This is a genomic window from Geodermatophilus sp. SYSU D00815, assembly GCF_054050035.1.
In genome coordinates, this window is the sequence record NZ_JBJGYO010000012.1 from 1 (window position 1) to 55,387 (window position 55,387).

Genomic DNA, 55,387 nt, shown 5'->3' on the forward strand with positions numbered 1-55,387 from the left:
ACCCCCGCCCCGCCGCCCCCAGCCCCCCCCGCCCCGCCGGCCCGGCCCCCCCCCCCCCCCCCCCCCCCCGCCCCCGGCGCCCCCCCCCCCCCCCCCCCCCCCCCCCCCCCCCCCCCCCCCGCGGGTCGTGCGGACGAGGTCACTCGCCGCCTTCGCCGCCGGGGAGCGCCTCGGACACGGCGTTGAACAGGCCGTCCAGCTGGCCGCCGAGGATCAGCACGGTGCCGACGATGACGGCGGCGATCAGGCCGACCATGAGGCCGTACTCGACGGCGGTCGCGCCCTTCTCCTCGCGCCGGAGGCGGTCCGAGGCGAACGAGACGAGGGTGGCGAGGGTGGCGAACGGGTTCATGACGGGGTTGCTCCAGGGGGTGAGCGCCGGCCGGGTCGGGTCGGGGGTGACCCGCCGTCGTGGCGTGGAGCGACTGTCGGATGCCGGATGCGCCGAACTGAAGCTTTGTCAGCCCGGCGACGGACGGGTACCACGCGACGGGTTTACGGTCTTCACCCTTGGTGACGCGGTGTAGTCGACCTGCGACACGCCGTCGTAACCGCGCTGCCTTCAGCTCGAGACGGAGACCCAGACGGTGACCGCCAGGGCACCGGCGAGCATGGCCGGGCCGAACGGCAGCTCACCGCGCGGGCCCACGCGCCCCGTGGCGAGCAGGACGAGGGCCAGCGCCGCCTGCACGAGGAAGCCGGCGGCCGCGCCGAGCACGACAGCGCCCCAGCCCAGCCACCCCAGGGGGAGGCCCAGCAGGGCGGCGAGCTTGACGTCGCCCATCCCCATGCCGCCCGGGGACACCAGCGCGAGGGCCAGGAAGACGGCGAACAGGGCCGCGGCGCCCAGGACCGCGCGCAGCAGCCGCGGCCACTCACCGCCGAGGGCGGCGGCAGCGGTCAGCAGGACCAGGCAGCCGGCGAGCGCCGGGACGACGACGCGGTCGGGCAGCAGCCGGTGGCGCAGGTCGACGACGGCGAGGAGCACACCCACCGCGGCCACGGCGAGGAAGGCGGGCGTCGACCAGCTCGGCCCGAGGGCCGCGGCGAGCAGGCCGAGCAGCCCGCCGGTGCCGAGCTCCAGCAGCGGCGGGCGCACCGCGGGCCGTCCGAGCGGGCGCTCCCGCCACGGGAACGCGCCGGCGGCCCGGTTGGCGAGGGCGCCGACGCCCATCCCCAGGACCGCGGTGACCAGCGCGAACACCGGCCCACCCTGGCACGGCCGGGACCTCGCGCCGCCGGACGCGCGGGCGCCCGTCACCAGCAGGAGGGAGGCCGCGCACGTGCCGCGGGGGCGTCCGGGCCGTACCGTTCGCCCCACAGCGGTCAGCCGCGGCCGCGGGAGGGCGGGCGAGCATGAGCGTCGAGGTCGACCTGAACGGCTCGGGCGAGACCGCGTTCGCCGACCGGGACCTCCCGACGGGCCGGTACTACTACCACGTGGGCGCCGGCGGCGAGCTGATCATCCTCGTCGACGAGCAGGGCGAGGGCCGGGTCGAGCTGGTGTACGGCCCGTCGGCCTGGCACTGCGTGCGCGGCGACGTCTGGCGCAAGGGCATGCTGCTGCAGGGCTGACCGCGCTACTCCCGGTAGAAGTCTGCGAGCGCGGGCGCGAGGACGTCCGGCGGAACCTCGTGGAAGCCGCCGGGCAGCCGCACCCACCGGCCGTCGGGCACGGCGGCGGCGACCTCCTCGACGGTCCGCGACATCCACGGGACGGCGGTGCCCTCGCTCGTCACGCCGAGCACGGGCACGGCCACCCGGGCCAGGACGTCGACCGGGAGCGCGTGGTCGTCGCCGCCGAGGGCGTGCGCGTCGTAGCGCAGCGTGGGCGCCATGGCCTCCAGGCCCTGCCACATCGGCGTGCCCTTGAACGAGGCCACCAGCTCGGCGGGCAGGCCGACCACCTGCGTCTGGAAGTACTCGACCAGCCCGCTGCGGTCGCCGCGGTCGACGTAGCCCTGCAGGGTGCCGAGGTAGTCCGGCGGCGCGGGCGGCGCGCCGTCGATGCGGTAGGGCGGCTCGAGCACGGAGACCCGCGCGACCCGCGCCCCGGCCGCGACGGCCCGCAGCAGCAGCGCCCCGCCGGAGGAGACGCCGTGCGCGTGCACGGGCGCGTCCGGCGAGACGGCCTCGACGACGGCGGCGAGGTCCTCGAACTCGCGCTCGAGCGCGTACGGCTCGGTGTCGCCGCTGTCGCCGCGGCCACGCCGGTCGTAGGTGACGCCGGTGAGGCCCTCCCCGGCCAGCGCCTCGGCCAGCGCGGCCCAGGTGCCCCGGTCGTTGAAGGCCCCGCCGACGACCACCACCGGGGGGCCCTCGCCCCACGCCTCGTAGGCGATCGTCGTCCCGTCGGCCGATGTCGTCTTCTGCATGCTGGGGAGACCGGCCGCGCGGGGAGAACTCATCGGTCAGTCGGTGCCGGACTCCATGGCGGCGCTGTCCAGCGTCTCGTCGGCCGGCTGGGCCTCGGCCTGCGGGTTGGCGGCGATCAGCTCGGCGCCGCCGGCGACCAGGCCCGGCTCCAGCTCGCCGAACAGGTAGGCCCGGCCGGGCTCGACGCCGGCCCGCGCCGCGTACTGCTCGAGCTTGGCGCGGGAGTCGGCGATGTCGAGGTTGCGCATGGTCAGCTGCCCGATCCGGTCGACCGGCCCGAAGGCGGCGTGCTCGACGCGCTCCATCGACAGCTTGTCGGGGTGGTAGGACAGCGCTGGCCCGCGGGTGTCGAGGACCGAGTAGTCCTCGCCGCGGCGCAGCCGCAGCGTCACCTCGCCGGTGACCAGGGAGGCCACCCAGCGCTGGATCGACTCGCGCAGCATGAGCGACTGCGGGTCGAGCCAGCGCCCCTCGTAGAGCAGCCGGCCCAGGCGGCGGCCCTCGGTGTGGTAGTTGGCGATGGTGTCCTCGTTGTGGACGGCGTTGAGCAGGCGCTCGTAGCCGATCCACAGCAGCGCCATCCCCGGCGCCTCGTAGATGCCGCGGGACTTGGCCTCGATGATCCGGTTCTCGATCTGGTCGGACATGCCCAGGCCGTGCCGCCCGCCGATGGCGTTCACCTCGCGGACGAGCTCCACCGGGTCCTCCAGGCGGACGCCGTTGACGGCGACCGGCCGGCCCGCCTCGAAGCGGAGCGTGACGTCCTCGGGCTCGACGGCGACGGCGGGGTCCCAGAACCGGACGCCCATGATCGGCTCGACCGTCTCGAGCGCGACGTCGAGGTGCTCGAGCGTCTTGGCCTCGTGGGTGGCGCCCCAGATGTTGGCGTCGGTGGAGTACGCCTTCTCCTTGCTGTCCCGGTAGGGCAGGTCGTGCTCCACCAGCCACTGGCTCATCTCGGCGCGGCCGCCGAGCTCGCGGACGAAGTCGGCGTCGAGCCAGGGCTTGTAGATGCGCAGGCCCGGGTTGGCCAGCAGGCCGTACCGGTAGAAGCGCTCGATGTCGTTGCCCTTGAAGGTGGACCCGTCGCCCCAGATGTGCACGTCGTCGGCCTGCATTGCGCGCACCAGCATCGTGCCGGTGACGGCGCGGCCGAGCGGGGTGGTGTTGAAGTAGACGCGGCCGGCCGAGCGGATGTGGAACGCGCCGCAGGCCAGCGCCGCCAGGCCCTCCTCGACCAGCTCACGGCGGCAGTCGACCGCGCGGGCGATCTCGGCGCCGTACTGCAGGGCCCGGTCGGGGACGCCGGAGATGTCGGTCTCGTCGTACTGCCCCAGGTCGGCGGTGTAGGTGCACGGGACGGCGCCCTTGGCGCGCATCCAGGCCACCGCGACCGAGGTGTCGAGGCCGCCGGAGAAGGCGATGCCGACGCGCTCGCCGACCGGGAGGGCGGTCAGGACCTTGCTCACTCGTGCTCCGTCTCTGGGTCGGCGGGATCACGAGGATGGTGTCATCCCGCCGCTCGGCCTCAGCCCTCGCCCGGGGCCGGCCACTGCAGCCGCGCCTCGAGCAGGGCCTCGAGCGTGACCGACTCGCCGTCGCGGGCGCCCTTCCCCACCTGCAGCGGCGGAGGGGTGGGCTCGACCGGGACGGTGCGCCAGCGGCCGAAGCGCACCGGCGGCACGACGAGCTGGTAGTAGCGGCCGTCCGGGTCCACGCCCACCGACCGGTCGCGGTTCAGGTACCACCCGGTGACACCCGTGCGGTAGCGCCCGTGCCCCGACCACGGCCGAGCCGTCAGCTCCTCCGTCGCCAGCCGCGCCTGCCTGGCCCGCTGCACGAACCGGTCGACCAGGACCTGCGCCTTCGCCGACTCCTGCTCGTCGCGGCGCCGCTGCGCCTCGATGTGGAAGTCCGCGAGCTCGCCCCGCGCCGCCCGCCGCCGCGCCGCGTCCTCGTCCATCGGCACCCCGCCTCGTGCGCCGGCCTGCTGGAGATCCCCTCGACAGCGTCCCGCACCTCAGGCGGCGGCGACAGCCGGCGCCGACGACGGACGAGTCGGCCTGTACGCCGGGTTCTGTCCTCGGGCGCCTCGCGGCCTCCCGATGGGCGGTCATCCATCTAGGCCTGCCGTTGCCGGCAGGCTCGAGCGGTCCACCCGCAGGCTCGGGCGGGCAGCCCTCGAACGCCTGCGCAGGACGGCGGACCGATCAGATCCGCCCGCCGTCCCTCTCGACCTTGCTCCGGGTGGGGTTTACCGAGCCGCACCGGTCACCCGGTGCGCGGTGGTCTCTTACACCGCCGTTTCACCCTTACCAGCCGCCCTGCCGAAGCAGCGCCGCTGGCGGTCTGTTCTCTGTGGCACTGTCCCGCGGGTCACCCCGGGTCGCCGTTAACGACCACCCTGCCCTGTGGAGCCCGGACGTTCCTCGGCGACGGGGTCTCCCCCGCCGACGCGACCGCCCGGCCGACTCGTCCGTCGTGGTGACCAGTCTAGTGGCGGGTCAGAACGGCGGCGGATCCGTGGTGGCCACCAGGCCGGACGGCGTGGTGGCCACCAGGCCGGACGGCGTGGTGACGGTGAGGGTGCCGTCCTCGTCGAGCTCGTGGGTGAGGCCGGGCGCCTGGTGCTTGCCGCGGTGGTCGCCGGCGCAGAACCCGACCAGGTTGGAGACGTCGGGGGGCCGTCGGGCCACCGGATCCGGTGGTCCAGCTCGCCCTTCGCCACGGGTCGTCGGCAACCGGGGAACCGGCAGCGCCGGTCGCGGGCACGCACGGAGCGGTCGAGCGCTGCCCCGGGCCGGTAGCCGTCGGTCGGGGGCGGCGCGCCGATCGGTTCCCCGGCCGCGGCCGCGCGCGTCGACCAGCGCGATCCGGGGCGGCGTGAGCAGCCCTTCCCCGCGGTTGCGCATCAGCAGGTCGCCCAGCGCTGCCCGGTCGGCGACCCAGTCCAGCACTTCCGCCTCGACCTCGGCCCGCACCCGGTGGTCGGCGATCGGCGCGACGTGGTCGAGCATCGGCCACCGGTGCGCCCCGGTGAGCACGCCGGCCCTCGAGCGCTGCCAGCGTGCCCGGGAGCCGCTCGACCAGCGTCAGCGACTCGGACAGCAGCGCGTCGGCCCGGGTCCTCGTGCAGGTGAGCCCGATCGACAGCTCCAGCGTCGCCCACCCGCTCACCGGCTCGAGCTCCCGGTCGGCCGACGCGGAGCGAGGCCGCGAACTCCGCCAGGGCCCGCGTCCGCAGCGCGACCTGCCGGGCGGTCTCCCGGTCGGCCGCCTGCACCGCACCCGGCGGACCGGCCGCGAGCCCGGTCTGCGGCGCGTACGGCGGAGCCCGTTCCACGGATCGATCATGGGTTCGAACGCTTCGCCGCGGTAAGCCCTGTCGACGGCGAACGCCCTGCTCAGCGGCCCGGCGCCTTCACCCCCAGTAGAGGGTGAAGCCCACCCGCCGCGAGCCGTCCTCGGTCAGCGTCGCCATGTCGATCTGCTGCCGCGCCTGCTCCTCGACCGGGACGTCGGAGAGCACCTCCAGGTACCGCCGGTGCTCGCTCAGCGACGCCACCGCCGGCTCCACCCCGTCGGTCACGTCGACCTGGTGCGGCGCCTCGACGCCGAAGGCCTGGACGGCGATGTACTGGACGCCCCGCCACGGCTCCTCGGGCAGGTCGGGGAAGATCCACTCGTTCGCGGCGTCGGCGACCGCGTCGAGGACCGCCCGGTTGAGCGCGCGGTGGTCGGCGGAGTTCAGCGCGGCGGGCGAGACGCCCGGCGGCGTCCAGGTGTCCCCGCCGTACATGGCGACGACCAGCTCCGGCCGGTGCCGGCGGATCGCGCCGGCGAGGTCCCGGCGCAGGGGCGGGCCGTACTCCAGGACGCCGTCGCGGTGGTCGAGGAACTCGACCTCGGTCACCCCGACGACGGCGGCCGAGCGCCGCTCCTCCTCCTCGCGCAGCGGGCCGGCCTCCGTGGGCGGCATCCCCGCGATCCCCGCCTCCCCGCGGGTGGCGAGCAGGTAGTGGACCTCCTTGCCGGCCTTGGTCCACACGGCCACGGCGGCGGCCGCGCCGTACTCGATGTCGTCGGGGTGGGCGGCGACGACGAGAGCGCGCTGCCAGTCGTCGGGCATCGGGGCTGGGGGCATGGCCCGCAGTCTGCCGCGCCGGTCGAGCCCGCCGGGTGGTCGGCCGCGCGCGAGGGCGCCCCGTAGGCTCGGCGGCCGTGTCGGCCCTCGACCTGGTCATCGCCGCGGCCGTCGCGTTCGTCGCCGGCGGCGTCAACTCCATCGCCGGCGGCGGCTCCCTCATCCTCTTCCCCACCCTGGTCACGCTCGGGCTGGGCACCGTCGAGGCCAACGTGACCAACTCGGTGGCCCAGTGGCCCGGCTACCTGGGCGGGGTCGCCGGCTTCCGCGCCGAGTACGCCGGCCAGCGCAGCCGCCTGGTCCGCTTCGGCCTGGTCGCCGTCCTGGGCGGGATCGCCGGGTGCGTGCTGCTGCTGACCACGCCGACCGAGGCGTTCGACCTCGTCGTCCCCGTGCTGGTCCTGCTGGCCAGCCTGCTCCTCGCCGTCCAGCCGCTGCTCAACCGGTCGCTGCGGCGGGCCGAGGAGGTCGGCCGCACCCGCGACCCGGCCTGGCTCTACGTCGCCCTCTTCCTCGCCACCGCCTACGGCGGCTACTTCGGCGGCGCGCTCGGGGTGATCCTCGTCGGCGTCCTCGGGTTGGCGCTGCACCGGCTGAAGCTGGCCAACGCGCTGAAGTCCGCCCTGTCGGCGGTCACCGCCACCGTCACCGTCGTCATCTTCGGCCTCTTCGGCCCGGTGCACTGGGGCGTGGTCGCGGTCGCCGCCCCGGCGAGCCTGCTCGGCGGCTTCCTGGGTGCGCGCCTGGCCAGCAGGATCCCCTCCACGCCGCTGCGCGTGCTCATCGTCGGGTTCGGGGTCGCCGTCTCGGTGTACCTGTTCCTCCGCGCCGCCTGACCGCGCCGCCTGACCGCGGCGACGGGCCGCAGGGCCCTCCTACTCGCCGCCGCGGCCGGGCTCGCCGATGGCGATCATCGCCTCGACGGCGGCCCGCGCCCGCGCCGCGGTCTCGGGGTCGACGTCGACGGCGCCCTCACCGGTGCGCAGCGTGTGCAGCAGCTTGGCCGGCGTGATCATCTTCATGTAGCGGCAGGCGGCGCGGTCGTTCATCGGGATGAAGGCGGTGCCGGCGTTGAGCGACCGCAGCTGGTGCAGGATGCCCACCTCGGTGGCCACCAGCACCTCGCGCGACGACGTCCGGGCCGCCTCCTCGACCATGCCGCCGGTCGACAGCACCCGGGTGCGGTCGGCCGGCAGGTCGCCGTGGCTGACCAGGTCCAGCACCGAGGTGGTGCAGCCGCACTCGGGGTGCACCAGGATCTCGGCGTCGGGGTGCGCGGCCACCTGGGCGCGCACGTCGGACGGGCTGATCCCGGCGTGCACGTGGCACTCCCCCGCCCACACGTGGATGTTCTGCCGCCCGGTCACCCGCTTGACGTGCGCGCCGAGGAACTGGTCGGGGCAGAAGAGGATCTCGCGGTCCTCCGGAATGGACCGGACGACGTCGGCGGCGTTGGACGACGTGCAGCAGATGTCGGTCTCGGCCTTCACCGCGGCCGTCGTGTTGACGTAGCTGACGACGACGGCGCCGGGGTGGTCGGCCTTCCACTCGCGCAGCTGCTCGGCGGTGATCGAGTCGGCCAGCGAGCAGCCGGCCGCGTGGTCGGGCAGCAGCACGGTCTTGCCGGGCGAGAGGATCTTCGCCGTCTCGGCCATGAAGTGGACGCCGCAGAAGACGATCTCGCGCGCGTCGGTCTGGGCGGCGACCCGGGACAGGTAGAGGGAGTCGCCGGTGAAGTGGGCGACGTCCTGGATCTCGGGGACCTGGTAGTTGTGCGCGAGGATCACCGCCCCGCGCTCCTCGGCCAGGCTGCGCACCTCGCGCGCCCAGCTGCGGTACTCCTCGGGCGACAAGGTCCGCTCGTCCCCGGCGACGGCGGGGGTGGCGGGCGCGATGGTCGCGGTCACGCGGGCTCCAGGAGGTCTCGTGCGGGCCTTCGACGGGGAGAACGCCCGCGCCGGCCGGTCATCTTCCCGCAACCGCGCGGCGGCCCGTCGGCCACGTCGGGGGCGGGCCCTAGGATCCCCCTGTCCCCCGGAACGTTCAACCCTCAAGGAACCGACATGCGCCGCCTCGCCCCGCTCACCGCGCTCGCCGCCGCCGCCCTGCTGGCGACCGCCTGCGCCCCGCAGGAGTCGTCGGGCGACAGCTCGGCGACCTCGGGCTCGGCCGCCGGCGGCGCCTGCACCCCCGAGGAGCTCGAGACCCGGGAGCCCGGGACGCTCACCATCGCCACCGACCAGCCCGCCTACGAGCCGTGGATGGTCGACGACACCCCCGAGAACGGCGAGGGCTTCGAGTCCGCCGTCGCCTACGCCGTCGCCGGGGAGCTGGGCTACTCCGAGGACGAGGTCACCTGGGTCCGGGTGCCGTTCAACGCCGCCATCCAGCCCGGCGCCCGGCCGTTCGACTTCGACATCAACCAGTTCTCCATCACCGAGGAGCGCAAGCAGGCGGTCGACTTCTCCTCGCCGTACTACACGGTCAGCCAGGCGGTCATCACCACGGCCGGCTCGGCGGCCGACGGCGCCACCAGCCTCGAGGAGCTGCGCGGCCTGCGGCTGGGCGCCCAGGTGGCCACGACCAGCCTCGACGTCCTCACCGAGGTGATCGCGCCCGAGGCCGCCCCGGTGGTGTTCAACACCAACGACGACGCCAAGCTCGCGCTGCAGAACGGTCAGGTCGACGCGATCGTCGTGGACCTGCCCACGGCCTTCTTCATCACCGCGGCCGAGCTGGAGAACGGCGTGATCGTCGGCCAGATCGAGGACTCCGGCGAGGGCGGCGACCAGTTCGGCCTGCTGCTGGAGAAGGGCAGCCCGCTCACCGACTGCGTCAGCCAGGCGGTCGACGCCCTCCGCGAGGACGGCACGCTGGCCGACCTCGAGCAGCAGTGGCTGTCCGACGTCGCCGACGCGCCCGTCCTGAACTGATGCCCGGCGCCCTCCCGGCGCCCAGCGAGCTCGAGCTCTCCCGCCGGGCCTGGCGTGCGCGCCGGGCCCGGCGGTCGACGCTGATCGCCCTGCTGTCCACCCTGCTGTTCGCGGCGGTGGCGTACCTCGCCGTCACCCGCGCGCCCGGCTGGCCGCGGGTGCAGGCGACCTTCTTCTCCTGGTCGATGGCGGTCGAGGCGTTCCCCGAGATCCTCGAGGGGCTGTGGCTCAACCTGCAGGTGCTGGTCGTGGGCGGCCTCCTCGTGGTCCTGCTCGGCCTGCTGATCGCGACCGTGCGCACGCTGCGCGGGCCGGCGTTCGCCCCGCTGCGGATCGTCGCCACCGGCTACGTCGACCTGTTCCGCGGCATGCCGCTGATCATCGTGCTGTACCTGGTCGGCTTCGGGTTCCCCGCGCTCGGGCTGCAAGGGGTGCCGACGTCGCCGTTCGTGCTCGGGACGGCGGCCATCGTGCTGGTTTACTCCGCCTACGTGGCCGAGGTCTTCCGCGCCGGCATCGAGTCGGTGCACCCCAGCCAGCGCGCCGCCGCGCGGTCGCTCGGCCTCACCCACCGGCAGACCATGCGGCTGGTCGTCCTGCCCCAGGCGCTGCGCACCGTCACCCCGGCGCTGCTCAACGACTTCGTCGCGCTGCAGAAGGACGTCGGGCTGATCTCGGTGCTCGGCGCGATCGACGCGGTCCGCTCGGCGCAGATCATCGTCGGGCAGACGTTCAACTTCACCCCGTACGTGGTGGCGGGGCTGCTGTTCGTGCTGCTCGCTGTCCCCTCGGCGCGGCTGGCGGACCACGTGACCGCCCGCGCCCGCCGCCGCCAGCAGTCGGGGTCGTTGCTGTGACCGTCCTCGAGCTCGTGAACGTGGTGAAGGCGTTCGGCGACAACGTGGTGCTGCGCGGCGTCGACCTGTCGGTCGACGAGCACCGGGTGGTCGCGCTGATCGGCGGCTCCGGCTCGGGCAAGTCCACCCTGCTGCGCTGCGCCAGCCTCTTGGAGACCGTCGACGACGGGCAGGTCTTCCTCGACGGCGAGGACGTCACCGACCCGCGGGTGGACGCCGACCGGGTGCGCCGGCGGATGGGCGTGGTCTTCCAGGCCTACAACCTCTTCCCGCACCTGTCGGTGCTGGACAACGTGACCCTGGCCCCCACCGTCGTGCACGGCCGGCCGAGGGCCGAGGCGCGCGCGGAGGCGGTCGCGCTGCTGGAGCGCATCGGCCTGGCCGACAAGGCCGCCGAGTTCCCCGACCGGCTCTCCGGCGGGCAGCAGCAGCGGGTGGCGATCGTCCGCGCCCTCGCCGTCCGCCCGCGGGTGCTGCTGCTCGACGAGATCACCAGCGCGCTCGACCCCGAGCTGGTCGGCGAGGTGCTGGCCGTCGTGCGCGAGGTGGCGGCGCAGGGCATGACGATCGTGATGGCGACGCACGAGATGGGCTTCGCCCGGCAGGTGGCCGACACGGTCGCCTTCCTCGACGGCGGCGTGCTGCTGGAGTCCGGCCCGCCGGCGCAGGTGCTCGGCGAGCCGGAGCACCCCCGCACCCGGCAGTTCCTGTCGCGGGTCATCGACGCGGGCCGCTTGTAGGGCTCTCCGTACCGAAAGCCCGCCCGGCGGCGGGCGGCTACGACCGCAGGTGGCTGGTGTCGTTGACCAGGCGCACCGACGTCCGCCCGTCGGAGGACCACGCGACCGTCGACAGCGAGGCCGCCTCGAGGAAGACGCGGTGCACGACCTCGTCGCCGGCGCCGAGCCCGGCGGCGAGCAGGAGCTTGATCGGTGTCACGTGGCTGACCACGAGCACGGTCTCCCCCGCGTGCCGCTCGAGGAGCCGGGCGCGGGCGCGGGCCACCCGGGCGCTGACGTCGGCGACCGACTCCCCGCCGGGCGCCCGGACGTCGGTGGCGCCGTAGAACCGCCGCAGGGCCAGCGGGTTGCGGGCCCGGGCCTCGTCGCCGGTCAGCCCCTCCCACTCGCCGAAGTCGAGCTCGCGCAGGTCCCGATCGACGTCGACGGGAAGGCCCAGCACCTCGGCGGCGGCCTCCGCGGTCTCCCGGCACCGCTGCAGCGGCGAGGAGACGATCGCGTCGATCCCCCGGTCGGCCAGGTGCCGCGCCGCCGCTCGCGCCTCGGCGCGCCCGAGCTCCGACAGCGGCAGGTCGCTGCTGCCGCTGAACCGGCGCTCCGGCGTGTGCTCGGTCTGCCCGTGCCGCAGCAGGTGGGTGACCGTGGTGACCACCGGCCGCGGCTCGGGCGCGGGCTGGACGTCGTCCTCGAGCGTGACGGGCTCGGCTGCCGCGTCACGGTGGACGGGCCGGCCGTCCATGGCGCTGTTGGCCAGGGCGTCGGCCGCGCTGTTCTGCGCGCGCGGCACCCAGGTGTAGCGGACGCCGCCCAGCTGCCGGGCGATCTGCTGGGCCTGCAGCGCCAGCTTCTGCATGTCGGGGTGCTTGATCTTCCAGCGCCCGCTCATCTGCTCGACGACGAGCTTGGAGTCCATGCGGACCTCGACCTGGGCTGAAGGGTCCAGGTCGAGCGCGGCCTGCAGCCCCGCCACCAGCCCGCCGTACTCGGCGACGTTGTTGGTCGCCACGCCCACGGAGGCCGCCCGCTCGGCGAGCACCCGGCCGGTGTCGCCGTCGCGGACCAGCGCGCCGTAGCCGGCCGGGCCGGGGTTGCCGCGCGAGCCGCCGTCCGCCTCGACGACGAGCGTGCGGCTCACTCCCGACCCACCAGGATGGCCATCTCGGTGGTCACAGGCCGGACTCGCCGGTCCGGACCAGGATCCGGCCGCAGTTGTCGCAGCGCACGACCTCGTGCGGGTCGGCGGCGCGGACGGCGGCGAGCTCCTTGCCGAACAGCTCGATCCGGCAGCCCTGGCACTGCCGGGCCTTGAGCAGGGCCGCGCCGGTGGTGCCGGTCTGGGTGCGGATGCGGTCGTACAGCGACAGCAGCGGCGCGGGGATGCCGCCGGCCACCTCGGCGCGGGCGGCCTCGTGCCGGGCGGTGGCCTCGGCGATGTCGGCCAGCGCGGTGTCGCGCAGCTGCTCGGCCTGCTGCAGCTCGGCGCGGGCCTTCTCCACGCCGTCGCGGGCGGTGGCCAGCGCGGCGTCGGCCGCCTCCTGGCGCTCCATGAGCTCGAGCTCCTGGTCCTCCAGGTCGCCCTGCCGGCGCGCCAGCGACTCCAGCTCGTGCTGCAGGGCGGTGACCTCCCGGGCCGGCAGCCCACCGGCCTCCAGCCGCTGCTGGTCGCGCGCCGCCCGCTGGCGGACGACGTCGACGTCGCCCTCCAGCCGTCCCACCTCGCGCGCCAGGTCGCGGGCCTCGGTCTCGGCGCGCACGAGCTGCGCCGCCAGCTCGCGCTCGGCCTCGGCCGCCGCCTCGGCCGCCGCCGCCTCGGGCAGCGTGCGCCGCCGGTGGGCCAGCTGGGTGAGCGCGACGTCCTCGTCGGCGAGGGTCAGCAGCTTCTGCTGGTCGAAGTGGTCGGCCTTCACGCCGCCCAACCTATCCGGGCCCCGCCTCCTGCCCGACGTGCTGCCCGACGTGCTGCCCGACGTGGCCGGTCCACGGGTCGGTGCGCAGGGTCGACGCCCGCACCTCCACCCGCCCGCCGAGGTCGGTGGCCAGCGCGTCCGCAGCCACCGGCACCCAGGGCCACTCCGTGGCGAAGTGCGCGGCGTCGCAGAGCGCGGCGCCCCCGGCGGCCAGGGCCTCCGAGGTCGCGTGGTGCTTGAGGTCGCTGGTCAGCAGCACGTCGGCACCGGCGGCCGTGGCGGCCGCGTGCAGCGAACCGCCGCTGCCGCCGCAGACCGCGACGGTGCGCACCGGCCGGTCGGGGTCGCCGGCCACGCGGACACCGCCCGCGGTCGCGGGCAGCAGCGCGGCCGCCCGCTCGGCGAACTGCCGCAGGGTCAGCTCGCGGTCGAGCCGCCCCACCCGCCCCAGCCCCTGCCGGCTGCCCGGCGCGACCGGCTCCAGCGGCACGCAGCCGGTGAGGCCGAGCGCGGCGGCGAGGGCGTCGTTGACGCCGACGTCGGCGGCGCGGTCGGCGTTGGTGTGCGCCACGTACAGGGCCGCCCCGGCGCGGACCAGGCGGTGCACCACCCGGCCCTTCGGGTCGTCGGCGGGCACGCCGTGGACGGCGGTGAGCAGCAGCGGGTGGTGGGTGACGAGCAGCTGGGCGCCGAACCCCAGCGCCTCGTCGACCACCGCCTGGACGGGGTCGACGGCGACCAGCACGCGGGACACCGGCTCCGCGGGGTCGCCGCAGACCAGGCCGACGGCGTCCCAGCTCTCGGCCAGCGCCGGGTCGTAGCGGGCTTCCAGGGCGGCGATCACCTCGCCGAGGGTTGCGCTCACCCGGCGGACCCTAGGCGAGCGCCCGCACCGCCGGCGCCAGCCGCCGGACCGCCTCGGCGAGCCGGTCCGGCGGGAGGGCGGCGTAGCCGAGCAGCAGGCCCGGCGGCCCGGGGCGCACCCGGTGCCAGGACAGCGGCTGGACGGCGACGCCGTCGTGCGCGGCCCGCCCGGCCAGCGCGGCGTCGGAGAACTCCCGACCCGGCCAGGTGAGCGTCAGGTGCAGGCCGGCGGCCACCCCGTGGACGACGGCGCCGCGCAGGTCCGCGCCGAGCTCGCGGCGCAGCGCGGCGAGCAGCGCGTCGCGCCGGGCGCGCTGGCGGGTGCGCACGGCGCGCAGGTGCCGGTCGAGCTCGCCGGTGGCCAGCAGCCGGGCGAGCACGAGCTGCGGCAGCACCGGGCTGCCCAGGTCGGTGGCGTGCCGGGCGGCGACGAGGTCGGCGCGCAGCCCGGGCGGGGCGAGCAGCCAGCCCAGCCGCAGCCCCGGGGCCAGGGTCTTGGAGGTGCTGCCGGTGTGCGCGACCCACTGCGGGCCGGAGGCGTGCAGCGCCGGCACCGGCGGGCGGCCGTAGCGGTGCTCGGCGTCGTAGTCGTCCTCCACCACCAGCCCGCCGTCGGCCGCCCAGGCGAGCAGCGCGCGGCGCCGGGCCGCGGACAGGACGACGCCGGTCGGGAACTGGTGGGCGGGGGTGACCACGACCGCCGCTTCGCCCGTGGCCGCCAGCGCGGCGACGTCGAGGCCCTCGCCGTCGACCGGGACCGCGGTGGCCGCCAGCCCCCAGTACGCCAGCTGGTCGCGCGCGCCGCGCGAGCCCGGGTCCTCCACGGCGATCGAGCGGGCGCCGCGGGCGTGCAGCACGCCGGCCAGGAGCGCCAGCGACTGCGCGACGCCGCCCACGACCAGGACGTCGTCGGCGTGCGCGCGGATCCCGCGCACGCGGGCCAGCCACCCGGCCAGCTCCGCGCGCAGCTGGGGGTGCCCGCGGGGGTCGCCGTACCGGAGGTCGGCGGCGCCGGCCTCGCGCAGCGCCGCGCGCTCCGCCCGCAGCCACGCCGCCCGCGGGAACGCCGCGAGGTCCGGCAGGCCGGGCGAGAGGTCGAACTCCGCCCCGGCCGGCGGCGGCAGGGCCGGTGGGCCGCCCGCCGGTGGCGCGGGCCGCGGCGGGGCCGACGGCGGCGCGGTGGGTGGACCGGCCGGGTGGGGCGGGCCGGCGCGGGTGACCACGGTGCCGGCGCCCGGGCGGCCGCCGACCAGGCCCTCGTCGGCCAGCCGCCGGTAGGCCTCGACCACCACGCCGCGGGAGACGCCGAGGTCGCCGGCGAGCGTCCGCGTCGCGGGCAGCCGGGCGCCGGCGGCCAGCCGGCCCTCGGTCACCGCGGCCCGCACCGCGTCGACGAGCCAGTCGGTGAGCGCTCCGCGGGGTGCGGCCGCCGGGTCGAGGGAGAGGAAGTCCGCGCCGGCACCCGCCATTGGTCCACTCCTCCGCGTCCCGATTGGACCTCTACACCGGTCCAATCCGCCCCCTAGCGTGCCAGCCGTGACCTCCTCCCCCCTCGCCGTCCTCTCCGGCGCCGCGGGCATGACCGCCGTGGGCGGCAGCGTGGCCGTCTCCGGGCTGCTCGCCGGTGGACCGGTGCTGACCGGGCAGGCGCTGCGCTACGCGGCCGCCTGCCTGCTGCTGCTGGCGGTCGTGCGGCTCTCCGGCCGGCGGGTGCTGCGGCCCTCCGGGGCGGAGTGGCTGTGGCTGGCCGCCGTGGCCGGAGCGGGGCTGGTGGTGTTCAACCTGGCCCTGGTCGCCGGCTCGCGGCACGCCGAGCCCGCGGTGCTCGGCGTCGCGGTGGCCTGCGTCCCCCTGCTGCTGGCGCTGGCGGGGCCGCTGGCCGAGGGCCGCCGGCCGGCGCGGCGGGTCCTGGCGGCCGCGGTCACCGTCACCGCCGGGGCGGCGCTCGTGGAGGGCATGGGGCGCACCGACGGCGCCGGGCTCGCGTGGGCCGCCGTCGTCCTGGCCTGCGAGGCGGGGTTCACCCTGCTCGCGCTGCCGGTGCTGCGCCGGCACGGGCCGCACGGCGTCTCGGTGCACACCACCTGGCTGGCCGCGGCGGTGTTCGGCGTCCTGGGCCTGGCGCACGAGGGACCGGCGCGGTGGTCCGGCTCGACCGGCAGGAGGTGGCGGCGCTGGTGTACCTGGCCGTCGTGGTCACCGCGCTGGCCTTCGTGCTCTGGTACGGCGCGGTCCGGCGGCTCGGCGCCGGGCGGGCCGGCCTGCTCACCGGCATCGCACCGGTCGCGGCCGCGGGCTCCGGCGTCCTGCTGGGCGGTCCGGCGCCGAGCCCGTCGGTGTGGCTGGGCGTGGGCCTCGTCGCCGCGGGGCTCGCCGTCGGTCTCTCCGGGTCCCGCCGCGGGCGGGATGGGAGGCTCCGGTCGTGGCAGAGAGGGCTCTCCGGGCACCGGCCTGGCTCGAGGAGCTCCTGCGCACCGAGCGCCCGCCCGTCCCCTGGCGTGACGTCGTCCGCTTCGCCGTGACCGTGCCGGCGCCGCTGGCCGTGGCGGTGGTCGTGGCCGGCGGCGTCGACCCGAGCCCCGCGCTCGGGGCGGGCATCTTCGCGACGATGGGCGCGCTGGCCGCGACGCTGGCCCCGCAGGGCGGGCCGCTGCGCGACCGGCTGCGCCGGGTGGGCGCGGCGATCTCCCTCGGCGCCGTCGGGCTGCTCGCCGGGCAGTACGCCACCGGCGGCGGCTGGCAGCCGGTGCTCGTCGTGGCGCTGCTGTCGGCGGTCGCGGGCCTGATCAGCGCGATCAACTCGGCGCTCTCGCTGGGGGCCCTGCAGCTGCTCGTCTACACCGCGCTCGCGTCGGGGCTGGCCACCTCCCTCCCCGCGGCGGCCGAGGTGGGGTTCTTCTTCGCCGGGGCCGCGTGGGCGACGATGACCACGCTCGTCCAGTGGCGCACCGAGCCGCAGGACCCCGACCGGACCGCCGTCGCCGGCGTCTTCACCGCGATCGCCGACCTGCTGGTCGCCAGCGGCACGGAGGGCAGCGACGAGGCCCGCCGCGCGCTGACGACGGCGCTCAACGCCGCCTACGACCGGGTCATCCGCAGCCGCAGCCGCATGCCGGGGCGCACGCGGGAGCTCTCCGAGCTCGCCGGCGTGCTCAACGCCGCCGCCCCGCTCGTGGAGGGCGCGGTGGCGCAGGCCCGCGCCGGGGTGGGCGCCGACCCGCAGGACGTCACCGCGGTGCACGCCCTCGCCGCCGCGGTCACCGGCGACCGCCCGCTGCCGGAGGAGCGCCCGCCCGCGCTCGAGGACGGCCCCGGCGTGCGCCGGGCGGTCCGCCACGGGATCCGGCTGGCGTGGAACGTCGTCGGCGACCCCGAGGAGCGCTCGGAGGTCGCCGTCGTCCCGCCCGATCTCGACTGGCGCAGCCGGCTGCGCGACCTCGCCGACGCCACGGTCGCCAGCCCCGACAGCCGCGGGTTCGCCGTGCGCCTGGTGCTGTGCATGACCATCGCCGAGATCGCCCGCCAGCACCTGCCGCTCGACCGGCCCTACTGGGTGCTGCTCACCGTCGCGATCGTGCTCAAGCCCGACTTCGGGTCGGTGTTCACCCGGGCGGTGCAGCGCGGCCTCGGCACCCTGCTGGGGGTCCTGCTCGGGTCGCTGCTGCTGGCGGTCGTCCCGCGCAGCCCCTGGCTGCTGCTGGCCATGGCGGGGGCCGCGGCGCTCATGCCGTGGGGCCGGGCGGCGAACTTCGGGCTGTTCTCCGTGTTCCAGACCCCGCTGGTCATCCTGCTGCTCGACCTGGCCCAGCCCGGCGGGCCGGGCGTGGTCGGCGCGCGGCTGCTGGACACGCTCGTCGGCTGCGCGATCGTGCTCGTCGTCGGCTACCTGCTGTGGCCGCAGACCTGGCGCGCGCCGCTCGACGAGGCGCTGCGCGACGCGACCGCCGCCCTCGACGGGTTCGTCGAGGCGGCGTTCACCGGCACCCCGACCGAGCGCCGGCGCGCGCGGCGGCGCTGCTACCGGGCGCTGACCGAGCTGCAGACGCAGCTGCAGCGGCGGCTGGCCGAGCCCCCGCCGATCAGCACCCGCGCCGCGGCGTGGTGGCCGGTGATCGTGCAGCTGGAGCGGACGTCGGACGCGGTCACCGAGGCGGTGATCGCCGTCCGGTCCGGCGAGCCCGCCCCCGACCTGGCGCAGGTGGCGGTGCTGCGGCGGGCGATCCGGCAGCTGGAGGACGACGTCCGCGCCCACCGCGTGCCCGACGACGCCGAGATCCTGGCCGAGGGGGTGCTGGCGCCGGTCGCCCGCGAGGTCGACGCCGCCCGCCGGCTGGTGCGCGAGGCGGCGCCCGGCCGCTGAGGATGGGGGCATGGTCGTCCTGCCCCCGCTGTCCGATCCCCCGCCGCCCGGCTCCCGCACGGTCCGCACCGACGACGGCGTCGACCTGCACGTGGAGGTCGAGGGTGAGACCCGCCCGGGCGTGACCGTCGTCCTCGCGCACGGGTTCACCGCCCGCCTGGCCGAGTGGGAGCTGCAGCGGGAGGCGCTGCGCGGGCGGGCCCGGCTGGTGCTGTTCGACCACCGCGGGCACGGCCGGTCGGGCTGGACGCCGCTCACCCGGGCCACCATCGACCGCACCGGCCGCGACCTCGGCCAGGTGCTCGACGCCACCACGCCCGAGGGCCCGGTGGTGCTCGCCGGCCACTCGATGGGCGGCATGAGCGTGATGGCGCTGGCCCGGCAGCGGCCCGAGCTGTTCGGCACCCGGGTCGTGGGCGTGTTCCTGCTGGCGACCTCGGCCGCCGGCCTGGTGGAGAGCGGGCTGGTCGGGTGGGCGGTGAAGGCGCTGCGCGGGCTCGGGTTGCTGCCGCTGTACCTCCGGCTGCTGCAGCTGTGGGCGCCGCTGCTGGAGCGCTTCCGCCGCCGGGGCACGCGGATCGGCCGCTGGTTCACCCGCCGCTACCTCTTCGGCCGGCAGGACGCCGACCCGGCGCACGTGCGCACCGTGCAGCAGCTGCTCGAGGAGACCCCGTTCCCGGTCACCGCCGCCTTCTACGCGACCTTCCTCGACCACGACGAGACGGCGTCCCTCGACGTCCTGGCGCGGGTGCCGGTCACGGTCGTGGCCGCCTCCGACGACCGGCTCACCCCCGCCGCGCACGCCCGCCGGATGGCCGAGCGGCTGGGCGACGCCGCCGAGCTGGTGGTCGTCCCCGGCGCCGGGCACAGCGTCAACCTGACCCGCGCCGCCGTCGTCGACCGGGCCTTCCTCGACCTGCTCGACCGCATCGAGGGGCGGGCGGGCACGGCCGCCTGAGCCCGGTTACCGGCGAGTCGGGGTCGGTTTGCGGCGGTCGCCGCGCGGCCAATACCGTCGGTCCGCCGACCTCTCGACGACGAGTTCCCGCCCCGGCCGGGTGGGGCGGCGAGGAGCTGATCGTGGACCGCATGAGCCCGACCGACGCCGGTTTCTACTACGCGGAGAGCGAGAACACGCCTCTGCACGTGGGGTCGGTGGCCGTCTTCGAGGGCCCGGCACCCTCCTACGGCGACCTGGTGCGCTTGCTGCTGTCGAAGCTGCCCCTCGTGCCGCGCTACCGGCAGCGGGTGCGGGAGGTGCCGCTCAACCTGGGCCGGCCGATGTGGGTCGACGACCCGCACTTCCAGATCCTCTACCACGTGCGGCACACGGCCGTGCCCAAGCCGGGCGGCGACGAGCAGCTGCGCAACCTGGCCGGCCGGGTGCTGGGGCAGCGGCTGGACATGGCCAAGCCCCTGTGGGAGGTGTGGCTGGTGGAGGGCCTGGAGAACGACCGCTGGGCGCTCATCTCCAAGGTCCACCACTGCATGGTCGACGGCATCGCCGGCACCGATCTGATGCAGGTGATCTTCGACCTGGACCCGAACGCCACGCACGGCGAGCCCCGGGAGTGGACGGCGCAGCGCAGCCCCTCGTCGGCCGAGCTGGTGGCCGGGGCGATCTCCGACACGCTCACCCACCCGCTGCGCCAGCTGACCTCGCTGCCGGGGGCGGGCGGGGTCACGCGCTCGGCGAAGGGGCTGCTGGGGTCGGGCCGCACGCTGGCCGGCAGCCTGCCCACGCTGGCCCGGCAGGCGACCACCCCGCTGGCCCGCACGCTCACCGGCCCCATCGGCCCGCACCGGCGCTGGGCCTGGACCGACGCGCGGTTCGAGGAGTTCAAGGGCGTCCGGACGGCGCTGGGCGGCACGGTCAACGACGTCGTCCTCACCGCGATCACCCGCGGCTTCCGCGACCTGCTGCAGGGCCGCGGCGCGCTCTCCGAGAAGGCCGTCGTCCGGTCCATGGTGCCGGTGTCGGTCCGCCGTCCCGGTGAGCGCGGGGCGCTGGACAACCGGATCTCCGCCGTCTTCGTCGACCTCCCGGTGGGTGAGCCCGACGCGGCCGAGCGGCTGGCCCGGATCCGCCGCCAGATGGACGAGTACAAGAAGACGATGCAGGCGGTCGACGCCCGCTCGATCATCGCGATGGGCGACTTCGTCTTCCCGACCCTGCTGGCCATGGGCGTGCGGGCGGCGATGCAGGCCGGCCAGTTCTGGTGCCAGGCGGTGACCACCAACGTGCCGGGCCCGCGGGTGCCGCTGTACGTGCTGGGCAAGCGGATGTGCTCGGCGCACGCCTACGTGCCGATCGCCGGCGGCACCCGGCTCTCGATCGGCATCTTCTCCTACCTGAACACGATGACGTTCGGGATCAACGCCGACTTCGACGCCTTCCCCGACGTCGACGTGCTGGCCACCGGCATCCGCCGGGGCGTCGACGAGCTCACCGAGCTGGCCGCCCGGGCCCCGGCCCAGGCGGCGGCGCAGCAGTGAGCCCCGGCCGCCGGCGGGGCGGGGGGCCGTCCGCGGCCGCCGACCGCGCGCTCACCGTCGCCGTCACCGGGCCGACCGGCACGTTCGGCGCCGGGCTGGTGCCGCTGCTGGAGGAGGAGCCGCGGGTGCGGCGGGTCGTCGGCCTGGCCCGCCGCCCGTTCGACCCGGCCGAGCGCGGCTGGTCGAAGATGGAGTACCGGCGCGGCGACGTCCGCGACCCGGACACCCTGCGCGAGGCGTTCCGCGACGCCGACGTCGTGGTGCACCTGGCGTTCCTCATCACGGGCAACGCCTCGCGGCGGACGACGCGGGCGATCAACGTCGAGGGCACGCTCAACACGTTCCGCGCGGCGGCCGAGGCCGGCGCCCGCCGGTTCGTGTACGCGTCCTCGGTCGCCGCCTACGGGTGGCACCGCGACAACCCGGAGCGCATCTCCGAGGACTGGCCGGTGCGCCCGGCCGACCGGCTGTTCTACGCCCAGGAGAAGGCCGAGCTCGAGGAGCTGCTCGAGGCCGAGGCCGCGAACGCGCCCGACCTGGCGCTCTACCTGCTGCGGCCGCCGGTCGTGCTGGGCCCGAACGTGATCGGTGGCAAGGACGTGCTGCCCGGCCCGCTGGCGCCGCTGGGCCGCCGGCTGCTCTCCCGCCCGCGGCGCCTGCCGGTGCCCGTGCCGGTCGTCGTCCCCGAGTTCGAGCTGCAGTTCGTCCACGAGGACGACGTCGGCCGCGCCCTGCTGCTGTGCGTGCTCGGCGCCGGCCCGCCGGGGGCCTACAACATCGCCGGGGACGGGATCGTCACCGCGGCCGACGTGGCGCGGGAGTTCGGCGCGCTGCCGGTGCCCGTGCCGCCGGGGCCGGCCGAGATCGCCGCCCGGGCGGTGGCCCGGCTGCCGTTCCTGCCGCCGGCCGGCGAGTGGGTCGAGGCGGTCAGCCGACCGGTGATCATGGACACCACCCGGGCCAAGGAGCGGCTCGGCTGGAAGCCGCGCTACACGGGGTTGGAGGCGCTGCGCGCCACGCTCGGCCGCTGACCCCGGTCGGCCAGGAAGGCGAGCACCTCCGCGGCGACCACGTCGGGCACCTGCAGCTGCGGCACGTGGCCGACGTCGGCGAGCTCGACGTAGCGCCAGTGCGGGTGCTGCCCCGCCACCGCGCGGGCCGCGGCGACGGGCACCAGGCGGTCGCGGTCGCCGTGCACCAGCAGGACGGGTGCCGTGATGGCCGCCATGGCGCCCCGGTAGGCCCGCGGGTCGACCAGGACCCTCAGCAGCGAGCGGGCGGCGGCGAGGAAGGCGCGGTCCATCCCCTCGACGTCCTGCCGCTCCTCCAGCAGGGACACCGACCGGTCGACCACCTCGGCCGGGACGTCGTCGGGGTCCACGCCGCAGAGCACCAGCATCTCCCGCACCCGGCGCTGCGGGCTCTGGCGCTGCCGGCGCAGCCGGAGGAACCGCTCGCCGGCGAACGGCAGCGCGTAGAGCGCGAACTGCCCGGCGACGAGGGGGTCGAGCGCCCGGCGGCCACCGGCGAGGGCGGGGTCGAGCAGCACGACGGCCTCGACCGCCCGCGGCGCCGCGGCGGCGGTGAGGATCGAGATCATCCCGCCCATCGAGTTGCCCACCAGCACCACCGGGGTGCCCGCGACCTCGGTGAGGAAGCGGCGCAGGACGGCCACGTTCGCCCGCACCGTCGTCCGCCGGCCGCCGGGCTCGCTGCGGCCGAAGCCGGGCAGGTCGAGAGCCAGCACCCGGCCGTGCGGGGTGAGCAGCGGCGCGAGCAGGTCCCAGTTGAGGTGCGAGCCGCCGAGGCCGTGGACCAGCACGAAGGTCGGGCCGGCGTCGTCCCCGCCGAAGTCCACGAGGTGGACCGGGCCGTCCCAGTCGAGGGTGCGGCTGGTGCCGGGTTGCGCGGCCATCGATCTCCTCTGCACACGTGTCGTCGGTCACACTGGGGCCGGACGACGCCGATGAGTCATGCGTGTGACGCGGACCCCATCTTGGTACAGGGCTGTACCAGGGGCCGGACGACGGGAGGCGACGTGGCACGACGGCAGGACCGGGGCCCGGGGCTCCCGCTGTACCTGACAGAGCCGACCCGCGCCGCCGCCGACCTCGGCCTGTACCTGGCCGCGCGCCCGCTGCTCCCCCGCCTGCCCGGCGGCGACGGGCACCCGGTCCTCGTGCTGCCCGGTCTGCTCGCCGACGACGCCTCCACCCGCATCCTGCGCCGGGTGCTGCGCCGGCTGGGCTACCGCGTGCACGGCTGGCGGCTGGGCCGCAACATCGGCCCGACCGCGGCCTGCGTCGCCGGTCTGCGCGACCGGATGGAGGACCTCTCCGACCGCTACGGCCGGCCGGTGACGCTGATCGGCTGGAGCCTGGGCGGGATCTTCGCCCGCGACCTGGCCCGCCGCTCCCCCGAGTCGGTGCGCCAGGTGATCACCCTGGGCAGCCCGTTCCGGCTGGAGCACAACGGGCAGAGCCGCGCGACCAAGGTGTTCGAGCGCTACGCGCACCTGCACGTCGAGCACCGCACCCTGCCGCTGGAGAGCGAGGCCGAGCCGCTGCCGGTGCCGTCGACGTCGATCTACTCGCACCTCGACGGCATCGTGCACTGGCGCACCTGCCTGGAGCGGCCGGGCGAGCGCTGCGAGAACATCGCGGTGGTGGCCAGCCACCTCGGCCTCGGGCACCACCCCGCCGCCCTCTGGGCGATCGCCGACCGGCTCGCCCAGCCCGAGGGCACGTGGGAGCCGTTCCGGCCGCCGCTGTTCCTGCGGCCGGCCTTCCCGCGCCCGGCCCGGCCCTCCGCCGGCCGGCCGGCCACCGCCCGCGACGCCGCCTAACCCCCCGGCTGCCAGGCGTAGGTGCAGTCGGGCTCGCCCTCCTCGTTGCCGGAGCCGTCGCCGGTGCCCACGAGGCTGAAGCCGGCGGCCTCGTAGAACCGCCGGGCCCGCTCGTTGCGGGCGAAGACGTGCAGCCGCAGCCCCTGTGGGCGGGCGGTCCGGACGGCGTCGAGGAGCGTGCGGCCCACCCCGGTGCCCCAGGCGTCCGGGTCGACGTAGAGCTGCTCGAGCCAGGTGCCGTCGACGGCGGCGAACCCGACCACGGCGCCGGCCCGCTCGGCCACCCACACCTCCTGCCCGGCCAGCACCACGCCGCGCATCCACCCGACCGTCTCGGTCTCCTCGTGCAGGCGCGGCAACCACGGCATGCCGGCCTCGCGTGCGCGGTGGTGGACGCGGGCCAGCGCGGCGGCGTCGGCGGACGATCCCCGGCGCAGGACCGGCGGGAGCGGGTGCACACCGGCACGCTAGCCGGGGACGGGCGGACCGCTCTCGGACGACGGTGGGCGCGGCAGGGTTCGAACCTGCGACCGCTCGCTTGTAAGGCGAGAGCTCTTCCGCTGAGCTACGCGCCCCGCGCGCCCAGGTTAGAGGACCCCCCTGCCCCCTCCGCCGGCACGCTCGCGGCGGGGGCGGGGGGTCCTGCTGTCAGGCGGCGAGCTTCGCGACCGCGTCCTGCCAGCCGGACTGCTCGCGGACGTCGCCGGGGCCGTTCGCCTCGGCGAAGGTGATCGTGCCCTCCGCGTCGAGCAGGAAGGTCGCCCGCAGGGCCATGCCGGCCTTGTCGTTGAAGACGCCGTAGGCCTGCGCGGTCGCGCCGTGCGGCCAGAAGTCCGACAGCAGCCGGAAGTCGAAGCCCTCCTTCTCCCGGAACGCCTTGAGGCTGAAGACGGGGTCGGTGCTGACGGCCAGCACCTGCACGCCCGCGTCGGTGTAGACCGACAGCTCGTCGCGCAGCTGGCACAGCTCACCGGTGCACAGCCCGGAGAAGGCGAACGGGTAGAACACCAGCAGGACCGGGGCGCCCCGGAGGTCGGTCAGGGAGACGACCTGCTTGTCCTGGTCGGGGAGGCTGAACTCGGGCGCGGTGTCGCCGACGGAGAGCGTCATGGGCCCGATCGTGCCGCATGCGGCGCGGAGCGCCGCAGCGAGGGCCCGACGGCGCGGAGCGCCGCAGCGAGGGCCCGACGGCGCGGAGCGCCGCAGCGAGGGCTCAGCGGCGGGTGCGCGCCGTCTTGGGGGTGACCAGGCGGATGCCGGACCAGTCCTTGGCCGCCGAGATGCTGCTGGTCTGCTGCAGGCCCGCGGTGGGCGCCACCTCGGTCACGTCACCGGGCTCGACGTGCCCGGGCCGGCCCGACTTCGGCACGAGCAGCCAGACGACGCCGTCGTCGGCGAGCGAGGTGAGCGCGTCGGTGAGGGCGTCGAAGAGGTCGCCGTCGTCCTCCCGCCACCACAGGACGACGACGTCGGCCACCTCGTCGGTGTCCTCGTCGACCATCTCGCTGCCGGCCGCCTCGACGATGGCGTCGCGCAGGTCCTCGTCGGCGTCCTCGTCCCAGCCGAGCTCCTGCACGACCATGCCCGGCTTGATGCCCAGCCGGGCCGCCATGCCGGCGCTGCCCGAGTCGACGCTCATCCCTGCTGCTCCTCCACGGAACGGTCTGCTGCTGACCGGTTGTCTGCGACATGGTGCACGGTCGGGCGGCCCGCCGCGCGCGGGGATCGGCTCACACCCGCTCGCAGCGGGGGGACGGGACGGCGGCGGGCCCGGCGGCGACGACGGACACGACCGGCGGGAGGGTCACCCGCACGCTGGTCATGTCACCCCTCTCGCTGCTGCCTCGGGCCCGGCCTGCCGGGCACGTTGGGCGGAAGCGTAGGGCATGCGGGCCCGCGCGCAAGCCTTCTGCCGGGCAACACCCGCCTCTGGCACGCCCGGTACGGCCGCGTACCGGGCGTCTCCGGGTGCCGCACGTGACGGCGGAACCCCCGACGTACGACGATGGGGGCATGAGCGCACCGCAGCAGTCGGACGGCGACCCCGCCCGCGACGCAGTAACCCCCCGCGCGGTCATCACCGACGGGCTGCCCAGCCAACTGGTCGACACCGACCCCGACGAGACGCAGGAGTGGGTCGAATCCCTCGACGCCGTCGTCGACCACGCCGGACGCGGCCGCGCCCGCTACCTGATGCTCAAGCTGCTCGAGCGCAGCCGCGAGCAGCAGGTCGGCGTCCCCTCCCTGCGCAGCACCGACTACATCAACACCATCCCGCCGGACCGCGAGCCGTGGTTCCCCGGCGACGAGCACGTCGAGCGGCGGATCCGCGCCTACATCCGCTGGAACGCCGCGATCATGGTGCACCGCGCGCAGCGGCCCGGGATCGCCGTCGGCGGGCACATCTCCTCCTACGCCTCCTCGGCGTCGCTGTACGAGGTGGGCTTCAACCACTTCTTCCGTGGCAAGGACCACCCCGGCGGCGGCGACCAGATCTTCTTCCAGGGCCACGCCTCCCCCGGCATCTACGCCCGCGCCTTCCTCGAGGGCCGGCTGTCCGAGCAGCAGCTCGACGGCTTCCGGCAGGAGGTCAGCCACCCCGGCGGCGGCCTGTCGAGCTACCCGCACCCGCGGCTGATGCCCGACTTCTGGGAGTTCCCCACCGTCTCCATGGGGCTGGGGCCGATCAACGCGATCTACCAGGCGCGGTTCAACCGCTACCTGCACTCGCGCGGCATCAAGGACACCTCCGACCAGCACGTGTGGGCGTTCCTGGGCGACGGCGAGATGGACGAGCCCGAGTCGCTCGGCGCCATCGGCCTGGCCGCCCGCGAGGAGCTGGACAACCTCACGTTCGTCGTCAACTGCAACCTGCAGCGCCTGGACGGGCCGGTGCGCGGCAACGGCAAGGTCATCCAGGAGCTGGAGTCGTTCTTCCGCGGCGCCGGCTGGAACGTGATCAAGGTGATCTGGGGCCGGGAGTGGGACCCGCTGCTGGCCGCCGACCGCGACGGCGCGCTGGTCAACCTGATGAACCAGACGCCCGACGGCGACTACCAGACATACAAGGCCGAGGACGGCGCGTTCGTCCGCGAGCACTTCTTCGGCCGCGACCCGCGGACCCGCAAGATGGTCGAGCACCTCTCCGACAAGGAGATCTGGGACCTCTCCCGCGGCGGGCACGACTACCGCAAGCTCTACGCGGCCTACAAGGCGGCGGCCGAGCACAAGGGCCAGCCGACGGTCATCCTCGCCAAGACCATCAAGGGCTGGACGCTGGGCAGCCACTTCGAGGGCCGCAACTCGACCCACCAGATGAAGAAGCTGACCGCCGAGGACCTCGCCGCCTTCCGCGACCGGCTCTACCTCGACATCCCCGACGAGGCGCTCGACAAGACCCTGCCGCCGTACTACAAGCCGGCCGCCGAGTCCGACGAGATGCAGTACATGCTCGAGCGGCGCCGGCAGCTGGGGGGCTCGGTCCCCCGGCGGCGGACCGACGCCAAGCCGCTCAAGGCGCCGGAGGACAAGGCGCTCGACATCCTGCGCCGGGGCTCCGGCAAGCAGGAGGTGGCGACGACGATGGCGTTCGTCCGCATGCTCAAGGAGATGCTCAAGGACCCCGAGCTCGGCCCGCGGTTCGTGCCGGTCATCCCCGACGAGGCCCGCACGTTCGGCATGGACTCGCTGTTCCCCACGCAGAAGATCTACTCGCCGCACGGCCAGCGCTACACGTCGGTCGACCGTGAGCTGATGCTCGCCTACAAGGAGTCCGAGCAGGGGCAGATCCTGCACGAGGGCATCAACGAGGCCGGCTCGGCGGCGTCGTTCACCGCCGTCGGGACCTCCTACGCCACCCACGGCGAGCACATGATCCCGATCTACATCTTCTACTCGATGTTCGGGTTCCAGCGGACCGGCGACGCGTTCTGGGCGGCCGGCGACCAGATGGCCCGCGGCTTCCTGCTCGGCGCCACCGCCGGGCGGACGACGCTCAACGGCGAGGGGCTGCAGCACGAGGACGGCCACTCCCTGCTGCTGTCGCACACCAACCCCGCGGTGGTGAGCTACGACCCGGCGTTCTCCTACGAGGTCGCGCACATCACCAAGGACGCGCTGCTGCGCATGTACGGCAACGACCCGGGCGGCCCGCTCGGCGGCCACCGCAGCCCCGACGTCTTCTACTACCTGACCGTCTACAACGAGCCGATCTCGCAGCCCGCCGAGCCGGAGAACCTGGACGTGCGGGGCCTGCTGGCCGGCATGTACAAGTACGCCGACGGTCCGCAGGTCGAGAACGGCAAGAAGGCGCAGATCCTCGCCTCCGGCGTCGCGGTGCCGTGGGCGCTGCGGGCGCAGGAGCTGCTGGCGCAGGACTGGGGCGTGTCGGCCGACGTGTGGTCGGTGACGTCGTGGACCGAGCTGCGCCGCGAGGCGGTGGAGGCCGAGGAGCACAACCTCCTGCACCCCGAGGAGGAGGCCCGCGTCCCGTACGTGACCCAGCGGCTGCGGGAGGCCGAGGGACCGGTCGTGGCGGTGTCGGACTGGATGCGCGCCGTCCCCGACCTGATCGCGCCGTACGCGCCGCACGGGATGAAGTCGCTGGGCACCGACGGGTTCGGCCTGTCCGACACCCGCCCGGCGCTGCGCCGGCACTTCCACGTCGACGCCGAGTCGATCGTCGTCCGGACGCTCGCCTCGCTCGCCGACTGGAACTGGCTGGACCGCGACGTCGTCCGCCAGGCGGTGGAGAAGTACCAGGTCCGCGACGTGCAGGCCGCACCCGAGGACCAGCGCTCCGACCCCAGCCCGGCGACCTGAGCCGCGGGCCGACCCTTCCGGGCTGACGTGGTGGCGGGCCGCGGGCCCGCGCGCCCGGCGGCCCCCGGGTCCACGCCCCCCCACCCCCCCCCCCCCCCCCCCCCCCCCCCCCCCCCCCCCCCCCCCCCCCCCCCCCCCCCCCCCCCCCCCCCCCCCCCCCCCCGCCCGTCCGCGGGGTCCACCCGCCGCACCGACCGTCGCGGATCAGCGACGTTGCGCATCGCCACCCCGTGCGTCCCCCGAGCAGGGCACGGCGAACACCCCCCGCACGGGGGCTCCCGGGTCCCGCCGACCGACCTAGCGTCGGCGCCCGTCGACGGCCGCCTGCTTCCCGTGGCGGCCGGGCACGGACCCATGGAGGGGGACACAGCACGATGCGCAGAACCCTGATCGCAGCGGGGTCGTTCGCCCTGCTGCTGGGCACCGCGACCAACGCGGCAGCCCACGAGAGGGCGGACGACGACGGGGGCCGCGACCACCGCGTCGTCGTCGAGGGCCTGGACAACCCCCGGCAGCTGGCGTGGGCGGGCGACACCCTGCTCGTCGCGGAGGGCGGCGACGGCGGGCAGTGCGCGCCCGCCACGACCCCGGAACCGGCACCCCAGCCCGCGCCCGCGCCCGAGCCGGCGCCCGCGCCCACCGGGAGCGGTACCGACGGCACCACGACGACGGGCTCCGACGACGGCACGCCCGACCAGGGCAGCGGCGACGCCACCCCCACGCCCGGCACCGACGACGGCACGCCCGACCAGGGCAGCGGCGACGCCACCCCCACGCCCGGCACCGACGACGGCACGCCCGACCAGGGCAGCGGCGACGCCACCCCCACGCCCGGCACCGACGACGGCACGGCCACGCCCGACCCCGGCACGGGCACCACGACCGCCGCGGCTGCGGAGGTGTGCGTGGGCGACTCAGGTGCGATCACCGCGGTCCACGGCCTGGAGGACGGGCGCGAGGTCCGCACCGAGCGGGTCGTCGAGGGCCTCGACTCGACCCGCCTCCCCGACGGCAGCTCCATCGGACCGGGCGGCGTCGCGGCGACCGGCGTCCCCGGCGTCCTGCTGATCGCGACCGGTGAGCCGACGCCCGACGCGTTGCGCACGGACGCCACGGCGTTGCAGGAGCGGCTCCTGGTCAGCACGGGCGGCACCGTGCGCAGCTGGGTCGACTTCGGCGACCTCGAGGAGGCGCAGAACCCGGACGGGGCGCAGCTCGACAGCAACCCGAACCAGGTGCTGGTCGTCGACCCGACCCCGGACGGCCCGCCGCGCGTCGACGAGTACGTGCTCGTCGCCGACGCGGGCGCCAACACCGTGTGGAAGGTGACGCCGGACTTCGCCGACCTGGGTGACGAGGAGCTGCCGGCGGTCACGGTGACCGTCTTCGCCACGTTCCCGACCACCCCGCCCCCCGCGGGCGGCGCGGACGACGGCGTGATCGAGTTCGTGCCGACCTCGCTGGCCCAGGACGAGCGGGGGCACGTGTACGTCGGCGGCGCGGGCAGCCTGGTCGCGGGCGGGGCGTCGGTGATCGAGTTCGAGGACCGCGGCGCCGAGCAGGCGGCGGTCGTGGACCGCTGGGACGGCTTCACCGGCATCAACGGGCTGGCGGTCGACCGGGACGGCGAGCACCTGTACGTCTCGCAGATCGGCGGGCCGCCCGAGGGCACCGGCACCGGCGCCGGCAGCGTGGTCCGCGTCGAGACCGACGACGACGAGTACCGGGCGGTCGAGGTCCCGGCGCCGTCCGGGCTGGCGGTCGACCGTGACGGCGACGTGTACGTGTCCGCGTACAGCACCTCGCCGGCGGCCGGGCGGCAGGACGACCCCGCGACGACGGACGCGGAGGCCGGCACGCCGGGCGGTCAGCTGTGGGAGCTGCGCTTCCGCGGCGGGGACGAGGCGCGGTTGCCCGTGACCACGCCCGCGGCGAACCTGCCGCAGCCGGCGGTGCTCGCCCCGACCGTCCCCGACCCGACGGTGCCCCAGCCGACCGTGCCGGACCCGACGGTGCCCGACCCGACGGTGCCCGAGCCGACCGTGCCGGACCCGACGGTGCCCGACCCGACGGTGCCCGAGCCGACCGTGCCGGACCCGACCGTGCCGGACCCGACCGTGCCCCTCGACGACGACGGGACCCCGGACCAGGGCAGCGGCGACGTGGCCGTGACGCCGTGACGCCGTAGCCGCGGCGCGGCGCGGCGTCCCACCGGAGGCCCTCGGCGCAGGATCCTGCGCCGAGGGCCGCCGTGCGTCAGGCGGCCAGGTCAGCCGGCCAGGTCAGCCGGCCAGGGCGTCCAGGGCCATGCGGGCGTAGAGGGCGACGCCGGCGGGCAGCGGCTCCTCGTCGAACACCACCAGGTTCGAGTGGTTGGCCGGCGCGGTCCCCGGCTCCAGGCCGGGCGGGCACGCGCCCAGGAACGCCAGCGCGCCCGGCACCCGCTCCAGCACGTAGGAGAAGTCCTCCGCGCCCATGAGCGGCGCGGCCAGCGGCACCGCGGCCTGCGGGCCGAGCAGCGCGGCCGCGGTCTCCAGCACCGTGGCGGCCGCGCCGGCGTGGTTGACGGTGACCGGGTAGCCCTCGACGTGCTCGAACTCCGCGGTCATCCCGTGCGCCGCGGCGATGGTGGCGGCCACCCGCTCGACGGCCGCCACGACCATCCGCCGGTTCTCCGCCGACAGGGTGCGGATCGTCCCCTCGAGGAACGCGGAGTCGGGGATGACGTTGCTGGTCGACCCCGCCTCGATGTGCGCCACGGTGACCACCGCGGGGTCGAAGACGTCGACCCGCCGGGTGACCAGGGTCTGCAGCGCGAGCACGATCTCGGCGGCCACCGGGATGGGGTCGTTGGCGGTGTAGGGCATCGAGGCGTGCCCGCCGCGGCCCTTGACCGTGATCCGCCACTGGTCGGCCGCGGCCATCATCGGGCCGGGCCGCACGTTGATCGTGCCGCTGGCGAACGTCGAGGAGATGTGCAGCGCGAACGCACCCGTGACCGGCGCCTCCGGGACGGCGTCGAGCAGCCCCTCGTCGAGCATGTGGCGGGCGCCGTGGAAGCCCTCCTCCCCCGGCTGCGCCATGAACACGACCTGACCGGTGAGCTCGTCGCGGCGCTCGGCGAGCAGGCGGGCGGCCCCCAGGAGCATCGCCACGTGGGTGTCGTGGCCGCAGGCGTGCATGGCGCCGGGCACCTCGGAGGCGAACGGCAGGCCGGTGTCCTCGTGCACCGGCAGCGCGTCCATGTCGCCGCGCAGCAGGAAGGTCGGGCCCGGTCGCGCGCCGCGCAGCACGCCCACCACCGAGCTGGTCGAGCGGCCGGTGGTCACCTCGATCGGCAGGCCGTCGAACGCCTCGAGCACCGTGGCCTGGGTCCTCGGCAGGTGCAGCCCGATCTCGGGGTGCCGGTGCAGCCGTCGCCGCAGGTCGATGGTGCGGTCGGCGTCGGAGTAGGCGGCGGCGAGGAGGTCGGCGGCGCTGGTCGGCATGCCCCCCAGTCTCGCCGCCGGGTCCGGCGCCCGCCCTCCCGGTCCCCGGTGGGCGCCGCGATCACGGAGTTCGGGGAGCGACCCGCCGAGACCCCGCGGCGTGTCGCTCCCCCGACCTCGTGATCGTCGCAGGGGCGGCTCAGAAGGCGGCCCAGTCGGGCCGCGTGGTCGCCAGCCGCCAGACGGCGACCAGGTCCTCGCCGGCCACGGTGACCTGCCCCTCGGGCGCCGCCGCGGGCGGGCCCACCCACAGCCGCGCGTCGTCGCGGCCCAGGTCGACCCAGCCGCGCGGGCCGCGGTGCACCTCGTGGGACGGCGGCGCCGCCGGGTCGGCCGCCCGCAGGTAGGCCTGCAGCACGCGCGCCCCGTCGTCACCGGCCACCTCGTCGTGGGTCAGCCCGGTGCCCGACCGCAGCACCGCGACGTCGCCCGCCCCGATCCCGGCCCCCTCCCGCCACGCGTGCCGCAGCGACCCGGCCAGGACGACGGCGACGACGTCCACGGCGCGGTGGTCGTGCCGGCCGTAGCCCTCCCCCGGGCCGAGCCGGTCGTCGGCCAGGCGCAGCAGCGGCCCGAGCGAGCCGTCGTCCGGCGCGGCGACCACGCGCTGCTCGAGGCTCACGCCGCGACCACCGCGTCCCGCCGGGCCGGAAGGGCCGCCCGTCCCCCGGGCAGGGCGCCGAAGGCCAGCGCGACCGTCAGCGTCCACGCCAGCCCGAACGCCCAGCCGCCCACGACGTCGGAGAGGAAGTGCACGCCCAGCCACATCCGGGTCAGGCCGACCAGCAGGACCAGCGCGACGCCCAGCGCCAGCCAGGCCCGCCGGGCGCGCGGGGCGAGCCGCGGCCACAGCAGCACCAGGACGACGGTGACGAACGCGGCGACGCCGGAGGAGTGCCCGCTGGGGTAGCTGAGCGTCTCCAGCAGCGCCCCGCCCCGGGCGAAGTCGGGGCGCACCCGGCCCACCAGCTCCTTGAGCAGCGACGTCAGCGGCCCGACCAGGACGACGGCGGTGAGCACCCAGCCCGCCGTCCACCAGGCGCCGCGCACGGCGAGCCAGACGACGACCGGTACCAGCACGAGCAGGCGGAAGGCCGAGAGCCCCGGCGCCGTGAGCACCTGCAGCAGCCCCTCCACCCAGGCGCCGCGCCCGTCACCGGCGTAGAGCCCCTCGCTGACGACGTCGTCGAGCCGCACCTGCAGACCGAAGTCGGTGCTGACGCCGACAGCCAGCACGGCCACGACGGCGTAGGCGGTCAGCGCCGCGACCAGGGCCCGGCGCCGGGCGATCCGCGACGCACCGTCCGGGGGAACGTCCACGGGTCCACTCTCCCCGACCGCCGATCCCGTGACACGCTGACGGCAGAGCTGGGAACGGGGAGATCGACCACGGGGAGGACGGCACGGTGACCGGCCGGGTGAGCAACCGCCCGCCGAGCGACGCGACGCTGCGGCGGCTCGAGCGCGCGTCCGGGGCCCTCGCCACCCAGGCCGTGGCGCGGATGGACGAGCAGCTGCCGTGGTTCCGCGCGATGCCGGCCGACCAGCGCTCGTGGGTCATGCTCGTCGCGCAGAACGGGATCGCCTCGCTGGTCGAGTGGTGCCGCAACCCCGGTCGCCCGCCCCGGCTGACCGGCGAGGTGTTCGGCGCCGCGCCGCGCGAGCTGGTCCGCGCGGTGCCGCTGCGGCAGACGGTCGACCTGATCAAGGTCACCGTCGAGGTGATGGACGACCACGTCGCCTCGGTGGCCGAGCCCGGCGACGCCGAGGCGCTGCGGATCGCCGTGCTCACCTTCAGCCGCGAGGTCGCCTTCGCCACGGCGCACGTCTACGCCAGCTTCGCCGAGAACCGCGGCGCCTGGGACGCCCGCCTGGAGGCGCTCGTGGTCGACGCCCTCGTGCGCGGCGAGCGCTCGGAGGAGCTGCCCGGGCGCGCCGCCGCGCTCGGCTGGGCCACGATGAGCCCCGTCGTCGTCCAGGTCGGGGCCGCGCCGGCGGCCGGCGACGCGCACGCCGCGGTGCGCCGCGCGGCGCGGTCGATGCGCGCGGAGGTGCTGGTCGGCGTGCACGCCGACCAGCTGGTCGTCGTGCTGGGCGGGCACGAGGACCTGGAGCCGGTGGCCGAACGGGTCAGCGACGAGTTCGGCCCCGGCCCAGTCGTCACCGGGCCGGTCGTGGACGGGCTCAGCCGGGCGGCCGAGTCGGCCGCCGCCGCCCTCGCCGGCCTGCGCGCGGCCCCCGCCTGGCCGGGGGCGCCCCGGCCCGTGGCGGCCGACGCGCTGCTCGCCGAGCGCGCGCTCGACGGCGACCCGCTGGCCCGCGCCGCGCTCAACGAGCGGGTCGCCGCGCCGCTGCAGGCCGCGGGCGGCGAGGTGCTGGAGACGGTGCGGGCGGTGCTGGCCGGCGGCGGCAACCTGGAGGCCAGCGCCCGGGCGCTGTTCGTGCACCCGAACACGGTCCGCTACCGGCTCCGCAGGGCCGCCGAGCTGACCGGTCTGTCGGCCACCGACCCGCGCGGCAGCTGGACCCTGCAGGTGGCCCTCGCCCTCGCCCGGCTCGACCGGGAGGGCTCGCTCTGGCACTGAGTGCCACCCGTCCCACCGGCCCCACCAGTGTGGTCTCTACCACGATACGGGCGCCGGAGGCGTGTACGCCGAGTAGTTCTTGTAGGAACCCTCCAAAGATCAGCGGTGTGCTTTCGTGCCGCTCCCCGGCGCGGGCGCGGGTGATCCCTGGCACGGTGAAGGCGTGCTGGCCGTCCTCGCCCCCGGACAGGGTGCCCAGAAGCCCGGGATGCTCACCGACTGGCTCGACCTCCCCGGCGCGGAGCCGTTCTTCCGCTGGGCCGGTGCGATCGCCGACGCCGACCTGCTGACCCTCGGCACCACCGGCGACGCCGAGGCGATCAAGGACACCGCCGTCACCCAGCCGCTGGTCGTGGCGATGAGCCTGTTCATCGCCCGCGAGCTCGGCGGGCTGCCCGGCCCCGTGCTGCACACGCCGCACGCCGGGCGCGACGTCGTCATCACCGGGCACAGCGTCGGCGAGCTCACCGCGGCCGCCCTGGCCGGGGTGCTCTCCGTCGAGGCGGCGATCGCGCTGACCGCCGTCCGCGGCCGGGCGATGGCCGCCGCCTGCGCGCAGACGCCCACCGGCATGTCCGCCGTCCTGGGCGGTGACCCCGAGGAGCTGCAGGCCGCCCTGGAGCGGCACGGGCTGCGGGCCGCCAACTACAACGGCGGCGGCCAGGTCGTCGTCGCCGGACCGCTGGACGGGCTCGCGGCGCTCAAGGCCGAGCCGCCCGCCAAGGCCCGGGTGCTCCCGCTGTCGGTCGCCGGGGCGTTCCACACCGAGTACATGGCCCCCGCCCGCGAGGAGCTGGAGGGGCTGGTCGGCGGGCTGCGCCCGGCCGACCCCAGCCGCCTGCTGCTGTCCAACGCCGACGGCGCGGCGGTGGAGAGCGGCGCCGCGGCGCTCGCCCGCCTGGTCAGCCAGGTCACCAGCCCGGTGCGGTTCGACGCCTGCCTGGCCACGCTGCGCGACCTCGGCGTGACCGCGGCGATCGAGCTCCCGCCGGCCGGCGCCCTGGCCGGCCTGGCCAAGCGCGAGTGGAAGGGCGCCGACATCGAGATCCTGGCGGTCACCAGCCCCGCCGACCTGGACCGCGCCCGGCAGCTGATCGACGCCGAGCGCGGCCGGCCCGAGCCCGACCACCTGCCCGACTGGCGGGTCGTCGTAGCCCCGGTGCGCGGCACGGTCAGCCCGGCCGACGTCGCCGAGGGCAGCCACCTGCCCGCCGGCACCCCGCTCGGCGTGGTGCGCAGCCGCCGCGAGGAGGTCCACGTCTCGGCGGGCTACGACGGGGTACTGGCCGAGTGGCTCGTGCACGAGGGGGACCTGGTCGACGCAGGCGACCCGCTGGCCCGTCTCTACCCGGAGGTGCAGGCATGACCGCCCAGATCCAGCAGCGGCCGGGGGCTCCGGGCGCGCGCATCCTCGGACTCGGCGGGTACCGGCCGCGCCGGCGGGTGACCAACCACGAGCTCGCGCAGGTGATGGACACCAACGACGAGTGGATCCAGACCCGCGTCGGCATCGCCGAGCGCCGCTGGGCCGGCGAGGACGAGACCCTCGTCGAGATGGCCGTCGCCGCCGGCGGCAAGGCGATCGCCGCCAGCGGCCTGGACCCCGACGAGATCGACATGATCGTCGCGGCCAGCGCCAGCCTGAAGCACCCGATCCCCGGCATCGGCCCGCAGATCGGGCACCGGCTGGGGCTCAAGCGCCCCGGCGCGTTCGACCTCAACGCCGGCTGCGCCGGCTTCTGCTACTCCCTCGGCCTGGTCAACGACGCCATCCGCGCCGGGTCGGTGCGCAACGCGCTCGTGGTCGGCGTCGAGCGGCTCACCGACGTCACCGACCGGAACGACCGCGCCACCGCGGTGATCTTCGCCGACGGCGCCGGGGCGGCCGTGGTGGGCGCCTCCGACGAGCCGGGCATCGGCCCGGTCGCCTGGGGCAGCGACGGCGACCAGCACAACGCGATCGAGATCGTCGCCGGCACCGGCTTCATGGTCATGGCCGGCCAGGCCGTCTACCGCTGGGCCACCACCAAGCTCACCGAGACGCTCGTCGAGGCGATGGCCGCGGCCGGCGTCGGGCCGGAGGACATCGACGTCTTCGCCCCGCACCAGGCGAACCTGCGGATCGTCGAGTCGATGACCAAGAAGCTGGGCCTGCCCGAGCGGACCGTGGTCGCCCGGGACATCGTCCAGGCCGGCAACACCTCGGCCGCCTCGATCCCGCTCGCGCTCACCGCGCTGCTGGAGTCCGGCGAGGCGAAGTCGGGCGACCTCTGCCTGGTCCTCGGCTACGGCGCCGGGCTCACCTTCGCCGGGCAGGTCCTGCGCCTGCCCTGAACCATGGATCTGCCGGGGCACCCGTCCCGGACGACGGCGGCCGCGTGCCGTCGAGCCGTACCAAGGCATCCACCCGAGAGAGAGGACCCCGCGTGGCAAGCACCCAGGAGATCCAGGCCGGACTCGGCGAGATCCTGGAGGAGGTGGCCGGCGTCACCCCCGCCGACGCCACTCCGGAGAAGTCCTTCACCGAGGACCTCGACGTCGACTCGCTGTCGATGGTCGAGATCGCCACCGCCGTCGAGGACAAGTTCGGGGTCGCCATCCCCGACGACGAGCTCGGCAACATCAAGACCGTCGGCGACGCCATCTCCTACATCGAGAAGAACCAGTAGAAGGACTCCCGTGCCCCCCCACCGCTCGCACGCTCGCGGCGGGACCCTGCACGGGGGCCCAACCGGCGCCTGCAACGGGGCCGTTCCAGCACGTCACCGGGCCGCCCGGCCAGTTGAGAGGAATCGCGATGAGCACGTCAACCAGTGACGTCGTCGTCACCGGGCTCGGCGCCACCACGCCGCTCGGCGGGGACGTGGCCAGCACGTGGGAGGCGCTGCTGGCCGGGCGGTCGGGGGTCGAGCGGATCACCGACGACTGGGTCAAGGACTACCCGGCCCAGCTCGTGGCCCGCATGGCCACCGACCCGGCCGAGCAGCTGGACCGCGTCCGGGCCCGGCGGCTCGACCGCAGCCAGCAGGCCGCCGTCGTCGCCGCCCAGGAGGCGTGGGCAGGGTCCGGAGCCGCCGACCTCGACGTCCCCCCGGAGCGGGTGGCGGTCGTGTTCGGCACCGGCATCGGCGGCGCGCTGACCCTGCTCGGCCAGGACGACGTCCTGGAGGAGAAGGGCCCCAAGCGCGTCTCCCCCTTCACCATCCCCATGCTCATGCCCAACGGCCCGGCCGCCGCGGTCGGCCTCGCCATCGGCGCGAAGGGCGGCGTGCACGCGCCGGTCAGCGCCTGCGCCTCCGGCGCCGAGGCGATCCGCTGGGGCCTGGACCTGCTCCGCTTCGACCGCGCCGACGTCGTCCTGGTCGGCGGCGCCGAGGCCTGCATCCACCCGCTGCCGATGGCCGGCTTCGCCGCGATGCGCGCCATGAGCACCCGCAACGACGAGCCCGAGCGGGCCTCGCGGCCGTTCGACAAGGCCCGCGACGGCTTCGTGCTCGGCGAGGGCGCCGCGGCGCTGGTGCTCGAGCGGGCCGACTCCGCCAGGGGCCGCGGCGCGACCGTGCACGCTCGCCTGGCCGGCGCCGGCGCCACGGCCGACGGCTACGACTTGGTCGCCCCGCACCCCGAGGGCGAGGGCGCCGGCCGCGCGATCAGCGCCGCGCTGCGCGACGCCGGCCTCTCCCCCACCGACATCGGCCACGTGAACGCGCACGCCACGTCCACCCCGGTCGGCGACACCGCCGAGGCGGCCGCGATCCGCGGGGCGGTCGGCGACCACGTGCTGGTCACGGCCACCAAGAGCCAGACCGGCCACCTGCTCGGCGCGGCCGGCGCGCTCGAGTCGGTCTTCACCATCCTCGCGCTGCGCGACCAGGTCGTGCCGGCCACCGCCAACCTCGACGACCCGGACGACGACGCCGCCGTCCAGGCCCTCGACATCGTGCGCCACGAGCCGCGCAAGGCGCAGCTCACCGCCGCCGTCAACGACTCGTTCGGCTTCGGCGGCCACAACATCGCCCTGGTCTTCACGACGGCGTGAGCGCCCGGCAGCCCCTTCCCCCGCCTCGTCCCGGAGAGGTCGCATGACCACCCTGCAGGCAGCTCCCCCGACCCCGCCCACCACCCCCGACCCGCGGGACCCCGAGGACCGGCTCCGCCGGTTCTTCGACGAGGGCTCCCTGCAGCTGCTCGTCGGCCGCGACACCTCCGGCGTCGTCGCCGGGCGCGGGACCGTCGAGGGGTCGCCGGCGGTCGCCTTCTGCACCGACGCCACCGTGATGGGCGGCGCCATGGGCACCGACGGCTGCCGGCACATCGTCGACACCATCGACACCGCGCTGCGCGAGCGGGTGCCGGTGGTCGGCATCTGGCACTCCGGCGGGGCCCGGCTGGCCGAGGGCGTCGTCGCGCTGCACGCCGTCGGCGAGGTCTTCGAGGCCATGGTGCGCGCCTCGGGGCGGGTGCCGCAGATCTCGGTGGTGCTCGGACCGGCCGCCGGCGGCGCCGCCTACGGCCCGGCGCTCACCGACCTGGTGATCATGGGGCCGGCCGGCCGCGTCTTCGTCACCGGGCCCGACGTGGTCCGCTCGGTCACCGGTGAGGTGGTCGACCAGGAGCAGCTCGGCGGCCCCGACACCCACGGCCGGCGCTCCGGCGTCGTCCACGTGGTCACCGAGTCCGAGGCCGACGCGCTGGCGACCGCCCGGCAGGCGGTGGACCTGCTCGCCGCCCAGGGGACCTTCGCGCCGGCCGAGGAGGAGCCCGACGTCGACCTGCGGGCGCTGCTGCCCGAGCAGCCGCAGCGGGCCTACGACGTCAAGCCGCTGGTGGCCGCCGTCCTCGACTCCCCCGGCCTCGAGCTGCACCCGCGGTTCGCGCCGAACATCGTCACCACCCTCGGCCGGATCGCCGGGCGCACCGTGGGCGTGATCGCCAACAACCCGCTGCGGCTCGGTGGCTGCCTCGACTCCGCGTCGGCGGAGAAGGCGGCCCGGTTCGTGCGGATGTGCGACGCGTTCGGCGTCCCGCTCGTCGTCCTCGTCGACGTGCCCGGCTACCTGCCCGGGGTCGGCCAGGAGTGGGACGGCGTCGTGCGCCGCGGGGCCAAGCTGCTGCACGCCTTCGCCGAGGCCGTCGTCCCGCGGGTGACCCTGGTGACCCGCAAGTCCTACGGCGGCGCCTACATCGCGATGAACTCCCGCTCGCTGGGTGCGACGGCGGTGTTCGCCTGGCCCGGCGCCGAGGTGGCCGTCATGGGCGCCAAGGCCGCCGTCGGCATCCTGCACCGCAAGAAGCTGGCCGCCGCCCCGCCCGGGGAGCGCGACGCGCTGCACGAGCAGCTGGCGGCCGAGCACGAGAAGATCGCCGGTGGGGTGAACAAGGCCCGGGAGATCGGCGTCGTCGACGAGGTCGTGGAGCCCGCGCAGACCAAGCGCCGGCTGGTGCAGGCCCTGGCCGGGGCGCCCGCCGGCCGCGGCGCGCACGGCAACATCCCGCTCTAGGCCCACGCGCGGGAGGCCTGGCACCTGGCGTCAGGTGCCGGGCCTCTCGCGTGCGCGGGTGGACCGGGCCGCAGAACTGGAACGGCCGCCCGGACGCCGCTTCCCCGACGGCGTCCGGACGACCGGGTTCTCAGCCTACGACGGCCCCCCGCCCCCCGCGGGTGTGTCGTAGTCGGATCGTGACCTGCGCTTTCCCCCTCAGACGACCTGGTGGAGCCAGGTGACGGGGCTGCCGTCCCCGGCGTGGCGGTAGACCTCCAGATCGGCGTCCCAGGCCGCCCCGAGCAGCTCGTCGACGCCGTGGCGGAACGCCTCGATGGAGGTGGCGGTCGCCGCCAGGTGGCGCAGCTGCTGCTCGGTGACGACGAGGTCGCCGTTGGCGCTCGTCGGAGCGCGGTACACACCGTGACCGGGCACGTAGGACATGCGCTCGCCGTCGTTGCCGTGGCTCGCTTCCTCGGTCACCTCGAACCGCAGCATGGGCCACGCGCGCAGGGCAGCCACCAGCTTCGCACCGGTGCCGGGCGAGCCCGTCCAGGCCACCTCGGCACGGTACGACCCGTGCGCCGCGGGCTGCTCGGCCCACGACAGGGAGACCGGCGCGCCGATGACGCGTTCGAGCGCCCACTCGACGTGCTGGCACAGCGCCTTCGGGCACGCGTGCACGAAGACGACACCCTGGGTAGACCGTCGCTGCACGAGGCACCTCCATCGACTCGATCGGTCTCGTCTTCCCCTACGGACCCATCGATTCGGTGACGCGCTGTGTTCGACAGTGACGGAGCAGGGCTCCCGCAGACAGTTTGCACGATGGTGGCCCTGTCGCGCCAGTGCGGATGAGCTGGATGCGTCGAAAGTGACGCAAGGTGACGTGTGATACCTCTAACCGCTGGTCAGCGGCCATACCACGCCGAGCGGCCCCCCGTCCAGCGGGGCGATCCGGTTCTGAGGAACGTCGACGCAACGGTGTCGAGGCGCACCCGGAGGAGTCCCGACGGCGTGTCGAGGGGATCCGCCCCGCCATCACGCAGGGTAGTCGCCGACTGGCCGCGACCGGGGTCCGCCACGCCGGGACGGGCCGGCCGACCCCGCGTTCCGGGGTCGTGACGCGCCGGTAAGCTGCCGTCCAGTCCAGTGCGCGTCCAACAAACGGCGTGCGGTGCGGGGCCTCCCCCGCCACGTGGACTCCCTGGAGCCCGTGGGGAGTTCAGCCCTGCCCGCCGGAGAATCCCGTGACCCGCCCCGACCCGAGCCCGGACGCCGTGCAGCGTGCGTTCGAGGAGCTCGGCCGCCAGTCCTTCGCCCAGCACTCGCTGCAGTCCCTGGTGCAGAAGGTCGCCGACGTCGCCGCGCGCGTGCTGCCCGGCGACCCGGCCACCTCGGTCACGATCCTGACCCGCGACCGCCCGCGCACGGTCGCCGCCAGCCACGCCCTGGCCCTCGACCTCGACCGGACGCAGTACGAGCTGGGCAGCGGCCCCTGCCTGCAGGCCGCCTCCACCGGCGGCCTGGCCGCCTGCCCCGACACCGGGTCCGACGACCGGTGGCCGCAGTTCGCCGCCCGCGCGGCGGAGCTCGGCTGCCGCAGCGTGCTCTCGGTGCCGCTGCCGGTCCAGGAGCTGGTGGCCGGCGGGCTCAACGTCTACCTGCGGGGCATCTCCCCGTCGGACGACGCGACGCGCGCCCTGGCGGAGCGCCTCGCCTCCTACGCCGTGGTGCCCGTGTCGAACATGTACCTGTACTCCAGCGCCGCCGAGCGCGTGGAGCACCTGCAGGCGGCGCTCGACAGCCGCGCGGTGATCGACCAGGCCAAGGGCATCCTGATGGAGCGCTTCAAGCTCACCGCCGACCAGGCGTTCCAGGCGCTGGTCCGCGTGTCGATGGAGACGAACACCAAGGTGCGCGACGTCGCGGAGCAGTTCGTGCAGACCGGGGACCTGCCCGGGCGCTGAGTCACCCGCCGACGGTGGCCTGCAGGTCCTCGCGCGGCGTCACCCGGACGGCGCGCACCTCGCCGTCGGCGTCCTCCCACTCCACCTCGACCACCTGGCCGGCCCGCAGGGCCTGGCGTCCGGTGCTGCGGTGGACGACGTCGGCGGACACCCAGCACTCCCCCGGCAGGTCGGTCGTCTCGATCCAGCCCCGTCCGGCCGCGTCGTCCCAGCGGACGACCGTGCCCAGGCTCTTCCCGCTGCGCGCCACCGGCCCAGGCTGGCCGGGGCGCCCGGCCGGGGCAAGGGGTGCGCTCAGGCCAGCGGGACGGTGACCCGGTCGCCGCCCGCCGTCTTGGCGCGGTACATCGCGGCGTCGGCCCGGTGCAGCAGGTCGAGGACGTCGTCCTCGGGGCGCACCTCGGCCACACCCACGCTGGCGGTGACGCCCACGGGCCGGCCGACGCGCGCGACCGCCGCGCGCAGCCGCTCGGCGAGGTCGTCGGCCGGCAGGACGGCGGTCACCTCCGCGAGCACGGCGAACTCGTCGCCGCCGAGCCGCGCCACGGTGTCGGTCTCCCGGACCGCCGCGGCCAGCGCCCGGGCTACCTCCTGCAGCACCGCGTCGCCGGCGCCGTGCCCCCGGTGGTCGTTGACGCCCTTGAAGCCGTCGAGGTCCACGAGGCAGACGACCGTCGCCGCGGACTCGTCCAGCGCCGCCTCGAGCCGGCGCAGGAACGCCCGCCGGTTGCACACCCCGGTCAGCGGATCGGTGGAGGCCAGCGCCTCCTGCGCGCGGGTGAGCCGCACCTGCTGCTCGTGGGCGGCCCACGAGTTCGCCGAGGCCATCGCGCAGACGGTGGTGAAGGCGCCCATGACCACGGCGATGAACAGCACCGAGAGGGTGACGTGCGGCGGGGCGACCAGCAGCACGTACGCGCCGGTCATGACCGTGCCCATGGCGACCACCCCGGCCGGCGGGTAGGCCAGCGCCATGAAGGCGAGGGTCAGGAACAGCAGGGAGTACAGCGGGCTGGCGCTGCCGCCGTCGATCCGGGAGACGACGACCACGATCGCGGTGACCGCGAGGCTCCAGGCGTAGAACAGCAGCGAGCCACGGGCGTCGCGCATCCAGGCGGCCAGTGGCAGGAGCAGCAGCGCCGGCGTGCCGAAGGCGGCCACGGCGAGCAGGCAGTACGTCACGACCGAGCCGTGCGCCGGGGTGTCGGTGAGCAGCAGGTAGCCGAGGGCGGCCGCGCAGGCGATCTCGGTGAGCAGGACGCCGATGCGGGCGTGGCGCACCCAGTAGGCGGCACGGTCGTCGTCCTGCGCCAGCTGCCGGTACAGCCCGGCCCGCAGGGCAGCGGCGAGCCGGCGCCGCGTGCGCGGCCGCGCACCCGCCGCCCGGCGGTCGGCCGGCCCCGTTCGGTCCACGGGGATGCGATCGGGACGCGCGGCGACCTCCTTGACCGCCCTCACCCTTCGGGGGGTGGCGCCGCACCGGACGGCCGTGCCGAGGGTCACAGGCCTGCCGGCCGCGAGGGGTGGGTACCGCGCCGGCATGGCTGCAGAGCACGCCGCCCGGCGCGGCATGGCCGGCGCCGGGCGGGAGCGGGTCGCCGCCCTGGTGCTGCCCGCCTGGGACGCCTTCCTGGCCCAGGCGGAGGCGGCCGACCTGGACCGCCGGAGCCGGCTGCCGGGCTGGCGCGTCCACGAGATCTGCGTGCACCTGGGCTGCTGGCCCGACCACACCGCCGTGGCCGACCTGGTCGCCTCGGCCCGGGCCGGCGGGAGCGGCGAGGAGCCCGACGTCGACGCCGTCAACGCCCGGGTCACCGCCGCGCACCGCGACGCCCCCCGCGAGGAGGTGCTCGCCGCGCTGCGCCGCAACCGGGACGTCACCCGTCGCTACCTGACCGAGGAGCCCGCGACGCTGGACACCGCGCCCGCCGTCTCGGTGGTCGGCCGGCTGCCGCTGCTGTCCGTCGTCCTCGGCCAGGCCTACGAGCTCGCCGTCCACGGGCTCGACCTCGCCGACGCCGGGGCCGCGCCGGTGCCGCCGGAGGTGCTGCAGGCGGGGCTGGCCGCGCTCGCCGACGTCACCGGGGCGCTGGCCGCGTCCTGCGGCATCACCGGCGGCGCCACCCTGGCCACGCCGGAGGGCGGCTGGCGGTTCGCCGCCGACCGGGACGGCTGGACGGTGACCCGGACGGCGCCGGGCCGGGTGGAGGGAGCCGCGGTGGAGGCGGCCGCCGACCTGCTCCTGGAAGCGGCGTCGGGGCGGGTCAACCCCGTGCCGGCGGTGGCGCGCCGCGCGCTCGTGGTGCACGACGTCCCCGGGCTGCTGCGCCTGGCGCCGATCGTGCAGGCCGTTCCCGGCATCCCCGGCGGTCCGATCCTGCAGCTGGCCGCCCGGACCGTCGGCGGGCTCGGCGGCGTCCTGGGCCGGCTGTTCGGGCGGGGTTAGCGGCCGGGCTCGGCGGCCACCCGCCCGCGGCGGCGGCGCCGGACCAGCCCGCCGACGAGCAGGACGGCGGCGAGCACCGCGAGGACGACGGCGGCCGCGGTCCCCTGCCCGGTCACCACCGGCGCCGACGCCCCGATGCCCACCTGGACGACCGTCCCGGGGACGACCCCCAGCACCGTCGCCGCCGCGTAGGCCACCGGGCGGACGGCGGTGAGGCCGGCGGCGTAGCTCAGCGGGGTGAACGGCACGACCGGGAGCAGCCGCGCGGCGAGCACGGAGACGAAGCCGCGCCGGCCGAGCAGCTGGTCGACCCGCGCCAGCCGGCCGCCGGCCAGCCGGGTGGCCGCCGGCCGGCCCAGCCAGCGGCCGAGGGCGAAGGCGCCGAGGCCGCCGAGCACCGCACCGCCGAGGGCGACGGCCAGGCCCGGCCAGAACCCGGCGACCGCGCCGACCAGGACGGAGAGCGCGGTCCTCGGCACGGGGGCGAGCAGCGCGACGCCCAGCGCCAGCGCGAGGACGACCAGGCCCGTGCCGCCGGCGTCGTCGAGCCGTGCGCGCACCGCCCCGAGCGACGGCAGGTCGAGCACGAGGGCGGCGACCCCGCCCACGGCGAGCAGGACCAGCAGAGCGACCAGCCGGGCCCACGTCCGCTCCGGCGTCCCCTCCACGGCCCCATGGTGCGGCACCGGCTGCATCCGCCGGCGGGCACCCGGCCGAAGGGGGACCGTGTTCCTCCTCGCCCTCCTCGTCCCCGCGTTCCTGGTCGTGGTGGCCGGCTACACGCTGGGATCGGTCGCCTTCGGCTGGCTCGGGCCGCAGAAGGCCGAGGTCGCCGGCTGGATCACCGGCCTGGCGTTGCTCACCGGGGTGGGCTGGGGCGTGGTGACGTGGCGCCGACGGCGGGGGCGGCGCCGGTGACCGGGTGCCGGCTGTGGCATCGTCGTCGGTGCTCCGGGGCGGTAGCTCAGCCGGTCAGAGCTGCGGACTCATAATCCGCCGGTCGTGGGTTCGAGCCCCACCCGCCCCACCGGTCCTGGCCAGCGGGGTGCCGACGCGGGGTCCTGCGGCGGCCTGCTCGGCGGCCCGGGCTCCCCTCGATCGGGGATTGAGGCCCCGGAATGGCGTTGCCGAGCATGGGTACGACCGCGACCGGCTGCCCGCCCCTGCACCAAGTGGTCGAGACCAGGCACTGCGGGGGTGGGCCGGTAGGGAGGCGCGATGCCCCCGCAGCAGGCCACCTCCGGCGGGCCCGCCGCAGGACCCGGTCCCGGCCCGCCGTGGCGGCGCCTCGCGAGCGGCGGCCTGCGGGACGGCGCCCGGGCCGAGCGCCGGCCGCCGAGCGTCCGCCGCGTGCTGGGCCGGTTCGTCGCGGCCAACCTGGTCGTCGCCGCGCTGCTGCTGGCCGGCAGCGCGTGGGCCGGGCACCGCGCGGCCTGCGCCGAGGCCTTCGCCGATGCCCGCGAGACCACCGACCTGCTGGCCGAGCTGTTCATCGAGCCCAACCTCGACGGGCTGCTCACCCGGGACCGGGACGCCATGACGGCGCTGGACACCGTGGCGGCGGGTCCCCTCCGGGAGGCGGACGTCGTCCGGATCAAGATCTGGGATGCCGACTCCCGGGTCGTGTACTCCGACGCCCGGCGGTTGATCGGGCACAGCTATCCGCTCTCCGAGGAGAAGCTGGCGCTGCTGCGCAGCGGCGGGACGCTGGCCGAGATCAGCAGCCTGCGCGAGGAGGAGAACGTCTTCGAGACCCCCCAGGAGGAGCGGTTGCTCGAGGTCTACCGCGGGGTCACCACGCCCGACGGGGACCAGCTCCTGCTGGAGGCCTACTTCGACACCGGTCCGATCCTCGACCGCCGGGTCAGCATCTGGCTGACCTTCGCGCCGATCACGGCGGCGGTGCTGCTGGCGATGCTCCTCGCGCAGCTGCCGCTGGCCAGGCGGTTGGTCCGCCAGGTCCGGGAGGGGGATGCCGAGCGGTTGCGGCTGCACGCACGAGCCGCGGACGCCTCCGTCGAGGAGCGGCGCCGGATCGCCGGCAGCCTGCACGACGGCGTCGTGCAGGACCTCGCCGCTTCGCCGCTGCACATGTCGCGGGCGGTGGACCTGCTGCGGCGTCAGCCGGCCGATGCCGCTGCGCACCGCGAGGTGGCCGACGGCCTGCAGCAGGCCACGCTCGCGGTGCGCGCATCGGTGGCCTCGCTGCGGTCGCTGCTGATCGAGATCTACCCGCCGCACCTGGCGCAGGCGGGCCTGCCCGCCGCGTTGGCCGACCTGGTCGCCCGTGTCGAGGTGCGCGGCGTGCGGGCTCGGCTCGACCTGCCCGACGACGACGTGCCCGTGCCACCAGAGGTGGAGGGGCTGCTGTTCCGGACGGCGCAGGAGGCCCTGCTCAACACCGCCACGCACGCCCGCGCCGAGACGGTCACCGTGTCCCTGCACCGGAACGTCGGGTCGGTGACGCTGGAGGTCCGTGACGACGGCGCCGGGTTCGACCCCGACGACGTCACGGCCGGTCCCGAGTCGGGCCACTTCGGGCTGCGCGTGCTGGCCGATCTCGCCGAGGCCGCCGGCGCGACGCTGCACCTGGCCACCGCCCCGGGGCGCGGGACCGCGCTGCGCCTGCAGGTGCCGGTGGGCTGACGCACGCCGTCGCCGCGCCCGAGCACCCTGGGTCGGGAGGAGCTCCAGCGGTCGCCCGACTACTCCTCGGGGCGGTGCGCCATGCGCTCGGCGACCTGGTCGTGCACGTCGGCCCGCGTCGAGATGGCTCGGGCCTGCCGCCGGACGTGGTCCGGATCGGTGGAGTCCTCCGCCTCGTCGAGCAGCTCGCGCTCCAGGGAGTGCTCGGCGTCCGCCAGCTGCCGGTGCGCCTCCACGAGCGGCTTCTCACCCATCGCCTGACGGTACGCCCGGGCGCGACGCCGACGACCCTCCTGCGGACCCGCCGAAAGACCTACGACCCCGGCCGCTCCCGAGCCCGCCGGCGGCAGGGAGGCGCCGGCCGTGCGGTGGGCACCGACCGCGCCGCCCCACCGTGCCGTCGTCGTCGCCGGCGTGTCCCCCACTTGGGGGTGCCGGGCCCGACGCTTTGGGGATGGTCCCCCCGCCGGGCAGGGGCCAGGCTCGTCACCGAGAGCAACGACTGCCCGGGCCGCGAGCCGGCCCCGCCCACGGGACGGGTGTGCGCCGAGCCGTCCCGTGGACGGGATCCGGACGCCTCGGAGAGGATGCGGTCGGGCGAGATCCGGAGCACGGGGGTTTCGAGATGGCCAGACACCGCGAGGTCCGGCGCCCGGCGCCGCCCCGTCGGGCGCGACGCACCGGCCCTCCCGCCCCGGTGGTCGGCGCGGGTGCGGGCGTCCTCGCCGTGGCCGCCCTCGTGGCCGCCCTGGAGACCGGTGTGACGCCGGGGTCCGCGGGCGCCGCGGCCGCGGCCGGCGACGGCGTCGGCGCCGGCGGGCAGCTCTCGGCCGCCGACGCGTCCTCGGCCGGCGCCGGCCCGCTGCTCATCCCGAACATCGGCGTCGTCGCCCCCGGCTTCGACGACCCCTACCTGGCGCTCGCCGCGGCCAGCGGGGTGCCGGCCGATCTGGTCCCGAGCGAGTACATGGTGCTGGCCGACCCCGATGACGACGGCACCGTCACCCCGATCGTCGTGGCGGCGGCCCCGGGGACGGGCCTCCTGCCGGTGCTGCCCCCGGTGGCGACGACCGCGCCGGCGCTGACCCCGTCGGCCGCCCCCGGCACGGCGACCCCGGCACCGGCCGCACCCGCCACGACGACGCCCGAGCTGACCACGCCGCCGGCGCCCACGGGGACGACGACGCCCACCGGGACGACGCCCACCGGGACGACGCCCACCGGGACCACGCCCACCGGGACCACGCCCACCGGGACCACGCCCTCGGGGACGACGACACCCCCCGGGACGACGACGCCCGCGGACACCCCTGCCGGGACCCCGAGCGCGACGCCGACCCCGGCGCCGTCCCCCTCCCCCGCGCCAGCCCCGGCCCCGGCTCCGTCCCCCGCGCCGTCGCCCGCCCCGGCACCGTCGCCCGCCCCGGCTCCGTCCCCGGCGCCGACGGCGGCCCCCACCACCGCCACCACGTCGGCGGCCCCGGCACCGGAGACGACCACCGCGCAGCCCGCCCCGACGACGGCGACGGCTCCCCTGTGCCCGGCCGGCACGGTTCCCGACCCCGCGGCCGCGGACCCGGCGACCGCCACGTGCGTCCCGGCGCCCACGCCCTGAGGTCGTCCCCGGGAACCTCCAGGTGCGCGAGCGGCTGACCGGCGCTCAGCGGTAGGGGTCGGTGATCTCCCGCAGGGCGGTGAGCGCCTCGCGCAGCTGCCGCCAGCGCCGCTCCCCCAGGTGCGCCCGCCACTCCGCCTCGACCTCCGCGACGGCGGCCGCTGCCACCGGCTGGGCGGCGGCCCCGCGTTCGGCGATGCGGACCAGCCGGGCGCGGGCGTCGGTCGGGTCGGGCGTGCGCCGCACGTAGCCCGTGCGCTCGAGCTGGTCGACCAGGGAGCCGGCGGTCTGCTTGGTCACCGAGGCGGCCTCGGCCAGCTCGGTCAGGCGGGTGCCGCCGGGCCCGATCCGCGCCATCACCCGCGCCTGCGCCGGCGTGAAGTCGTCGAACCCGGCCTCGGCCAGCCGCTCGAAGACGCGCCGCTCCATCGCCCGGTAGGGGATGAACAGCAGCACCCCGAGGTTGAGCTCGTCGTCGACCACGCGGCTCCCCTTGACGGTCGTCAGCCTCTCGGACCAAACTGGTCAGCGGATCGTACTACTTGGGGGCCGTCATGAGCCGTCCGCCGCTCCTCCACCGCGACGCCGTCTGGGCGGTCATCGACGAGGAGCGGGGCAGCCTCGCCGACCTGCTCGACGACCTCTCCCCCGACGAGTGGGCGCACCCGTCGCTGTGCCGGGCCTGGCGGGTCCGCGACGTGGCCGCGCACGTCACCTTCTCCGTGGCCCGGCCGGGCGAGGTGCTCGGTCCGGCGCTGCGGGCGCGGGGCCGCTTCCACCGCATGACGCGCGACGCCGCCGTCCGGCGAGCCGCCGCGACCCCCACCGACGAGCTGGTCGCCCGGATCCGCGCGATGGCCGGCTCCCGCCGGGTGGTCCCCGGCCTCACGCCCTACGAGCCGCTGATCGACGTGCTCGTGCACGGCCAGGACATCGCCGTCCCGCTCGGCCGGCCCCGCCCGGTGCCGGTCGGCGCGGCGGCGACCGCCGCCACCCGGATCTGGACCATGCGGTGGCCCTTCACCCTCGTGTTCGACGCCCGCCGGCGGCTCGCGGGGCTGCGGTTGGTGGCCACCGACACGGAGTGGTCGGCGGGCGAGGGCGCGCTGGTCGAGGGTCCGATGGCGGCGCTGCTCCTGCTGCTGACCGGCCGCACCGCGGTGGCGGTCGACCGGCTCTCCGGCCCGGGGGCCGAGCGGCTCAGCCCCGCGCCGCGGTAGCCGCCCGCAGCGCCTCGCCCACCACCGCTCGCGTGTCGGCGGGGTCGATGACGTCGTCGATCTCGAACACCGAGGCGACGCCCAGCGCCTTGCCCTGCTGGTAGGACGCGGCGACCAGCTCGGCGAAGCGCGCCTCGCGGGCGGCATCGTCGGGCAGCGCCGCCAGTTCCCGCCGGTAGCCGAGCCGGACGGCGCCCTCGAGGCTCATCGGCCCGAACTCGCCCGTCGGCCACGCCACGGTGAGGAACGGCGCCCGCAGGTCGCCGCCGGTCATCGCCATGGCGCCGAGCCCGTACGCCTTGCGCACCACGACCGCGACCAGCGGCACGGTCAGCGCCGCGCCGGCGACGTACAGGCCGCCGAAGCGGCGCACCGTGCCGGTGCGCTCCGACGCCGGCCCCACCATGAACCCCGGGGTGTCGACCAGGGAGACCAGCGGCAGCCGGTGCGCCTCGCACAGCCGCAGGAAGGCCGCGGCCTTGTCGGCGGACTCGCCGTCGATGGCGCCGCCCAGGTGCCGCGGGTCGTTGGCGAGCAGGCCGACCGGCCGGCCGTCGAGCCGGGCCAGGGCGGTGACGATCCCGCGGCCGAACCGGGGGCGCAGCTCCAGCAGACTGCCGGTGTCGGCGAGCGTGCCGAGCACGGGGCGGACGTCGTAGCTGCGCACGCGGTCGGTCGGGAGCAGGTGCCGCAGCCGCCGCTGGTCGGCGCACCCGCCGGCCTGCACCCGCCCGGTGAGGCAGCCGAGCACCCGGCGGGCCGCGGCCACCGCCGCGTCGTCGTCCGGGACCACGACGTCGACGACCCCGTTGGCCGCCTGCACCGCCGTGGGCCCCACGTCGTCCGGGTCCACCACGCCGAGCCCGCCGGCCTCGATCATCGCCGGCCCGCCCATGCCGATGCTGCTGCCCTCGGTCGCGACGACCACGTCGCACACCCCGACCAGCGCGGCGTTGCCCGCGAAGCAGTAGCCGGAGACGACGGCGACGGTCGGCACGCGGCCGGCCAGCCGCGCCATGGTCGTGAAGGTGGGCACGTCGAGCAGCGAGATCCCGGCCGAGTCGGTGTCGCCGGGGCGCCCGCCGCCGCCCTCGGCGAACAGGACCACCGGCAGCCCGCGCTGCTCGGCCAGCTCCAGCAACCGGTCGGCCTTGCGGTGGTTGACCAGGCCCTGGGTGCCGGCCAGCACCGTGTAGTCGTAGGCGAGGACGGCGCACGGCACGCCGTCGACCTCGCCGACGCCGGTGACCATGCCGTCGGCGGGCGTGCGCGCGACCAGCTCCTCCAGCGGGCGGCGGCGCCGCTGCGCGGCGATGCCCAGCGCGCCGTACTCCACGAAGGCGCCGCCGTCGCAGAGCGCGGCGACCAGCTCCCGGGCGGTCCGCCGGCCGGCCGCGCGCCGGCTGGCGACCGCGTCGGGACGGGCCTCGTCGCGGGTGCCCCGCCGTCGCTCCAGCATCTCGGCCAGCTCGGGCCGGACGGCGTCGAGGTCCACCTCCTCCTGCGCGGCCCCGGCGCCGGCGGGATCGTCCGCGGGCGTGAGGACGGCGAGCAGCGCGCCGGCCGCGACGACGTCGCCGACCGCGACCCGCAGCCCGGTGAGCTCGCCGGCCACCGGCGCGGGCACGACGTGCTCCATCTTCATCGCCTCGAGCACGAGCAGCGTCGCGCCGGCCGCCACCGCCTCGCCCTCGGCGGCCTCGATCGCCACGACCACCCCCTGCAGCGGCGCCCCGACCACCACCCCGCCGTCGGCGACCGCCGCGGCCGGGCGCGCGTCCTCGACCGGCGGCACCAGCTCCGCCAGGTGGTCGTCGACGAACGACGTCGTGGCCCGCGTCCCGGCGACCTCCGGGCGGCCCAGGAGGGCGGCGAGCAGGCCGAGGTTGGTCGCCGGGCCGGCGACGTCGAACTCGGCCACGGCCCGGCCGGCCGCGGCCAGGGCGCGGGGCAGGTCGCGCTCGTGCACCACGACCTTGGCCAGCAGCGGGTCGAAGCGCGGGTCCACCTCGACCCCGGGGACGGCGGCGGTGTCGACCCGCACGCCGCGGCCGGTCGGCGGCACGAACCGCGCGAGGACGCCGGCGGAGGGCAGCACCGCGCCGTCGGGCCGCAGCGTCTCCGCGTTCACCCGGGCCTGCACGGCGACCCCGCGCGGCTCGACCGGCGCGGCCAGCCCGAGGTCGGCGAGCGCGGCGCCGTCGGCCAGCCGCAGCGCCACCTCGACCAGGTCGAGCCCGGTCACCTCCTCGGTGACGGTGTGCTCCACCTGCAGCCGGGGGTTCACCTCGAGGAAGGCGAACTCGGACCCGCGCACCAGGAACTCCACCGTGGCCAGGCCGCGGTACCCGACCGAGCCCCCCAGCGCGACCGCCGCCCCGGCCAGGGCGGCCCGCACCCCGTCGTCGAGCGCCGGGGCGGGCGCGATCTCCACCAGCTTCTGCCGGCGGCGCTGCAGGCTGCAGTCGCGGTCGCCCAGGGCGACGACGTCGGCCCCGTCGCCGGCGAGCTGCACCTCGACGTGCCGGGCGCCGGTGAGCAGCCGCTCGACGTAGACGTCGCCGGCGCCGAAGGCGGCCCGGGCCTCGGACCGGCAGCGCTCCAGCGCCTCCGCGAGCTCCGCCTCGGCCGTCACCGGCTGCTGCCCTCGGCCACCGCCACCGGCCAGCGCCTTGACCAGCACCGGGCCGCCGACCCGGCGCAGGAAGTCGCGGGCGCCGGCCAGGTCGGTCGCGCCGGTGGCGGGCAGCACGGGGACGCCCAGCTCCTCGGCGCGGGCGCGGGCGCGCACCTTGTCGCCGAACAGCTCCAGCGCCGCGGCGTCCGGGCCGACGAGCACCAGCCCGGCGTCGGCGCAGCGACGGGCCAGCTCCGGGCTCTCGGCGAGGAAGCCGTACCCGGGGTGGACGGCGTCGGCGCCGGCGGCGACCGCGGCCGCCACCACCGCCGCCGCGTCGAGGTAGGCGGCCGGGCCGGAGCCGGGCAGGCGCACCGCGTCGTCGGCGCGGCGGGCGTGCGGCGAGCCGGCGTCGTCGGCGGGGGCCACCGCCACCGTGCGCAGCCCCACCGCCGCCGCCGTCCGCAGGACGCGGACGGCGACCTCGCCGCGGTTGGCGACCAGGAGCCGGGTGATCGGCATCCGCGGGAGTGTAGGTGGCCGGGTGGTGGGGCAGGCTGCGGGCATGACGACCCCCGAACCGAACGAGGTCACCGCCGAGCCGAGCCTGCCCGAGCCGCGCGACATCGCCCTGGAGATGGAGACGCCCGAGCAGGCCGCCGAGCTGGAGGCGCAGAGCAGCCCCGAGGAGGGGACGGCGGACCAGCAGTAGGACCGGTCGCGGGCGTACCGTCCGCGCATGAGCGCGGGGGCGGTGCCGGGCGAGCGGCTGCTGGCCGGCCGGTACGCGCTCACCGACGTCCTCGGCCGGGGCGGCATGGGCGTCGTCTGGCGGGCCACCGACCGGGTGCTGCACCGCGAGGTCGCGATCAAGGAGCTCACCTTCTCGGTCGGGCTGACCGAGGAGGAGCGGCGGGTCCTGCGCGAGCGCACGCTGCGCGAGGCGCGGGCCGCCGCCCGCCTGGACCACCCGTGCGTCACGACGGTCTACGACGTCGTCGAGGAGGACGGCAGGCCCTGGCTGGTCATGGAACGGGTCGAGGCCGACAGCCTGCAGGGCGTCCTCGAGCACGCCGGCCCGCTCTCCCCGCGCGCGGTCGCCCGGATCGGGCTCGACCTGCTCTCCGCGCTCGAGGCCGCGCACGCCGCCGGCATCGTGCACCGCGACGTCAAGCCGGGGAACGTGCTGGTCGAGCGCGACGGCGCCGCCCGGCTCACCGACTTCGGGATCGCCACCACGACCGGCGACTCCAGCCTCACCACGCAGGGCGCGCTGATCGGCTCGCCGTCGTACATGGCGCCCGAGCGCATCCACGGCGACGAGCCGCACCCGGCGGTGGACCTGTGGTCGCTGGGCGCGACGCTCTACGCCGCGGTGGAGGGGCGCCCGCCGTTCGCGCGCGGCGAGCCGATGGCGACGGCCGTCTCCGTCGTGTCGGAGGACCCGGCCCCGATGGTCCGCGCGGGGCCGCTGGAGCCGGTGCTGCGCGGGCTGCTGACCAAGGACCCGGCGCGGCGGAGCACCGCGGCGCAGGCCCGCCAGGGGCTCTCGGCCGTGCTGGCCGGCGCCGAGCCACCGGCGCCGCACCCCGCCCCGGCTCCTCCCCCGCCGCCCGCTCCCGCCGAGGGGTCGGTGCACCGCTTCGACGCCGCCGACCTGCGCCAGCTGGCCCTGGCCTCGCGGGCGGTGCTCGGCTCGATGGCCCGCGACGCCCTCACGTCCCGCCGGCGACCCGGCAGCGCCCCGCTCAGCGCGCGGCCACCCGTGCCGCCGCGCCGACGCCGACGGTTCCGGAAGCGGTGGGTCCTCGTCCCGCTGCTGACCGTCCTCGTCGTGACCCTGGCCGCGCTGGCCGGCGTGATCTGGCTGGTGGCGCACGTGATGGGGCTAGGGTGAGCCATGCGCAGCCGTGACCTGCTGCTCTACGCCTACGGCCAGATCCGAGAGACGCTGCGCCCGGCGCTGGAGGGGCTGACCGCCGAGCAGCTCACCGCCCGCGTCGGCCCCGGCGCGAACACGATCGCCTGGCTCGCCTGGCACCTGCTGCGCGTGCAGGACGACCACGTCGCCGAGGTCGCCGGCCGCGAGCAGGTGTGGACGGCGGAGGGGTTCGCCGGGCGGTTCGGGCTGCCGTTCGACGACTCGGCCACCGGCTACGGGTTCGACCCCGACGAGGTCGCCGCCGTCCGGGTGGACTGCCCCGACCTGCTGCTCGACTACGCCGCGGCCGTGCACGCCCGGACCGAGGAGTTCCTCCGGGGGCTGACCGACGACGACCTCGACCGGGTGGTCGACCGGCGCTGGGACCCGCCGGTGACGCTCGGCGTCCGGCTGGTGAGCGTGCTCTCCGACGACCTGCAGCACGTGGGCCAGGCGGCGTACGTCCGGGGGCTGCTCGACGCCGGGTGAGCGGGCGGCATCCGCCTCCTACCGCGGCGCCCGACGCGCGGCACGCGGGGGCACGCAATAGCGTCCGACGGCGTGACCCCGCCCTCCCCCGACTTCTACGCGTTCGAGGACCTGCTCGCACCCGAGGAGATCGAGATCCGCGACCGGGTGCGCGCTTTCTGCGACACGCAGGTGCTGCCGCGGATCAACGAGCACTGGGAACGCGCGGAGTTCCCGTTCGAGCTGGTGCCGGGGCTCGCCGGGCTGGGCATCGCCGGCGGCACCATCGAGGGCTACGGCTGCCCCGGCATGAGCGCGGTCGCGGCCGGTCTGGTGGCCGCCGAGCTGGCCCGCGCCGACGGCAGCGTCGGCACGTTCAACGGCGTGCACAGCTTCCTGGCGATGCAGTCGATCGCGCTGCTGGGGAACGAGGAGCAGCGCCGGCGCTGGCTGCCCGCCATGGCGCGGCTGGAGTCGATCGGCGCCTTCGGGCTCACCGAGCCGCGGCACGGCTCCGACGCGGTCGCCCTGGAGACCTCGGCGCGGCGGGACGGCGACGCGTACGTCCTCGACGGGCAGAAGAAG

The 55,387-nt window shown here is 76.3% G+C and carries 56 protein-coding genes, 2 tRNA genes and 1 other RNA gene (1 of these 59 cut by a window edge); 30 read left to right on the forward strand and 29 right to left on the reverse strand.

Annotated features, from left to right (window positions below):
* Window positions 1–139: 139 nt before the first annotated feature.
* Window positions 140–352 carry a Flp family type IVb pilin gene (locus tag ACI78S_RS14600; protein ID WP_456974488.1) on the reverse strand — a complete coding sequence of 71 codons (213 nt, stop codon included), beginning with the start codon at window positions 350–352 and terminating at the stop codon, window positions 140–142.
* 210 nt (window positions 353–562) lie between these two features.
* Window positions 563–1,204, reverse strand: coding sequence for a prepilin peptidase (locus ACI78S_RS14605; protein WP_456974490.1), 642 nt, complete (start codon window positions 1,202–1,204; stop codon window positions 563–565).
* 152 nt (window positions 1,205–1,356) lie between these two features.
* On the opposite strand from ACI78S_RS14605, the gene ACI78S_RS14610 reads away from it, so the two are divergent.
* Entirely contained in the window at window positions 1,357–1,575 is a 219-nt protein-coding gene (locus tag ACI78S_RS14610; protein ID WP_456974492.1) for a hypothetical protein, read from the forward strand.
* Window positions 1,576–1,580: 5 nt separating this feature from the next.
* On the opposite strand, the gene ACI78S_RS14615 is transcribed toward ACI78S_RS14610, so the two are convergent.
* From ACI78S_RS14615 to ACI78S_RS14640, 6 genes are all read right to left on the reverse strand, one after another.
* Window positions 1,581–2,375, reverse strand: a complete 795-nt coding sequence (locus ACI78S_RS14615) for an alpha/beta fold hydrolase (protein WP_456974494.1) — start codon at window positions 2,373–2,375, stop codon at window positions 1,581–1,583.
* A 36-nt stretch (window positions 2,376–2,411) separates the two neighbouring features.
* Entirely contained in the window at window positions 2,412–3,845 is a 1,434-nt protein-coding gene (gene argG / locus ACI78S_RS14620) for an argininosuccinate synthase (protein ID WP_456974496.1), read from the reverse strand.
* 59 nt (window positions 3,846–3,904) lie between these two features.
* Window positions 3,905–4,345 (reverse strand): hypothetical protein, encoded by a 441-nt coding sequence (locus ACI78S_RS14625; protein ID WP_456974498.1) that lies wholly within the window; start codon window positions 4,343–4,345, stop codon window positions 3,905–3,907.
* Window positions 4,346–4,426: 81 nt separating this feature from the next.
* An RNA gene (gene rnpB / locus ACI78S_RS14630) (RNase P RNA component class A) lies at window positions 4,427–4,851 on the reverse strand.
* 29 nt (window positions 4,852–4,880) lie between these two features.
* A complete protein-coding gene (locus tag ACI78S_RS14635) occupies window positions 4,881–5,072 on the reverse strand; it encodes a hypothetical protein (RefSeq protein ID WP_456974500.1) in 192 nt (63 codons plus the stop codon).
* Between the two features lie 725 nt (window positions 5,073–5,797).
* Window positions 5,798–6,520, reverse strand: a complete 723-nt coding sequence (locus ACI78S_RS14640; protein WP_456974502.1) for a PIG-L deacetylase family protein — start codon at window positions 6,518–6,520, stop codon at window positions 5,798–5,800.
* 77 nt (window positions 6,521–6,597) lie between these two features.
* Between ACI78S_RS14640 and ACI78S_RS14645 the strand changes: the two genes are divergently transcribed.
* A complete protein-coding gene (locus tag ACI78S_RS14645; RefSeq protein ID WP_456974504.1) occupies window positions 6,598–7,356 on the forward strand; it encodes a sulfite exporter TauE/SafE family protein in 759 nt (252 codons plus the stop codon).
* A 39-nt stretch (window positions 7,357–7,395) separates the two neighbouring features.
* Here ACI78S_RS14645 and nadA read toward each other — a convergent pair whose 3' ends face one another.
* Window positions 7,396–8,427 carry a quinolinate synthase NadA gene (gene nadA, locus ACI78S_RS14650; protein ID WP_456974506.1) on the reverse strand — a complete coding sequence of 344 codons (1,032 nt, stop codon included), beginning with the start codon at window positions 8,425–8,427 and terminating at the stop codon, window positions 7,396–7,398.
* A gap of 156 nt (window positions 8,428–8,583) precedes the next feature.
* On the opposite strand from nadA, the gene ACI78S_RS14655 reads away from it, so the two are divergent.
* From ACI78S_RS14655 to ACI78S_RS14665, 3 genes are read left to right on the forward strand one after another with little or no spacing between them, the layout of a single operon-like run.
* Window positions 8,584–9,453 (forward strand): ABC transporter substrate-binding protein, encoded by an 870-nt coding sequence (locus tag ACI78S_RS14655; protein WP_456974508.1) that lies wholly within the window; start codon window positions 8,584–8,586, stop codon window positions 9,451–9,453.
* Complete coding sequence (locus ACI78S_RS14660) at window positions 9,453–10,310, forward strand: amino acid ABC transporter permease (protein ID WP_456974510.1); 858 nt, start codon at window positions 9,453–9,455, stop codon at window positions 10,308–10,310. Before ACI78S_RS14655 ends, ACI78S_RS14660 begins: the two co-directional genes overlap by 1 nt.
* Window positions 10,307–11,050: an amino acid ABC transporter ATP-binding protein gene (locus ACI78S_RS14665; protein ID WP_456974512.1), complete on the forward strand. Its 744-nt coding sequence runs from the start codon at window positions 10,307–10,309 to the stop codon at window positions 11,048–11,050. Before ACI78S_RS14660 ends, ACI78S_RS14665 begins: the two co-directional genes overlap by 4 nt.
* Before the next feature lie 37 nt (window positions 11,051–11,087).
* Here the strand turns inward: ACI78S_RS14665 and ACI78S_RS14670 are convergent, their stop codons facing one another.
* The 5 genes from ACI78S_RS14670 to ACI78S_RS14690 all read right to left on the reverse strand — a co-directional run bounded on the left by ACI78S_RS14670 (window position 11,088) and on the right by ACI78S_RS14690 (window position 15,779).
* Window positions 11,088–12,185: a bifunctional RNase H/acid phosphatase gene (locus tag ACI78S_RS14670; protein ID WP_456974514.1), complete on the reverse strand. Its 1,098-nt coding sequence runs from the start codon at window positions 12,183–12,185 to the stop codon at window positions 11,088–11,090.
* Between the two features lie 31 nt (window positions 12,186–12,216).
* Window positions 12,217–12,957, reverse strand: coding sequence for a zinc ribbon domain-containing protein (locus tag ACI78S_RS14675; RefSeq protein ID WP_456974516.1), 741 nt, complete (start codon window positions 12,955–12,957; stop codon window positions 12,217–12,219).
* Between the two features lie 10 nt (window positions 12,958–12,967).
* Window positions 12,968–13,822 (reverse strand): Nif3-like dinuclear metal center hexameric protein, encoded by an 855-nt coding sequence (locus tag ACI78S_RS14680; RefSeq protein ID WP_456974518.1) that lies wholly within the window; start codon window positions 13,820–13,822, stop codon window positions 12,968–12,970.
* A 10-nt stretch (window positions 13,823–13,832) separates the two neighbouring features.
* The gene (gene pdxR, locus ACI78S_RS14685; RefSeq protein ID WP_456974520.1) at window positions 13,833–15,290 is read right to left on the reverse strand and encodes a MocR-like pyridoxine biosynthesis transcription factor PdxR; all 1,458 of its coding nucleotides are present in this window, start codon (window positions 15,288–15,290) and stop codon (window positions 13,833–13,835) included.
* 186 nt (window positions 15,291–15,476) lie between these two features.
* The gene (locus tag ACI78S_RS14690) at window positions 15,477–15,779 is read right to left on the reverse strand and encodes a hypothetical protein (RefSeq protein ID WP_456974522.1); all 303 of its coding nucleotides are present in this window, start codon (window positions 15,777–15,779) and stop codon (window positions 15,477–15,479) included.
* Window positions 15,780–16,034: 255 nt separating this feature from the next.
* On the opposite strand from ACI78S_RS14690, the gene ACI78S_RS14695 reads away from it, so the two are divergent.
* From ACI78S_RS14695 to ACI78S_RS14715, 5 genes are all read left to right on the forward strand, one after another.
* Window positions 16,035–16,343, forward strand: a complete 309-nt coding sequence (locus ACI78S_RS14695) for a hypothetical protein (RefSeq protein WP_456974732.1) — start codon at window positions 16,035–16,037, stop codon at window positions 16,341–16,343.
* Entirely contained in the window at window positions 16,244–18,181 is a 1,938-nt protein-coding gene (locus ACI78S_RS14700) for an FUSC family protein (RefSeq protein WP_456974524.1), read from the forward strand. Before ACI78S_RS14695 ends, ACI78S_RS14700 begins: the two co-directional genes overlap by 100 nt.
* A 10-nt stretch (window positions 18,182–18,191) precedes the next feature.
* Complete coding sequence (locus tag ACI78S_RS14705; protein WP_456974525.1) at window positions 18,192–19,139, forward strand: alpha/beta fold hydrolase; 948 nt, start codon at window positions 18,192–18,194, stop codon at window positions 19,137–19,139.
* Window positions 19,140–19,270: 131 nt separating this feature from the next.
* A complete protein-coding gene (locus ACI78S_RS14710; RefSeq protein ID WP_456974527.1) occupies window positions 19,271–20,677 on the forward strand; it encodes a WS/DGAT/MGAT family O-acyltransferase in 1,407 nt (468 codons plus the stop codon).
* Window positions 20,674–21,708 (forward strand): NAD-dependent epimerase/dehydratase family protein, encoded by a 1,035-nt coding sequence (locus tag ACI78S_RS14715; RefSeq protein WP_456974529.1) that lies wholly within the window; start codon window positions 20,674–20,676, stop codon window positions 21,706–21,708. The genes ACI78S_RS14710 and ACI78S_RS14715 overlap by 4 nt, the downstream gene beginning before the upstream one ends.
* On the opposite strand, the gene ACI78S_RS14720 is transcribed toward ACI78S_RS14715, so the two are convergent.
* Window positions 21,666–22,592 (reverse strand): alpha/beta fold hydrolase, encoded by a 927-nt coding sequence (locus tag ACI78S_RS14720; protein WP_456974531.1) that lies wholly within the window; start codon window positions 22,590–22,592, stop codon window positions 21,666–21,668. The genes ACI78S_RS14715 and ACI78S_RS14720 overlap by 43 nt on opposite strands.
* Before the next feature lie 123 nt (window positions 22,593–22,715).
* Here ACI78S_RS14720 and ACI78S_RS14725 point away from each other — a divergent pair, with 123 nt between their 5' ends.
* Window positions 22,716–23,522 (forward strand): lipase family alpha/beta hydrolase, encoded by an 807-nt coding sequence (locus ACI78S_RS14725; RefSeq protein ID WP_456974533.1) that lies wholly within the window; start codon window positions 22,716–22,718, stop codon window positions 23,520–23,522.
* Here ACI78S_RS14725 and ACI78S_RS14730 read toward each other — a convergent pair.
* The 4 genes from ACI78S_RS14730 to ACI78S_RS14745 all read right to left on the reverse strand — a co-directional run bounded on the left by ACI78S_RS14730 (window position 23,519) and on the right by ACI78S_RS14745 (window position 25,161).
* Complete coding sequence (locus ACI78S_RS14730; protein WP_456974535.1) at window positions 23,519–23,980, reverse strand: N-acetyltransferase family protein; 462 nt, start codon at window positions 23,978–23,980, stop codon at window positions 23,519–23,521. The genes ACI78S_RS14725 and ACI78S_RS14730 overlap by 4 nt on opposite strands.
* A gap of 45 nt (window positions 23,981–24,025) precedes the next feature.
* Window positions 24,026–24,097: transfer RNA gene (locus ACI78S_RS14735), tRNA-Val, on the reverse strand.
* 73 nt (window positions 24,098–24,170) lie between these two features.
* The gene (locus ACI78S_RS14740; protein WP_456974537.1) at window positions 24,171–24,632 is read right to left on the reverse strand and encodes a peroxiredoxin; all 462 of its coding nucleotides are present in this window, start codon (window positions 24,630–24,632) and stop codon (window positions 24,171–24,173) included.
* A 103-nt stretch (window positions 24,633–24,735) separates the two neighbouring features.
* The gene (locus ACI78S_RS14745) at window positions 24,736–25,161 is read right to left on the reverse strand and encodes a DUF3052 domain-containing protein (protein WP_456541391.1); all 426 of its coding nucleotides are present in this window, start codon (window positions 25,159–25,161) and stop codon (window positions 24,736–24,738) included.
* Window positions 25,162–25,535: 374 nt separating this feature from the next.
* Between ACI78S_RS14745 and aceE the strand changes: the two genes are divergently transcribed.
* Window positions 25,536–28,343 carry a pyruvate dehydrogenase (acetyl-transferring), homodimeric type gene (aceE, locus tag ACI78S_RS14750; protein ID WP_456974539.1) on the forward strand — a complete coding sequence of 936 codons (2,808 nt, stop codon included), beginning with the start codon at window positions 25,536–25,538 and terminating at the stop codon, window positions 28,341–28,343.
* Between the two features lie 374 nt (window positions 28,344–28,717).
* Window positions 28,718–30,523: a ScyD/ScyE family protein gene (locus tag ACI78S_RS14755; protein WP_456974541.1), complete on the forward strand. Its 1,806-nt coding sequence runs from the start codon at window positions 28,718–28,720 to the stop codon at window positions 30,521–30,523.
* A 102-nt stretch (window positions 30,524–30,625) separates the two neighbouring features.
* Here the strand turns inward: ACI78S_RS14755 and ACI78S_RS14760 are convergent, their stop codons facing one another.
* The 3 genes from ACI78S_RS14760 to ACI78S_RS14770 form a co-directional block, all read right to left on the reverse strand.
* On the reverse strand, window positions 30,626–31,831 hold the full coding sequence (locus ACI78S_RS14760) for a M20 metallopeptidase family protein (protein ID WP_456974543.1): 1,206 nt from the start codon (window positions 31,829–31,831) through the stop codon (window positions 30,626–30,628).
* 139 nt (window positions 31,832–31,970) lie between these two features.
* Window positions 31,971–32,453 (reverse strand): pirin family protein, encoded by a 483-nt coding sequence (locus ACI78S_RS14765; RefSeq protein ID WP_456974545.1) that lies wholly within the window; start codon window positions 32,451–32,453, stop codon window positions 31,971–31,973.
* Window positions 32,450–33,151: a phosphatase PAP2 family protein gene (locus ACI78S_RS14770; protein ID WP_456974547.1), complete on the reverse strand. Its 702-nt coding sequence runs from the start codon at window positions 33,149–33,151 to the stop codon at window positions 32,450–32,452. Before ACI78S_RS14770 ends, ACI78S_RS14765 begins: the two co-directional genes overlap by 4 nt.
* A gap of 86 nt (window positions 33,152–33,237) precedes the next feature.
* On the opposite strand from ACI78S_RS14770, the gene ACI78S_RS14775 reads away from it, so the two are divergent.
* The 6 genes from ACI78S_RS14775 (at window position 33,238) to ACI78S_RS14800 (ending at window position 39,917) form a co-directional block, all read left to right on the forward strand.
* Window positions 33,238–34,416, forward strand: a complete 1,179-nt coding sequence (locus ACI78S_RS14775) for a PucR family transcriptional regulator (protein WP_456974549.1) — start codon at window positions 33,238–33,240, stop codon at window positions 34,414–34,416.
* A 163-nt stretch (window positions 34,417–34,579) separates the two neighbouring features.
* Window positions 34,580–35,782 carry an acyltransferase domain-containing protein gene (locus tag ACI78S_RS14780; protein WP_456974551.1) on the forward strand — a complete coding sequence of 401 codons (1,203 nt, stop codon included), beginning with the start codon at window positions 34,580–34,582 and terminating at the stop codon, window positions 35,780–35,782.
* Window positions 35,779–36,750: a beta-ketoacyl-ACP synthase III gene (locus ACI78S_RS14785; RefSeq protein WP_456974553.1), complete on the forward strand. Its 972-nt coding sequence runs from the start codon at window positions 35,779–35,781 to the stop codon at window positions 36,748–36,750. The genes ACI78S_RS14780 and ACI78S_RS14785 overlap by 4 nt, the downstream gene beginning before the upstream one ends.
* A gap of 92 nt (window positions 36,751–36,842) precedes the next feature.
* On the forward strand, window positions 36,843–37,085 hold the full coding sequence (locus tag ACI78S_RS14790; protein ID WP_456974555.1) for an acyl carrier protein: 243 nt from the start codon (window positions 36,843–36,845) through the stop codon (window positions 37,083–37,085).
* Between the two features lie 128 nt (window positions 37,086–37,213).
* Window positions 37,214–38,455, forward strand: a complete 1,242-nt coding sequence (locus tag ACI78S_RS14795) for a beta-ketoacyl-[acyl-carrier-protein] synthase family protein (protein ID WP_456974557.1) — start codon at window positions 37,214–37,216, stop codon at window positions 38,453–38,455.
* 43 nt (window positions 38,456–38,498) lie between these two features.
* Window positions 38,499–39,917 carry an acyl-CoA carboxylase subunit beta gene (locus ACI78S_RS14800; protein WP_456974559.1) on the forward strand — a complete coding sequence of 473 codons (1,419 nt, stop codon included), beginning with the start codon at window positions 38,499–38,501 and terminating at the stop codon, window positions 39,915–39,917.
* 198 nt (window positions 39,918–40,115) lie between these two features.
* On the opposite strand, the gene ACI78S_RS14805 is transcribed toward ACI78S_RS14800, so the two are convergent.
* Window positions 40,116–40,616, reverse strand: a complete 501-nt coding sequence (locus tag ACI78S_RS14805; RefSeq protein WP_456974561.1) for a DUF3145 domain-containing protein — start codon at window positions 40,614–40,616, stop codon at window positions 40,116–40,118.
* 533 nt (window positions 40,617–41,149) lie between these two features.
* On the opposite strand from ACI78S_RS14805, the gene ACI78S_RS14810 reads away from it, so the two are divergent.
* The gene (locus tag ACI78S_RS14810) at window positions 41,150–41,869 is read left to right on the forward strand and encodes an ANTAR domain-containing protein (protein WP_456974563.1); all 720 of its coding nucleotides are present in this window, start codon (window positions 41,150–41,152) and stop codon (window positions 41,867–41,869) included.
* 1 nt (window position 41,870) lies between these two features.
* On the opposite strand, the gene ACI78S_RS14815 is transcribed toward ACI78S_RS14810, so the two are convergent.
* The gene (locus ACI78S_RS14815) at window positions 41,871–42,119 is read right to left on the reverse strand and encodes a hypothetical protein (protein WP_456974565.1); all 249 of its coding nucleotides are present in this window, start codon (window positions 42,117–42,119) and stop codon (window positions 41,871–41,873) included.
* A gap of 44 nt (window positions 42,120–42,163) precedes the next feature.
* The gene (locus tag ACI78S_RS14820; protein ID WP_456974567.1) at window positions 42,164–43,282 is read right to left on the reverse strand and encodes a diguanylate cyclase domain-containing protein; all 1,119 of its coding nucleotides are present in this window, start codon (window positions 43,280–43,282) and stop codon (window positions 42,164–42,166) included.
* Between the two features lie 127 nt (window positions 43,283–43,409).
* On the opposite strand from ACI78S_RS14820, the gene ACI78S_RS14825 reads away from it, so the two are divergent.
* On the forward strand, window positions 43,410–44,315 hold the full coding sequence (locus ACI78S_RS14825) for a maleylpyruvate isomerase N-terminal domain-containing protein (RefSeq protein ID WP_456974569.1): 906 nt from the start codon (window positions 43,410–43,412) through the stop codon (window positions 44,313–44,315).
* Here the strand turns inward: ACI78S_RS14825 and ACI78S_RS14830 are convergent.
* Window positions 44,312–44,983: a TVP38/TMEM64 family protein gene (locus ACI78S_RS14830; protein WP_456974571.1), complete on the reverse strand. Its 672-nt coding sequence runs from the start codon at window positions 44,981–44,983 to the stop codon at window positions 44,312–44,314. The two genes, ACI78S_RS14825 and ACI78S_RS14830, sit on opposite strands and share 4 nt — an antisense overlap.
* A gap of 58 nt (window positions 44,984–45,041) precedes the next feature.
* Here ACI78S_RS14830 and ACI78S_RS14835 point away from each other — a divergent pair, with 58 nt between their 5' ends.
* The 3 genes from ACI78S_RS14835 (at window position 45,042) to ACI78S_RS14845 (ending at window position 46,961) form a co-directional block, all read left to right on the forward strand.
* Complete coding sequence (locus ACI78S_RS14835; protein WP_456974573.1) at window positions 45,042–45,233, forward strand: hypothetical protein; 192 nt, start codon at window positions 45,042–45,044, stop codon at window positions 45,231–45,233.
* A 35-nt stretch (window positions 45,234–45,268) separates the two neighbouring features.
* Window positions 45,269–45,342 (forward strand) — tRNA-Ile (locus ACI78S_RS14840).
* Window positions 45,343–45,533: 191 nt separating this feature from the next.
* Complete coding sequence (locus ACI78S_RS14845) at window positions 45,534–46,961, forward strand: sensor histidine kinase (RefSeq protein ID WP_456974575.1); 1,428 nt, start codon at window positions 45,534–45,536, stop codon at window positions 46,959–46,961.
* Between the two features lie 59 nt (window positions 46,962–47,020).
* Here the strand turns inward: ACI78S_RS14845 and ACI78S_RS14850 are convergent, their stop codons facing one another.
* Window positions 47,021–47,215: a hypothetical protein gene (locus tag ACI78S_RS14850; RefSeq protein WP_456974577.1), complete on the reverse strand. Its 195-nt coding sequence runs from the start codon at window positions 47,213–47,215 to the stop codon at window positions 47,021–47,023.
* 473 nt (window positions 47,216–47,688) lie between these two features.
* On the opposite strand from ACI78S_RS14850, the gene ACI78S_RS14855 reads away from it, so the two are divergent.
* The gene (locus tag ACI78S_RS14855; protein ID WP_456974579.1) at window positions 47,689–48,576 is read left to right on the forward strand and encodes a hypothetical protein; all 888 of its coding nucleotides are present in this window, start codon (window positions 47,689–47,691) and stop codon (window positions 48,574–48,576) included.
* 45 nt (window positions 48,577–48,621) lie between these two features.
* On the opposite strand, the gene ACI78S_RS14860 is transcribed toward ACI78S_RS14855, so the two are convergent.
* Window positions 48,622–49,059: a MarR family winged helix-turn-helix transcriptional regulator gene (locus ACI78S_RS14860; protein WP_456974581.1), complete on the reverse strand. Its 438-nt coding sequence runs from the start codon at window positions 49,057–49,059 to the stop codon at window positions 48,622–48,624.
* Between the two features lie 71 nt (window positions 49,060–49,130).
* On the opposite strand from ACI78S_RS14860, the gene ACI78S_RS14865 reads away from it, so the two are divergent.
* Window positions 49,131–49,796, forward strand: coding sequence for a maleylpyruvate isomerase family mycothiol-dependent enzyme (locus ACI78S_RS14865; RefSeq protein WP_456974583.1), 666 nt, complete (start codon window positions 49,131–49,133; stop codon window positions 49,794–49,796).
* On the opposite strand, the gene ACI78S_RS14870 is transcribed toward ACI78S_RS14865, so the two are convergent.
* Window positions 49,777–52,935 (reverse strand): carboxyl transferase domain-containing protein, encoded by a 3,159-nt coding sequence (locus ACI78S_RS14870; protein WP_456974585.1) that lies wholly within the window; start codon window positions 52,933–52,935, stop codon window positions 49,777–49,779. The two genes, ACI78S_RS14865 and ACI78S_RS14870, sit on opposite strands and share 20 nt — an antisense overlap.
* Before the next feature lie 43 nt (window positions 52,936–52,978).
* On the opposite strand from ACI78S_RS14870, the gene ACI78S_RS14875 reads away from it, so the two are divergent.
* From ACI78S_RS14875 to ACI78S_RS14890, 4 genes are all read left to right on the forward strand, one after another.
* Window positions 52,979–53,125: a hypothetical protein gene (locus ACI78S_RS14875; protein WP_456974587.1), complete on the forward strand. Its 147-nt coding sequence runs from the start codon at window positions 52,979–52,981 to the stop codon at window positions 53,123–53,125.
* A 27-nt stretch (window positions 53,126–53,152) separates the two neighbouring features.
* Complete coding sequence (locus tag ACI78S_RS14880; RefSeq protein WP_456974589.1) at window positions 53,153–54,310, forward strand: serine/threonine-protein kinase; 1,158 nt, start codon at window positions 53,153–53,155, stop codon at window positions 54,308–54,310.
* Window positions 54,311–54,313: 3 nt separating this feature from the next.
* Window positions 54,314–54,823, forward strand: coding sequence for a mycothiol transferase (locus ACI78S_RS14885; protein WP_456974591.1), 510 nt, complete (start codon window positions 54,314–54,316; stop codon window positions 54,821–54,823).
* A 72-nt stretch (window positions 54,824–54,895) separates the two neighbouring features.
* Window positions 54,896–55,387: the 5' portion of an acyl-CoA dehydrogenase family protein gene (locus ACI78S_RS14890; protein WP_456974593.1), read on the forward strand. The gene runs 693 nt beyond the window's last position; only the first 492 of its 1,185 coding nucleotides appear in the window; it begins with the start codon at window positions 54,896–54,898; its stop codon lies off the right edge, out of view.

Coding starts and splice junctions, on each gene's coding strand:
- aceE (WP_456974539.1), top strand. CDS start 25,536: ATGAGCGCACCGCAGCAGTCGGACGGCGACCCCGCCCGCGACGCAGTA.
- ACI78S_RS14610 (WP_456974492.1), top strand. CDS start 1,357: ATGAGCGTCGAGGTCGACCTGAACGGCTCGGGCGAGACCGCGTTCGCC.
- ACI78S_RS14795 (WP_456974557.1), top strand. CDS start 37,214: ATGAGCACGTCAACCAGTGACGTCGTCGTCACCGGGCTCGGCGCCACC.
- ACI78S_RS14870 (WP_456974585.1), bottom strand. CDS start 52,935: ATGCCGATCACCCGGCTCCTGGTCGCCAACCGCGGCGAGGTCGCCGTC.
- ACI78S_RS14745 (WP_456541391.1), bottom strand. CDS start 25,161: ATGAGCGTCGACTCGGGCAGCGCCGGCATGGCGGCCCGGCTGGGCATC.
- ACI78S_RS14640 (WP_456974502.1), bottom strand. CDS start 6,520: ATGCCCCCAGCCCCGATGCCCGACGACTGGCAGCGCGCTCTCGTCGTC.
- ACI78S_RS14705 (WP_456974525.1), top strand. CDS start 18,192: ATGGTCGTCCTGCCCCCGCTGTCCGATCCCCCGCCGCCCGGCTCCCGC.
- ACI78S_RS14660 (WP_456974510.1), top strand. CDS start 9,453: ATGCCCGGCGCCCTCCCGGCGCCCAGCGAGCTCGAGCTCTCCCGCCGG.
- ACI78S_RS14845 (WP_456974575.1), top strand. CDS start 45,534: ATGCCCCCGCAGCAGGCCACCTCCGGCGGGCCCGCCGCAGGACCCGGT.
- ACI78S_RS14850 (WP_456974577.1), bottom strand. CDS start 47,215: ATGGGTGAGAAGCCGCTCGTGGAGGCGCACCGGCAGCTGGCGGACGCC.
- ACI78S_RS14710 (WP_456974527.1), top strand. CDS start 19,271: ATGAGCCCGACCGACGCCGGTTTCTACTACGCGGAGAGCGAGAACACG.
- ACI78S_RS14720 (WP_456974531.1), bottom strand. CDS start 22,592: ATGGCCGCGCAACCCGGCACCAGCCGCACCCTCGACTGGGACGGCCCG.
- pdxR (WP_456974520.1), bottom strand. CDS start 15,290: ATGGCGGGTGCCGGCGCGGACTTCCTCTCCCTCGACCCGGCGGCCGCA.
- ACI78S_RS14785 (WP_456974553.1), top strand. CDS start 35,779: ATGACCGCCCAGATCCAGCAGCGGCCGGGGGCTCCGGGCGCGCGCATC.
- ACI78S_RS14690 (WP_456974522.1), bottom strand. CDS start 15,779: ATGCCCTCCACGAGCGCCGCCCCGGCGGTGACGGTGACCGCGGCCGCC.
- ACI78S_RS14755 (WP_456974541.1), top strand. CDS start 28,718: ATGCGCAGAACCCTGATCGCAGCGGGGTCGTTCGCCCTGCTGCTGGGC.
- ACI78S_RS14880 (WP_456974589.1), top strand. CDS start 53,153: ATGAGCGCGGGGGCGGTGCCGGGCGAGCGGCTGCTGGCCGGCCGGTAC.
- ACI78S_RS14875 (WP_456974587.1), top strand. CDS start 52,979: ATGACGACCCCCGAACCGAACGAGGTCACCGCCGAGCCGAGCCTGCCC.
- ACI78S_RS14740 (WP_456974537.1), bottom strand. CDS start 24,632: ATGACGCTCTCCGTCGGCGACACCGCGCCCGAGTTCAGCCTCCCCGAC.
- ACI78S_RS14600 (WP_456974488.1), bottom strand. CDS start 352: ATGAACCCGTTCGCCACCCTCGCCACCCTCGTCTCGTTCGCCTCGGAC.
- ACI78S_RS14760 (WP_456974543.1), bottom strand. CDS start 31,831: ATGCCGACCAGCGCCGCCGACCTCCTCGCCGCCGCCTACTCCGACGCC.
- ACI78S_RS14825 (WP_456974569.1), top strand. CDS start 43,410: ATGGCTGCAGAGCACGCCGCCCGGCGCGGCATGGCCGGCGCCGGGCGG.
- ACI78S_RS14800 (WP_456974559.1), top strand. CDS start 38,499: ATGACCACCCTGCAGGCAGCTCCCCCGACCCCGCCCACCACCCCCGAC.
- ACI78S_RS14865 (WP_456974583.1), top strand. CDS start 49,131: ATGAGCCGTCCGCCGCTCCTCCACCGCGACGCCGTCTGGGCGGTCATC.
- ACI78S_RS14885 (WP_456974591.1), top strand. CDS start 54,314: ATGCGCAGCCGTGACCTGCTGCTCTACGCCTACGGCCAGATCCGAGAG.
- ACI78S_RS14655 (WP_456974508.1), top strand. CDS start 8,584: ATGCGCCGCCTCGCCCCGCTCACCGCGCTCGCCGCCGCCGCCCTGCTG.
- ACI78S_RS14615 (WP_456974494.1), bottom strand. CDS start 2,375: ATGCAGAAGACGACATCGGCCGACGGGACGACGATCGCCTACGAGGCG.